Genomic DNA, 57,671 nt, shown 5'->3' with positions numbered 1-57,671 from the left:
AATACTCGACTGGCGCGGAGATGGCATTCAGTGGCAGTGGCGACGCGATGCTTGAACGGTTGAGCCACGCGTGGCGGGTCGCGGGAACAGGGCTGAGCTTCCTCGCGTTCGGCGTGGGTGGCCTGTTCCTGGGTGTCTGCATACTTCCGCCGCTGCTGTGGCTGGTGCGCGATCCCGACCGCCGGCGTCGCTGGTCACGCCGTCTCGTGCGGCGCAGCTTTGCCGCGCACGTGGAACTGATGCGCCGGCTGGGAGTGATGACCTACGAAGTCCGGGGTCGTGAGCGGCTGGCGCGTGACGGCCTGCTGGTGCTCGCCAACCACCCCACGTTGATCGACGTCGTCCTGCTGATCTCCCTGCTGCCCAATGCCGACTGCGTGGTGAAGTCGGCGGTCGCGCGCAATCCGTTCATGCGGGGACCGGTCAGGGCCGCGGGTTACGTTTCCAACGATGACGGTGCGGGCCTGGTGGAGGACTGCATCGCGGCGGTCAGGGCGGGCGGCACCCTGGTGATTTTCCCGGAGGGCACGCGGACCACGCCGGGACAGCCCCTGAAGCTCCAGCGCGGCGCGGCGAACATCGCCGTGCGGGGTGCGCTGGACATCACGCCGGTGCGGATCACGTGCACGCCGCTGACGCTTGGGAAAGGGGAGAAGTGGTATCGTGTGCCGCCGGTGCGATTCCATATGGTGATCGATGTTCAGGAAGACCTGCCGATCGCCCCATTCCTGAATGGAATGGAGGGGGCGGATCCATCGGCAGGGGGAGAAGCGCTGGCAGCCCGGCGACTCACGGAACATCTGGCCATTTACTTTGCGGGAGATCCATCGCGTGCAGGCACTTGAGCACGAGATCAAGGAATTGATCATTTCGTCGCTGTCGCTGGAAGACATCACGCCCGACGACATCGATACCAGCGCGCCGCTGTTCGTCGAAGGACTGGGGTTGGACTCGATCGACGCCCTCGAACTGGGACTGGCGCTGCAGAAGCGCTACGGCGTCGCACTCTCCGCAGACTCGCAGGAAACCCGCCGGCATTTCGCCAGCGTGCGTGCCCTGGCGGATTTTGTCGCCTCGCAGGGCAAGGCCTGAGCAGGGACGGGCAGGACTGGCAAGATGACCAAGAACGAACTTTTCGACCGGATCGTCACGATCCTGCATGACAGCTTCGAGATCGATCCTGCGAGGATCACGCCCGAGGCCAAGCTCTACGACGATCTCGACATCGACAGCATCGATGCAGTGGATCTGATCGTCCAACTCAAGCCGCTGCTGGGGCGGAGCCTCCAGCCGGACGCGTTCAAGTCGGTGCGCACGGTGCAGGACATCGTGGACGTGCTGTACGGACTGATCCGCGACGAAGCCGCCTGACGCAGGTCGCCCCGTGTCCCGGATAGGCGCGGCCATCTTCGTGGTGCTGTCGGTGGCATACCCGCTGGTGGTGTACTGGGCCATGGGCCGTTTCGAGCCCCGCTGGCTGGCGGTGCTCCTGCTCGTGCTCGCCTTGCTGCGTGCGGCCGCCACGCGACAGGCCGTCTGGCTGGCCGCAGCCGCCGGGGCCGCCCTGCTCGCCACGCTGGCGACGGTGTTCAACGAAGCCTTGCCGCTGAAGCTGTATCCCGCGTTGGTCAACGCGGTGCTGCTCGTCGTGTTCGCTACCAGCCTCGTCTTTCCGCCCTCGGCCGTGGAGCGCATCGCCCGGCTCACCGAGCCGGACCTGCCGCCGGAAGGCGTGGCCTACACGCGACGGGTGACCCAGGTGTGGTGCGTGTTCTTCGTCTTCAATGGCACGCTGGCGCTGGTCACGGCCTTGTGGATGTCCGACGGCGCATGGGCGCTGTACAACGGATTGATCGCCTACGTGTTGATCGGCGTGCTTTTCAGTATCGAGTGGCTGGTGCGGCGGCGCGTGCGCGCAAGGCATTCGCATGGCTGAGTGGCGTACGCTCTTCGACGTGGCCGTGCGACCAGTGCCGGGGCGCGTGTTTGCGCGCGTCGCAGGTGGCAGCATCGATCACGCCGCGTTCCAGCGCGACGCCCAGCGCTGGCATGCCGCGTTCGACGCGCTGCCGGGCACCACGTTCGCACTGCATTTCGACGACGCCACGCGTTTCGCGTCGGCGCTGTTCGGTGCTTGGCACGCAGGCAAGACCGTCGTGCTGCCGGGTGACGCATTGCCGGGAACGCTGGCGCGGCTGCAGTCGCGCGTGGACGGGTTCGCAGGCGATTGGCCTGGCGTGTCCGCTATCCGTGAAAGCGAGGTCGGCGATGCGCTGCTTACGCCCCTGGATCCGGAAGCGACGCGGCTGGTGGTGTTCACTTCGGGCAGCACGGGTGAGCCCGTAGCGATCGAAAAGCGCCTGCGCCAGCTTGATGCCGAAGCGCGCTCACTGGAGTCCGCCCTCGGTGCCGGGCTGGGCGATGTCGCGATCCATGGCACGGTGTCGCACCAGCACATCTACGGCCTGCTGTTCCGGGTGCTGTGGCCGTTGGCGGCGGGGCGGGCGATCGTGCCGCGGGCATTCTTCCCCGAAGATCTGCTGGCGGCGATGGAAGGACACGAGACGGTGCTGGTCGCGAGTCCCGCGCACCTGAAGCGCCTCCCGGCGCAGCTCGGTTGGCCCTCCGTGCACGGCCGCCTGCGGGCGGTCTTCTCGTCGGGCGGTGCGCTGCCCGCGGAAGCCGCGCACGACGTGGCGCGGCTGCTCGGTGTGCCGCCGGTCGAGATCCTGGGCAGCAGCGAGACCGGTGGCATCGCCTGGCGTCGCTGGGACGAAGAACAGCCTGCCTGGCGGCCGCTGCCGGGCGTCGAATGGCAACTGGCAGAAGGCGTGCTCGAAGTCCGTTCGCTGCATCTGGCCGAGCCGGCCTGGTGGCGCAGCCAGGATCGTGCGGAGGTTGACGGTACTGGCGGCTTCCGCCTGCTGGGGCGTGCCGATCGCATCGTGAAGGTGGAAGAGCGTCGCGTGTCGCTGGATGCGCTGGAACGTCAGATCCAGACCCATCCTTCGGTCCGTGAAGCGCGCGTGCTTCTGCTGGGCGGTCAGCGTGCCGTGCTGGTCGCCGTGGTGGTGTTGGATCCGGACGCTCGCGTTCCCGACGATGCGTCCGGTCGCCGGGCATTGGCAAACACGCTGACACGCCATCTCGCGGATACGCAGGATGCGGTCGCCCGGCCACGGCGCTGGCGGTTCGTGTCGGCACTGCCGACGAACGCCCAGGGCAAGGTGACCGAAGCCGCGCTGACAGCGCTGTTCCGTCCCGAGCGTCCGCCTGCCCACTGGACGCTGCGCGAACCCACGCATGCGCGGGTCGAGTTGCCGCTCGATGCATCGCTGGCCGTGTTCGAAGGCCACTTCACCCAGGCCGCCATCCTGCCCGGCGTCGCCCAGCTCGACTGGGCCGTGCAACTGGCGCGAGAGGTATTCCCGTTGCCGGCGACCTTCCTCCGCATGGAGGCGTTGAAGTTCCAGCGGGTCGCGCGGCCCGGCGACCGGATCCGATTGGACCTGGAATGGCTGGCCGATCGCAGCACGCTGGTGTTCCGCTACGAGTCGGAACATGGCCCGCATGCCAGTGGCCGTGTGGTGTTCGCCGATGGGGAATGACGCCATGGCCCCGGCGAACGATTTCCGTCCGCTCGTGGTGATCCCGGTCTTCGACCACGAGCACGCCATCGCGACCATGGTGGATGGCGTGCGTGCGTCGGGAGTGCCGTGCCTGCTGGTCGACGACGGTTCCGGTGAATCCTGTTCACGCGAGCTCGACCGTTTGGCGGCGCTGCATGCGTCCGGCGTGACGCTGCTGCGCCTGCCGGTGAACCAGGGCAAAGGTGGGGCGGTGCTGGCGGGATTCCGTGAGGCGGGCAGGGCGGGTTACACCCATGTGCTGCAGATCGATGCCGACGGCCAGCACGATGCCCGCGACATCCCCGGGTTCCTCGAAGAAGCGCGCGTGCACCCGGATGCCGTCATCTGTGGCGTGCCGCTGTACGACGCCAGCGTGCCGAAGGGCCGGCTCTACGGCCGCTACCTGACCCACGTCTGGGTCTGGATCAATACGTTGTCGTTCACGATCCGCGATTCCATGTGCGGCTTTCGCGTCTACCCGCTGCCGCCGGTGTTGCGCCTGATGGATGAAGAGACCATCGGTCGCCGGATGGATTTCGACGTCGAGGTGTTGGTGCGACTGTTCTGGCGGGGTATCACTGTGCGCAGCCGGCCGACGCGCGTGACGTATCCGCTGGACGGCGTCTCCCACTTCGACGTCTGGCGCGACAACGTGCGCATCAGCCGCATGCACACGCGCCTGTTCTTCGGCATGGTCCTGCGCCTGCCGCGCCTGCTGGCGCGCAAGTTCGAGGGCGGCCGCGCGTGAGCGATCGTTCGCACCACTGGGCCGATATCGGCGAATCCACGTCCGTGCGCGGCATCCTGCTGTTGTGCTTCGTGCATCGCTGGCTGGGCCGTTGGCCGTTCCGGGTCTGCGTGTATCCGGTGGTGTTCGTGCACTGGCTGCTCAACGGCACGGCGCGTCGTGCGTCGCGCCAGTACCTGGCGCGCGTGCATGCCCATCTCGGCGTGCCGGCGCGTCGGCCGGGCGCGCTGCAGAGCCTGTACCACTTCGCGGTGTTCGCCGAGACGTTGCTGGACAAGATCCTGGCGCTCGGGCAGCGCTATCCCGTGGACAAGGTCACCATGGAGCGCCAGGGCGTGCTAGCGCGCGTGAGGGCGGGCGAGGGCGGCTTGCTGATCACCGCGCACCTGGGCTGCCTGGAGCTGTGCCAGGTGATGGCCGACCAGGTACCGGGCTTCCGCCTGACCGCGCTCGTCCACACGGCGCATGCCGAACGCTTCAACCGGCTGATCCGGCGCCTGGATGCCGGCAGCCGCGTCGAGCTGCTGCAGGTCACCGACCTGGGTCCCGCCGACGCGGTGAAGCTGGCCGAACGCGTTGCGCGGGGCGAGTTCGTCGCCATCGCCGGCGACCGCGTGCCGGTGCGGGGAGGGCGGGCAGTGAAAGCCTCCTTCCTTGGTCATGACGCGCCATTTCCGATCGGCGCCTACGTGCTGGGCGCTGCGCTGCGCTGTCCGGTCTTCACGATGGCCTGTACCCACGTCGGAGACGGTTATCGCGTGCGCTTCGAGTCGTTCGCCGAACGGATCGAACTGCCGCGCGGATCGCGCGATGAGGCGCTGGCGCGCTACGCTGCGCAGTTCGCGGCATGGATGGAACGGCAGGTCCGCGAATCGCCGTACGACTGGTTCAATTTCTACCCCTTCTGGGATCAGGTAACGCATGACGCCCGCCATGAATGAAACCGCCACGCCCGTGTTTGGCGAGGCTCCGCTGCGCATCGAGGACGTGGTGGCGCTGTCGCACCGCCGTGTGTCCGCCGGGTTGTCGACCGCACCGGCCTTCCGCGCGCGCATCGCCAAGGGCGCCGATTTCCTGGATCGCCTGCTGCACGAGGAAGGCGTCATCTACGGCGTCACCACCGGATACGGCGATTCCTGCACGGTAAATATCCCGCCGGCGCTGGTCGCCGAGCTGCCGCACCATCTGTACACCTACCATGGGTGTGGACTGGGACGTTTCCTGGATGCGACCGAGACCCGTGCCGTCCTCGCCGCGCGGCTCGCTTCGCTGGTGCGCGGCATGTCCGGTGTCAGCCTGCCGTTGCTGGAAGGGCTGGAGGGTCTGCTGCGCCATGACGTTCTGCCGCTGATTCCGGCGGAAGGCTCGGTCGGTGCCAGTGGCGACCTGACGCCGCTGTCCTACGTTGCGGCCGTGCTGTGCGGCGAACGCGAGGTGCTGCATGACGGCCGCATCCGGCCCGCGGCGGAAGCGCTCGCCGAGATCGGCCAGGCGCCGCTGAAACTGCGCCCCAAGGAAGGTCTGGCGATCATGAACGGCACCGCGGTGATGACCGCGCTGGCCTGCCTGGCCTTCGACCGCGCCGAGTACGTCTCGCGTCTGGCCACCCGACTGACCGCGTTCAACGTGCTGGCCAGCAACGGCAACGCCCACCACTTCGATGCCGTGCTGTTCGCCGCGAAACCGCATCCGGGCCAGGCGCGCGTCGCGCAGCGCCTGCGCGAGGACCTGCACAGCGATCGTCCGCCGCGCAACGAACAGCGCCTGCAGGATCGCTACTCGCTGCGCTGCGCACCGCATGTCATCGGCGTGCTGGAAGATGCGCTGCCGTTCCTGCGCCAGCTGATCGAGACCGAACTCAACAGCGCCAACGACAACCCGCTGATCGATCCGGAACGCGAGCAGATCCTGCACGGCGGGCACTTCTACGGTGGCCACATCGCCTTTGCGATGGATGCGTTGAAGAACACGGTCGCCAATGTCGCCGACCTGCTGGACCGCCAGTTGGCCCTGATCGTCGATGCCCGTTACAACCATGGCTTGCCAGCCAACCTGTCCGGCGCTACCGGGCCGCGCGCGGCGATCAACCACGGTTTGAAGGCGTTGCAGATCAGTGTGTCGGCGTGGACCGCGGAAGCGCTGAAGCTGACCATGCCGGCATCGGTGTTCTCGCGCTCCACCGAATGCCACAACCAGGACAAGGTCAGCATGGGCACGATCGCCGCGCGCGATTGTCTGCGCGTGCTCGAGCTTACCGAACAGGTGGTCGCGGCCATGCTGATCGCTGCCCGCCAGGCCGTGGGCCTGCGCCAGCGCGTGGGACTGCAATCGACCCTGGGCGAAGGCCCGGCCGCGATGTACGAAGATCTGTGCGAACGGATCGCCCTGGTCGAGGAGGATCGCGCCCTGGATGGCGAACTCCGCCAACTGGTGACGGACATCCGCGACGCGCGTTGGAACGTCTATGCCGGCTGAGCTTCGCGATGACCTGTGCATCGAAGTGGCGCTGGCACCGGCGTTCCACGACTGCGACGCCATGCAGGTGGTCTGGCACGGGCACTACTTCAAGTATCTCGAAATCGCCCGCTGCGCGTTGCTGCAGCGCTTCGACTACGACTACCCGCAGATGCAGGCCTCGGGCTACATGTGGCCCATCGTCGATACACGGGTGAAATACATCCGGCCGTTGCGCTATGCGCAGCCGTTGCGCGTGTCGGCACGCATCACCGAATGGGAGAACCGGCTGAAGATGGAGTACGAGATCCGCGATGCCACCACCGGCGAGGTCCTGACGCGTGCGCATACGCTGCAGGTCGCGGTCGACGCGGCTTCAGGCGAGATGCTGTATCTGTGCCCGCCCGTCCTGTGGGAACGCCTGGGAGTCCCCGCGCCATGACGTTGCGCCGCATGCTGGTTCCCGTCCTGCTTGTTCTGGCACTGGCATCTGCACCGGTTGCCCGCCCTGCCTTCGCGGCCGACCCGCTGGCGCAGGTGGGCACGCAGGTCGCGCAGGTGCCGTTGCTGCGAGGCAACTTCTCCCAGGAGAAGCAGGTGGCGGGCTTCCGCAACCCGCTGCGTTCGAACGGCCGCTTCGTCCTGGCACGCGAGAAGGGCGTCATCTGGTCCACCGTCGCGCCGTTCCCGTCCGAGATCGTCATCACCCGCGACCGCATTGTCAGCCGGCAGCGCGACGGCACGGCACGCGTGGAAGTGGATGGGCGCCAACAGCCGGCACTGCGCACCGTGAACGCGATGATGTTCGCCCTGATGAGCGGCGACCTGAAGGCGTTGACAACGACCTTCGACGTGAAGGGCGAGCCCGCCGACGGGAAGGGCTGGCGGATGACGCTGTCGCCGCGCTCACGCCAGTTGGCGCAGGCGTTCACGTCGGTGCGCCTGGCAGGCGATCGCTACGTACGCGAGGTGGAACTGCGGGAAGCCAATGGCGATGTCACCCGGTTGCGTTTCGAGGGGATGAGCGAAACGCCCACGGCACTGACGCGCGACGAGGCGGCCCGGTTTGACTGAGTCGGCAACACCGGACGAACCGGAACGCAGGCTGCGCGGTTGGCGCTGGCTGGCGCTGGCGTGGTTGCTGGTGCTGGCGGGCGTGGCCTGGCATCAATGGGGCTTCTGGCAGTCGCCGCGCATCGACAGCGACATCCTCGCCCTGTTGCCGCAGGAAGCCGGCGATCCTGCCGTGGACGATGCGACGCGCCGCATCGCCGGCAACAGTTCGCGCGACGTCGTCGTGATGCTGGGCGCAGAGGACGCGGACGCGGTACTGCGTGCGCGTGATGCCTTCGAGGGCGCCATCCAGGCGTCGGCGCAGCAAGGCGTCGACCTGCTGGTGGCGGAGCGCTCACCGGAAGACTGGTTCTCCCAGGCGCGCGAGGTGCTTGCGCCGCATCGCGACCGCTTGCTGACGCCGGCGCAACGGCAGCACCTCGAACAGACCCCTGCGGATGCTCTTGCGGAATCGGCGCTGGCGGCACTGTACGGGCCGATGGGCGCGCCGCGCCTGACCGAATGGCGCAGCGATCCGCTCGGCCTGTGGCCGCAGTGGTGGCAGGCGCAGGCAACGGCATCCGGCATGGCGCTGGACGGCGACGGCCTGCTGCAGGCCGAAGACCGTCACTGGGCGGTGCTGCAGTTCACCCTGCGGGAATCCGCTTTCAAGCTGGATGGCGAACGCCGGCTGCAGGATCTGCTGGATGCGGCGTCTGCGGCAGCCAAGGCGGTGGCACCGGGCGTGCAGGTGTTGAAGGCGGGTGTGCCGTTGCATGCGGAATCCGCCGCGGTGCAGGCGAACCGCGAAGTCAACACCATCGGCTGGGGCTCGCTGGCGGCCGTGCTGCTGCTGGTATGGCTCGCGTTCCGCTCGTTGCGGCCGCTGCTGCTGGTTGCGCTGTCGTTGCTGGTCGGCTGCGCGGTCGCGCTGACGGTCACGGTGCTGGTGTTCGGCAAGGTCCATCTTCTGACGTTGATCTTCGGTGCGAGCCTGGTCGGCGTGGCGGAGGACTACGGCATCCACTGGTTCGCCTCGCGGCAGGGCGAACCGAAGGCGCGGCGCTGGTCGCTGCTGCGCCATCTGCTGCCCGGCCTGTGGCTGGCGCTGCTGACCAGCGCCATGGCGTATCTGGCGCTGGGGCTGGCGCCGTTTCCGGGACTGCGGCAGATGGCGCTGTTCTCGGTGGTGGGTTTGGCCGCCGCGTTCCTGACGGTGATCTTCGGTTTTCCTTGGCTCGATGGCGGCGAAGTCCGCACGACCGCGTTTTCGCGCTGGCTGGGCGGCACGCTGGCGAGTTGGCCGCGCCTGGCCAACCGTCGTGGCGGGCTGGTGCTCGCGGCCGTCGTACTGCTGGTCGCGGTGCCCGGTCTGATGCAGGTTCGCGGCAACGACGACCTGCGTAGCCTGCAATCCTCGCCGCCAGAACTGATCGCGCAGCAGCGCGACGTGGGACGCCTGCTGGGGATGCCGAGTCCCGCGCAGTTCTACCTGGTGCAGGGGCGCGATGCCGAAGAAGTGCTCCAGCGCGAAGAGCACCTGGTGGCACGCTTGCGCGACGTGGAGGCAAAGGGTCTGGTGGGCGGACATCGGGCGCTCAGCGACTGGCTGCCCTCGCAGCGCCAGCAGGAAAACGATGCGGCGCTGACTGCACGCGCAGAGCGCGAGGTGCTGGCGCGGCTGTCGGTCGCCACCGGCGAGACGCTGGCGCGGGGCGAGTTCGTTCCGCGCTCGCTGACGCTCGATACCTTCCTCGCTTCGCCCGCGGCCCTGCCGGTACGTCACCTCTGGCTGGGCGAGGTGGGGCAGGGGGTGGCCTCGGTGGTGATGGTCAACGACCTGCCCCGTCCGGATGCGCTCGCCACGTTCGCCGCGCAAGCGGACGGCATCGAAGGCGTGCGCTGGATCGACCGCACTGCCGATATTTCACGCCTGCTGCAGCACTACCGACGCATGATGACGGGCCTGCTGCTGGCAGGCGTGGTGGTCGTGTTTGGCGTGCTCGCCGTCCGCTATCGCGGGCAGGCCTGGCGCGTGATCACACCGACGCTGCTGGCCGGTGTGCTGACCGTGGCGCTGCTGGGCTGGCTGGGCCAGCCGCTGCAGTTGTTCAACGTGCTGGCGCTGATGCTGCTGCTGGGCATGGGCATCGACTACGGCATCTTCCTGGTCGAGCACCGGGGCGATGCCAGTGCATGGCTGGCGGTCTGCGTCGGTGCGGCCAGCACCTGGCTGTCGTTCGGCTTGCTGGGCCTGTCGGCGACGCCTGCGCTGCGTGCCTTCGGCCTGACCCTGTTGTTCGGCATCGGCCTGGTCTGGCTGCTGTCCCCCTTGTTCCGGCCTCCACCGGATCATTCCCCCACGAACGGAAACACCGTTGCATGAAGACGGAACGCACTGAAATCCTGATCATCGGCGCCGGCCCGGCCGGCTCCGTCGCCGCTGCGATGCTGCGCCAGCAGGGCCGCAAGGTCCTGATCGTCGAACGCGAGCAGTTCCCGCGTTTCTCCATCGGCGAGAGCCTGCTGCCGCAGAGCATGGAGTACATCCAGGCTGCAGGGTTGCTGCAGGATGTGGTTGAAGCGGGTTTCCAGTACAAGAACGGCGCCGCGTTCGTGCGTGGCGAGCGCACCACCGAGTTCGACTTCCGCGACAAGTTCTCGGAAGGCTGGGGCACCACGTACCAGGTCCAGCGCGCCGACTTCGACCACGTGCTGGCGAAGGGCGCCGAGCGCATGGGTGCCGAGGTGCGCTACCGGCATGAAGTGCTGTCCGCCGAACCCGGCGAGACGCCGCGCGTGACCGTGCGTTCGCCCGAGGGCGAGACGTATGCCATCGAAGCGGATTTCATGCTCGATGCGAGCGGCTTCGGACGCCTGCTGCCCCGCCTGCTGAAGCTGGAGTCGCCCTCCAACTTCCCGGTGCGCGGCGCCATCTTCACCCACGTGCGCGACCATATTCCGGTCGACGCCGGCTTCGACCGCAACAAGATCCTGATCACCACGCATCCGGAACATGTCGACGTCTGGTACTGGACGATCCCGTTCTCCAACGGCTGCTGTTCGCTGGGCGTCGTGGCGGAGCAGTCCTTCCTCGATCGCTACACCGGCACCGAGCTGGAGCGCCTGCAGGCCATCGTCGGCGAAGACCCGAACCTGACGCGATTGCTGAAGAACGCCGAGTGGGCGGTGCTGCCCGTGCGGCAGATCACCGGCTACTCCGCCAACGTGCGCTCGTTGTGGGGCCCGGGTTACGCACTGCTCGGCAATGCGGGCGAGTTCCTCGATCCGGTGTTTTCTTCAGGCGTCACCATCGCGTTCAAGTCGGCACAGCTGGCCAGCGAGTGCCTGCGGCGTCACTACGCCGGCGAGACGGTGGATTGGGAAGCCGACTTTGCCGAGCCGCTGCGCGGCGGCGTGCAGACGTTCCGCCGTTTCGTGGAGTCGTGGTACGCCGGCGGCTTCCAGAAGATCATCTTCCACCCCGATCCCCAGCCTGATATCCGTCGGATGATCTGCTCGATCCTCGCTGGCTACGCCTGGGACAAGAAGAATCCGTACGTTGCAGAAACGCAGCGCCGTCTGCAGGTGCTGGAGCAGCTGTGCAGCGGCTGATCGTCCTGCTGCTGGTTGTGCTGCTGACCGCCTGCGCGTCGACCGCCACGCGAACGCCCGGTATCGTGTTGCCGCCGTTGCGGCTGGCGCCCGCGGCGCTGGGACAGGACCTGGCCGTGCAGCAGCGCCTGGTGTTCCGTTTCGGATCGCACGTGCGCGAGCTGGATGCGTTGCTGGAAGTCGATGCGCAGGCGGTCCGGCTGGCGGTGCAGGCCATGGGTCGTACCGGCGTCACCCTGCAATGGGACGGCACGCAGCTGTCCGAGCAGCGTGCCGCCTGGCTGCCGGCGGCCGTGCGCAGCGAACGCGTGCTGGACGACGTGCAGTTCAGTCTGTGGCCGGCGGAAGCCGTGCGTGCCGCGCTGCCACCGGGCTGGACGCTCGCCGAGCGTGACCAGACGCGCGAACTCAGCCACGACGGCCGTGTCTGGCTGGTGCGCGAGCGCGTGAATGCGACCACGCTGCAGGTTCGCAACCTGGCCGATGGCTATGATCTGACGATCGAATCGGTGGCCGGCGGAGACGTGCTTCCTTGAACGGCGCCGCCATCTTCCTGAACGATCTGGGCATCGTGTGCGCGCTCGGCGCGGACAAGGTCGCCGTGCGCGACGCGCTGTTCCGTGATGACGCGCCCATCGGCGTGACGCCGGACGACGCGCTGATCGCTGGCCAGCGGCTGGCGTTGGGCAGGGTGGCAGCAGCGTTGCTCCCGCTCGACCATCATCCCGTGCAGCTGCGCGGTCGCAACAATGCATTGCTGCGCGCTGCCTATCTGCAGATCCATGATCGCGTGCAGCAGGCCATCGAGCGCTATGGGCCCACACGCGTGGCCGTGGTGGTGGGCACCAGTACGTCCGGCATCGGTGAGGCGGAGCAGGCGCTGGCGCACTTTCGCGCGCAAGGCGAGTGGCCGACCGGCTTCCATTACGTCCAGCAGGAGATCGGTGCGCCCTCGCGGTTCCTTGCCGCGGAAGCGGGTGTGCGTGGACCGGCGTGGACACTCTCCACCGCCTGTTCGTCCAGCGCGAAGGCGATGGCATCGGCCGCGCGCCTGTTGCGTGCGGGCATCGTGGACGCGGTGATCGCCGGCGGTGCGGACTCGCTGTGCGAATTCACCGTGCGTGGCTTCATGGCGCTGGAGTCGGTCTCGATCGAGCGCTGCAATCCGTTTTCGCAACATCGCCATGGCATCAACATCGGTGAAGGCGCGGCGCTGTTCCTAATGACGCGCGAACCGGGGCCGGTGCGCCTGGCGGGGTGGGGCGAAACCTCCGATGCCCACCACATCTCCGCCCCGGAGCCGACCGGGGCGGGCGCCATCGATGCGATCGACCAGGCGCTGGCAAGGGCGCAGCTGTCGCCGTCGCAGATCGACTACGTGAACCTGCACGGCACGGCCACACCGCAGAACGATGCCATGGAGAGCCGCGCGGTCGCGCAGGCGCTGGGCAATGACGTGCCGGTCAGTTCAACCAAGCCACTGACGGGCCACACGCTGGGCGCTGCAGGGGCGATCGAGGCCGGCCTGTGCTGGTTGACCATGGTGGACAATCCCGGCCATCGGCTGCCGCCGCACTGGTGGGATGGCGTGGCGGATGCATCGCTGCCACCGCTGGCGTTCGTCGCGCCGGGCGAGCGCGCATCGGGCCCGATGAAGCATGTGTTGAGCCAGTCGTTCGCGTTCGGTGGCAGCAACGCCGTGCTGGTGTTCGGAGGGGAATGATGCGCGAGCTTTACGACATCGAGCGCGTGGTTCCGCATCGGGGGACGATGCGGCTGGTCGACCGCCTGCTGGCCTGGGACGAGGACACCGTGACGGTCGAGCTGCGCGTGCCCGAAGAGGGCCCCTTCAGTCACGCCGAGGGCGTGCCCGCCTGGGTGGGCGTGGAGTACATGGCCCAGACCATCGCCGCCTGGGCCGGCTGCCACGCGCGCCGCGCAGGACGTGAGCCTTCGATCGGCTTCCTGCTGGGTACGCGCCGTTACGAGAGCCGGGTGTCGTGGTTCCCGGCCGGGACGCTGCTCCGGGTGGAGGCGCGGCGCGAGCTGCTGGGCGACAATGGGCTGGGAATGTTCGGCTGCCGGATCCTGGGGGACGGCGAAGAACTGGCAACCGCCAACGTCTCGGTGTTCGAACCACCGGATGCGATGGCCTATCTGGAGAGTGCGCAGTAATGAGGGGAGAGACAACAGTCCTGGTCACCGGGGGGAGCCGGGGCATCGGTCGCGCGATCGCGCTGCGGCTGGCGCAGGATGGATTCGACGTGGTCGTGCATTGCCGCAGCCGGGTGGAGGAAGCCGAGGCCGTCGCGGCGCAGGTCCGCGCGCTTGGGCGCGAGGCCCGCGTGCTGGCCTTCGATGTCGCCGATCGGGCGGCGGCGGCACAGGCGCTGGAGGCCGACATTGCCGAGCATGGCACCTATTACGGCGTGGTCTGCAACGCGGGCATCGCGCGCGACACCGCGTTTCCCGCGATGAGCGGCGAGGACTGGGATGCGGTGCTGGACACCAACCTCGACGGTTTCTACAACATCCTCAATCCGCTGGTGATGCCGCTGGTGCGCCGGCGCAAGCCCGGCCGCATCGTCACGCTGTCGTCAGTGTCCGGCCTGGTCGGCAATCGCGGGCAGGTCAACTACAGTGCGGCCAAGGCCGGCATCATCGGTGCGACCAAGGCGCTGGCACTGGAACTGGCGAGCCGCGAGATCACCGTGAATTGCGTGGCGCCGGGGCTGATCGATACCGAGATGGTCAGTGGCGAAGTGGTCGACGAGGCGCTCAAGATGATTCCCATGAAGCGCGTCGGCAAGCCCGATGAAGTGGCGGCCGTGGTGGCGTTCCTGATGTCGCCGCAAGCCTCGTATGTCACTCGCCAGGTGATTTCGGTGAACGGGGGGCTGGTCGGATGAGTCGCAGCGATCGACGCGTGGTGGTGACCGGTGCGGGTGCGATCAGCCCGTTGGGACACGACTGGAACAGCGTGCACCTGCGCCTGCGGGAGTGCCGCAATGCCGTGCGCCACATGGAGGAGTGGGACAAGTTCGAAGGACTGAACACGCGGCTGGCTGCGCCCGCCGAACCCTTCGAGCTGCCCGCGCATTACAACCGCAAGACCACGCGCAGCATGGGACGCGTGGCGGTGATGGCGGTACGCGCCACCGAACTGGCGCTGGAACAGGCGGGCCTGCTGGGGCACCCGGTGCTGAAGAGCGGCAAGGTCGGCGTGTCGTACGGCTCGTCGGCCGGCAGCCACGAGGCCATCGGCGACTTCGGTCGCATGCTCAACGCGCACACGACCGAAGGCATCAACGCCACCACCTATCTGAAAATGATGAGCCACACCGCGCCGGTGAACATCGGCGTGTTCTTCGGCCTGACCGGACGCGTCTACACGACGTCCAGCGCCTGCACGTCGGGCAGCCAGGGCGTCGGCTCGGCCTACGAGGCGATCCGCACAGGCAAGCAGCTGGCGATGCTCGCCGGCGGTGCCGAGCAGTTGGATGCGACGGCGGCGGCGGTGTTCGACACGCTGTTCGCCACCAGCGTGCGCAACCATGAGCCGGAAAGCACGCCGCGCCCGTTCGATGCGAACCGCGACGGGCTGGTGCTGGGCGAGGGCGCCTGCACGCTGGTGCTGGAGGAACTGGAGCATGCGCTGGCACGCGGCGCGACCATCCTCGGCGAGATCGTCGGCTACGGCACCAACAGCGATGGCCAGCACGTCACCCAGCCCAGCGCGGACACGATGGCGCAGGCGATGCGCCTGGCACTGGAGGATGCCGACCTGGCGCCCGAGGCGATCGGCTACGTCAATGCGCACGGCACGGCGACCGACCACGGCGACATCGCCGAGACGACCGCCACCGCGGCGGTATTCGGCAGCCGCATGCCGATCAGTTCGCTGAAGAGCTACGTGGGCCATACGCTGGGGGCGTGTGGGGCCTACGAGGCATGGATCACGCTGCAGATGATGCGCGAGGGCTGGTTCGCCCCGACGCTGAACCTGGAAACGCGCGATCCGCGCTGCGCCGACCTGGACTACATCACGGGAGAGGGCCGGGAACTTCAGACCGATTACGTGATGAACAACAACTTCGCTTTCGGCGGCATCAATACATCGATCATCTTCAAGCGCTGGTGAGCGGACGGGCAGGGGTGCCCGCGCCACCGGATTCCATGACGACAGGGGGAAACAATGAGCAAGCGTTCCGTTTCATTGCTGTTCGCGACCATGCTGGCGGTTGCCAGCGTGCCCGCCATCGCAGGCAAGCAGGATCCGATGGCGATTCCGGTCTACGAAAAGGTGGAGTCCACCAACGGCATTCCACCCACCGCCGCGCGCATCAAGGCCGCGATCATCCATGCGGGCAAGGCACGTGGCTGGACCGTCAGCGGCAGCGAGCCCGGCAGGGTGACGCTGCGCTATGCACCGCGCACGCACGAGGTGATCGTCGCGGTGCGCTACGACGCCAATGGCTACAAGATCGAGTATGTCTCCAGCAAGGAGATGAACTACGAGATCAAGCGCGGCAAGCCCGAGATCCATGGCAACTACAACCGCTGGATCCGCAACCTGGCCATCGATATCCAGAACTCGCCAGTATTCCATCAGGCAGATGCCGGTACTGACGCCGACGCCGAGTCGTCGGCGTCCTCGCCATGATCCGTTTGCTGAGGGCCGGATGGCTGACACTCTGCCTTGCGGCGACGGCAATGCCCGCGTTGGCTGACGACGTGATCCGCACCAGCTCGGTGATCGTGCTGCGCGACGGCTATGCAGGCTATCCGGAGTTCATGAAGGAGTGCGACTGGACAGCCGAACTGCCTGCGCACCTCGTCGAGTATTCGAAAGGTCTGGTAGCGCTTACCGATCAGGACCTCGACGCCGTGCCAGGACGCACGCTGCGCATCCGCATCATGCATATGCGGACTGCCGAAGGCGGAGGATTCTCGGGACCCAAGTGGGCGATGATCCGTGCCGAGCTTTTCGAGAACGGCAAGCTTATCGGCCAATTCCAGCCCTATCGAAGGACGATGACGCCGTTCCGTGGTGCGTGTTCATCGTTGAGCAAGATCAGCAACGCGCTCGCCGCCGATACGGCGGAATGGCTGCGTCGCGGTGATTTCAGGATCCAGTTCGCGGCCGAGCAGAACGAGATCGAGATCGGGCCCGAAGAGGACGTGCCGCCCATCCAGTGATGCCGCGCGCAGGCGTCGCGGAGAATCCGGCGTCCCTCCACATCACCCGAACATCGGGCTTGGCAAGCTGCACCATCCAGCGGCCCGGCCGCCCATCCCCCAGGAGCTAGACCTTGAAACGACTTCTGACCACCGGACTGACCTGCCTGATGCTGGCCGCCGTGCCTGCGTTCGCGGCCGATACCCGCCTTGAACTTCCGTTGCAGGAACTGCTGGATTCGCCGCAGGCGAAGGCGGCGGGCCTCGATGGCAGCGTGCGCTTCTACCTTGCCGGCCAGAAAACACCTGCCGTGGTGTCCCGCTTCGGCGAGGACGTCACCAACAAGAAGACCAACGGCGTGGGCAAGTCCGATGCGGAGTCGTGCCGCTGGGTGGCGCTGTCGGCATTGAAGGCCCTGCAAGAAGGCGCCAAGGACCGCGGTGCCAATGCGGTGATCAACATCACCAGCTACTTCAAGAAGAACGAGTTCAAGAGTCCCACCAACTACGAATGCCATGCGGGCGGCATCATGAGTGGGGTGGCGCTCAAGGGTACCTACGTCAAGATCAAGTAGGACGGGTAACCCGTTCGTTTCCCGTGCGGCCGCCCAAGGGCGGCCGCATGCGTTTCATCAGGGACGATGTTCCGCGTAGGGCGACGTGGCGCCATCGTGGCCAAGGGCGAGTACGGTGTAGGGCACGGCCGCGACACCTTCCACTTCCATGCCGGGAGAACCCATCGGCATGCCTGGCAGGACCAGGCCATGGAGGGCGGGCTTCTCGCGCAACAGACGGCGGATGTCGGACGCCGGCACGTGACCTTCCACGACGTAACCGCCCACTTCCGCGGTATGGCAGGACGCGTGATCAGGGCGGATGCCAAGTCGCTGTTTGACCGGGCTCATGTCGGGCTCGATCCGGTCGTCCACATCGAAGCCCTGTGCGCGCAGATGATCGATCCACAAGTGGCAGCACCCGCAGTGCGCATCCCGGTGGACGGTGATGCGCGGCATCGATGTATCGGCCGCCTTGCGTGTCGGCGCAGAGGCTGGAGACGCGGTCGAGGCGAGCGCGGTGTCCACCGGTACGGTGACCGCCTGCGTGCAGGCGGCTAGCAGGCTCACGAGCAGCAGTGCCGACGTGCGGTGGAGCAGGGCGACGCGATGGTCCATGCGGTTCTCCTGCATCAGAACCAGATCCTCACGCCTGCGACAACGCGCGTATCGCGCGCAGATTCGTCGGCCGCACGTCGCAGGTCGGCGGTATCGCCAACGGCGCGTTCGTGCACGACACCGACATACGGCGCGAAACGGCGCGTGACTTCATAGCGCAGGCGCAGGCCGGCCTCCACGCCGGACAGGCCGCTGGCGATGCCGTGCCCGGGATCGTCCTTGGCCGCCAGATCCACTTCGACCAGAGGCTGGAGGATCAGCCGGTTGGTGATGCGCAGTGTGTACTCGGCCTCGAAGTTCGCGGTGACCTGTCCACCTTCGCCCACGTACGCCGTGGCCGATACCTCGAACCGGTACGGCGCCATGCCCTGCACGCCGAATGCGGCCCAGCTTCGAGCATCGCCGGGCTTGAAGTCGTGCTTCACGCCGGCGACCACGTCCCACCACGGTGACACGCTGTGCCCATACAGCGCCTCCACGTCTGCACTCTCGGTGTGGCCGCCGATGCGCTCGCCCTCGCTGCGCAGCCACAGGCGATCGGTGTCGGTGCCGAACCACGCGATACCTTCCCAGGCCTGGCCGGTACCTTCATCGGCATCCCAGGCTTCCAGCCGGTTGAGCGTGACCTTGGTGTTGAACGCCGGTGCGTGCTGCATGGCGTGGTGGTCGATGGCGGGAAAGGCCGCCGCCAGATCCTCTGCGGTGACGGGCGGAATCGCTTCGCGTGGTGCGGGCGAGGAAGTGCCGTGATCCGCATGGCCCATCGCGGCGTGGTCGTGCTGTGCGTGCTCGTCCTGTTCCGGTACTGCAACAGGTTCGGGCGCAGTGTGTCCGGCGTGATCATGATGCTGCGCGAACGCCGGCGTGGCGATGGCGAGCGCCAATGCGGCCAAGACCGCGATCGACAGTGGGGCAGGGGAGAGGATCGTCTTCATGCCTCGATCCTCACTTCCCGCATCATCCCGGCTTCCATGTGGTAGAGCAGATGGCAGTGGAACGCCCAGCGTCCCAGCGCGTCGGCGCGCACGCGGTAGCTGCGCCGCGTGCCCGGCGGCATGTCGATGGTGTGCTTGCGCAGCTGGAACGCGCCGTCGGCGTTCTCAAGATCGCTCCACACGCCGTGCAGGTGGATCGGGTGCTGCATCATCGTGTCGTTGACCAGCACGATACGCATGCGCTCGCCGTACTTCAGCTTCAGCGGTTCTGCACTGGCGAACGGAATGCCGTCGAACGACCAGGCGAACTTCTCCATGTGGCCGGTCAAATGCAGTTCGACGGTGCGGCCGGGCTCGCGGCCGTCGGGATCGTCGAACAGGCTGCGCATCGCGCCGTACGTCAGTACGGTGCGTCCGTTGTCGCGTAGACCGATGCCGGGATCGTCGAGCTTGGGATCGCTGGCGGAGGACTGCATGTCCACCAGCGGATTGCCTGCTTCACTGGAAGGATGGTTCGGCGCCGTCGATGCCGACGCGTGCGCGCCGTGATCCATCGCGCCCATGTTCGCGCCGCAACCGCCTTCGCCCATCATGGCGCCGCAGCCGCCTTCCATGCCCTTGTGCCCGCCATGGCTTCCCATGTCATGGCCCATGTCCGCCATCGTCAGCAGCGGGCGCGGATCGCGCGCGGGGATCGGGGCTTCCAGCCCATCGCGCAAGGCCAGCGTGCCGCGTGCATGGCCGGTGCGGCCCATGTCCTGCGCGAAGATCGTGAAGGCATCCTGGCCCGTGGGTTCCACGATCACGTCGAACGTTTCGGCGACCGCGATGCGGAACTCGTCGACGCTGACCGGGTGGATGTACTGGCCGTCCGCTGCCACCACGGTCATCTTCAGGCCCGGGATGCGCACATCGAAGTAGGTCATCCCGCTGCCATTGATGAAGCGCAGCAGCACCTTCTCGCCGGGCTTGAACAGTCCGGTCCAGTTGCCGTTGGGCGCCGCACCGTTCATCAGGTAGGTGTAGGTGTGCGCGTTGATGTCGGAGATGTCGGTGGGCGTCATCCGCATGCGCCCCCACATGCCGCGGTCCTCGATCGTCTTCGCCAACCCATCGCGCCGCGCATCACGCACGAAGTCCACCAGCGTGCGCTGGTAGTAATTGTCGTGCTCCGGCATCTTCTTCATGCGCCGGTACAGCGCGGCGGGGTCCAGGTCGGTACAGTCCGACAGCAGCACGACGTGCTCGCGATCGTAGTGGTACGGTGCCGGTTCGCGTGGATCGATGATCAGCGCACCATACAGGCCGGCCTGTTCCTGGAACAGCGAGTGGCTGTGGTACCAGTAGGTCCCGGACTGCTTCAGCTGGAAGCGATACTGGAAGGTCTCGCCCGGCGCGATGCCGTTGAAGCTCAGTCCGGGCACGCCGTCCATGTTCGACGGCAGCAGGATGCCGTGCCAATGGATCGAGGTCATGTCCTTCAAACGGTTGCTGACACGGACGGTGACCGTGTCGCCTTCGCGCCAGCGCAGCGTCGGTGCCGGCAGGCTGTTGTTGACCGTGATCGCAGGCCGCAGGCGGCCGGTGATGTCGACCGGCATCGCGCCGATGTTCAGTGCGAACTCGGTGCCGGTGACCTGTGCGGCACCGCCGCGTCGTGCAGGCGTACCGGCAGAGGCGGGCGGGCGGGCCACGCCGAAGCCCAGCGCGACGCCGCCGGTGGCCAGCCCGGTGACGAATTGGCGGCGGGTGGGCCGGAACGCGCCCAGGCGTCCCGGTGTGGAGTCATCGTGTTTCATTCAGATCATCCTGTGCATCGTCGGCACGGCCATCCACTGTCGTGTTGGCGTCCGTCGTGATCGTGGATCCAGCGCGCCTTGCGCGCAGGACCGTGCGGAAAACCGCAGCGGTGCGGCCTCAGGCCGCCAGGATGGGAGGTCGGTGGCGGTGTGACAGGCGCACGGAGGGATGGGCGTCGTCGCGGTAGGCCGGTGTATCCGTCGCGGGATACGGCGGTGTCCCCAGCGTCGCCAGCCACGTCAGTGCAGGCGCGTGCTGGGCACAGAATCCGTCGCAACTGCCGGCCTTGCAGCAATCGGGCAGGCCGCTGTCGCCTTCGTGATGGGCCGATGGGGACGCGCCTTCATCACCCATGGGCATCGTCATGTCCATGCCTTCATGGCAGGGCGGTTCTTCATCGCTCGCCGCCTGTGCCGCCGCTGCCATGTCCCCGATCGCCATGCGCGTGGCGGCGTGTGCATAGGCCGTGCCGTTGAGCAGCAGCGCAAGGCAGAGCAGGGCGCGGAGCAGGGTGGTGAAGCGGGGCATGGGGCCATCATACGCCATGTGGGCTGACGTACCCTGGCGTAGGGACCTGAACTCGTCCGGGATCGGCCGGCACGATGCCAACGTACGGGGGACACGATATCCTTGGCGCGTTCTTGAAGACTCCGGACAACGTGGCAGGCGCATGGCGGGCACGGTAATGACGAGTAAGGTGCCGGCGGGCGTTCCCACCGATTCCTCCCAGCAGGGTTCGACGTCCAGCCGCATCATCGTGGCGGACGTGGGCGGTACGTACGCACGCCTAGGCTGGATAGACGCCAATGGCGACAACGAGATCCACGACTACCGTCGCTATGCATGCGCCGAGCATGCCGATCTTGCCTCCATCCTTCGCGACTACGGCACCGGCACGCCATGTCATGGCGCGGTCGTGGCGATCGCCGGCGTGCTGGAAGGCGACCGGCTGATCAACTCCAATCTGCCGTGGTCGGTGTCCGTCGAGCAGACCCGCGTGGGCGCCGGGTTGGCCTGGGTGCAGCTGATCAACGATTTCGAAGCCGTGGCCAATGCGGTTCCCACGTTGTCGCCTGACACTTTGTCATCGCTGACGCCGTCGACCATGGCAGCGACGACGTCGCCGGCGCTGGTGATCGGTCCCGGCACCGGACTTGGCGCCGCGGTCTGGATCGAAGGCCAGCCGCCGCGTGTGCTCCCGACGGAAGTCGGTCAGGCCTCGCTGGCGGCGGGCAATGCGCTGGAAATGGAGATCGTCCGTCGCCTGCTGAAGGACCGTCCGTACCTGCACAACGAGCATGTGCTGTCCGGACCGGGCTTGATGAATCTCTACCGGTGCCTGTGCGAACTTCGCGACACTGCACCGGTGCATGCGGATGCCGGCGCGCTGGTGGCCGCGGCAGCATCGGATCCGTTGGCACGGGAAACGCTGGAAACGTTCTGTGGCTGGCTGGGCAGTGTCGTCGGCGACCTGGCAATCATCTTCGGTGCGCGCGTCGTGTACCTGGCCGGCGGCGTGACCGCGCACATCCCGCAGTTCCTGCATGACGGCCGCTTCCTGCAGCGCTATCTCAACAAGGGCGTGATGACCGAACAGCTGGAACGGGTACCGGTGTGGCGGGTAGAGCACGGCCAACTCGGATTGGCCGGTGCGGTGGCGTGGTATCGACAGAACCGCAAGAGTCGGCCAGCCCGGTAACTGATTGCGGACCTTGGATGGGTGGCCGCTCGATCCGGCCGATCCATCGGTTGAAGACCATCAAACCCCGAGCTTAGACATCAAGTTCCGAGCCATCGGGATTGGCCTTGATGCGGTAGGCGCCGCTCTCACGGAAGCTCCGCACGGTGGCGAAGGTGTCTTCCATGAATTGCACGAAGTTGAGCTTGCCGTCCTTGGCACGCGCCAGGATTGACAGTGGCGAGGTCACCGTCTTTTCGAGCGTGGTGGAGCGATAGGTGAAGTAGCCAAAGATGGCAGCGCCATCAGGGTTCTCGAAGCTGTCCTGCAGCTCGAACGCGACCACCGACCAGAAGGTGAAAACATCCTTGAAGGTCTGGACCAGTCCCTCGGTGCCTGCGGTGGTGCCGGCCCAGGGCATGATCTGCTTCAGCTCAGGATTTTCGTAGTTGAGTGAGACGTACATGAAGTCGTCGGTCGTGTACTTCCGCACATGCTCAAGATCGGTCGGGTTCTCCAGGACGGTCCGCAGGAGCACGAGCGGACTGTGGGGGCCGGCCGGAGTGGCCACACTCGGAGCCGGCGCTTCGGAAATCTTCGCAGTGTGGGCATAGACATCGTGTTTCATTGCAATCGTCCTCTCATAGGTTTGTGTCATTGAGGTCAGTCTGGACGTTCTGCATTCGACGGCCTTGGACGGTCCTGCGAATCTGCATGAACCAGCTCCGTATGCACTTTTACATAATAGGCATTATGCGAAATTGCCTTGGTATCGCCGGGCACTGGCATGGATCATGCGTAACCCCTGTTCCACCGGTGATTGCCGCAGCGAATCTGCCCCCGCTACGCCCAGCAATCGCCTCAATTGGGTCCAACAATCGCCGCAGATTTGTTGAGGCTCCTACAAGTTGCCCCGTGATCTGAGAACCGCCAAACAAGTTGCCCCATGCTTGTTGCCGGTAGATCCACCGATGGTCGGTTCGGACCCCAAATACGTGCCGGCAACTTGCCTCCAATTGAGGCTGTTTCCCACAAGACGCCTCAGGCCCGAAAAAAGGCTCCCTAAAAACGCCACATTCTTGGTCGGCCGGGAGCCCCGCGCCACCACGCGGCAATTTGGCAACAAGCTGTTGCCCAACTGAGGCATCCGGCGCGTCCCTAGTTTCGACGCTCCTGAGACCATGGGTACGCTCAAGAGCGCTTTGACAGCCCTCTGACCCATCGCAGCACTTCCTCGTGCGGGATCGTCCGCCCAGCGTCGACGTCAGCCAAGGCTTCGCGGGTCCGGCGATCCTTCTCTTCCTCCGTTAGCTCCGGAGGTAGCGCTGGCAGCTCATCATCGGGTTGCATTTGGACTCAGGCGGACCTGGTTCTCGTGAATATGGGCAGGACCTGCGGATTATCCAAGGCCTCCGGCAAAGGCTGCGACGCGTCGTGGACCATCAGATCAATGACGACATCCACCTCTGAGCATAAGGGCTGGATGGCCGTGGTCACCAGGCGGGCTGACCTCTCGGCAAAGGCCATGTCAGCCACCAGCCAGATCAATAGCCCTGACGGCTGGTTGGCATTCGGGGCTGGACGGGTTTCAAGGAGGTAGGCCGCCGAGACAAAGCTGGCGTGCTCAAGGCTTTGGGCGATCGTTGGAGCCAGCCAGGCGGGTGCACGTTGCGCCGGTCTTACGTCGAATTCGAACGGCACCGGCTTCTCTACCCTCGCCAGGAAGCCCGTATCCAACCATGTCGCGATCTCTTCCGGATACAGGACAATGCCGCCGTCGTTGGGATTGAGCATCAACTTCGCGCCACGCGAACCCTCCAACAGGTCGCGCCCCGGTACCCCCAGGATTTTGACGGCCGCGGAGCTGGCCACCTCCGCCTTGCCCAGCGAGGTAAAGAATGGGATGGCGTCAAAGCCGTCCGGGTGCCGGAACTGGACCAGCCTCGGGGTTGGAGCATCGTCCGAGACAGGCGCATGCACGTAGACCATGGCATCCATCAGCTGTTTGAAGAACGCAAGCTCCTCATCTGAGTCGCCACGGGCTCGCTCGAGCGCAGCCTCCAGGTCTGCCTCCGCGGCAGACGGTCTTCTTCCCTGCGGCCTGGTTGCTCGCTTCATGATCAGATGCGATGCGGGCCAAGGGCAAAGCCGCGAAACCAGTCTGCCTCGAATTCACTCGTCAGATATGGGCGTACGAAGGCCGACTGGGTCAGCTCCCGCAGCCGCTCCTCATGCTGGGCAATGGCCTCGATGTCGCTGACCGTCGGATAGTGCCGAAGCAATCGGTACGCCTCTTCCCGCACCGATTTGGGCACGGCCTGGCTGGCGGCGAGTTCTCTCAGGAACGCGCCGGCCTGCAGCACGTTGCGGGTGCGTTCGGCGGGCAGGGTCATGCGGGGCCTGAGCGTACTAAGGAATACTTAGCTTACAGGCTTCCGCGGATGCTGTGGAGCAAGCGATCGGGCCAGTTGCTTTCGGTGAAAATATGTAATAGAATCAATTACATAGTTCGCATAACGTCGGTTATGTAATCTGCGGCACGGCTATGTGATGACGCATGCCGCTTCGAACGCCGACGCTCGCAGCCTGCCCAACACCCATGGCACGCGCGAGGCCAATTCGGGGGGCGTCACTCCACCCAACGCGTCTACGTAACGGGTCGGTGTCAACGCCAAGCGCATCAACCTTGGTTCCAGATGGCCCAGCAATGCCCGCAAGCGTTCGGCTTGGTCATCGGTTGTCTTGCCGGAGACAACGTACTCACGTTGGATCAGTTGCGCAGCAGCATGCACCTGCACCAGTGCATGATCACAAGCATCAATGATGCGTCCAGCAATTGGTCCTTGCATCGTCGAGAATCCGCGAGCAGCGTGCTCATTGATGAGCTTTTCGATAACTAGCTGAAGATCCTGCTCACAACGTGCAAGCTCCGAGTCCAATTGAGAAGCTACGATCTTGTCTAGCATTTCAGTATCCCTAGCACTCGACAGATCTTACAAAATCGCCGTCGCAGACGCTGAGATCTGCATGATCGATTGCTCCCTTCCATGGCATGGATCGTTTGCGATCGGGGCGAGTGGCCGCGCTGAAGGCCGCTGCCCCGCTCCCCTGCCCTCAGCGAAGGCCTGCCATCTCGCTGCTCTCTTGTGGGCGGAATTGATAGTCAGCTTTGCTCGGCCCGCCGCCCGCCTAGCCGGTCCATTCCGGCGCAGGAGCCCGTGTTGGTACGGACGCCCTCACCGTTGCGTGCGATTTATGCTCCCGACCGGAGGATCTCGCTAGCCGGATGGCTGCTATCGGCCAGAAGCAGACGTCCACCTCACGGCAGCAGCATTGACGAGGGGCTGGGTTGGGCTAGTACCGCTTGCCGAACGCGTCAGTGGATAGAGGACTAGCGGGTAGGCAGTACGGATATGCCCTCGTCGGTCTGGAGCACAGGCTTCATGCTTCCATCCTCGTCGTACTGCAGGTAGTGGACCGTGACCGCACGCCTGCCGATGGCACCGTGCTGGTCGCCGATGGCAAGGGCGGCGTTGTGCAGGAACAGGTAGTCCCTGCCCTTGAAACTGGCGATGCCGGGGTGGATGGTGAAGCTGTACTTGCCGGAGCCCGTGAGTTCGCCGCGATACATCCATGGCCCCTGGATCGAAGGGGCGGTGGCGTAGGACACTTTCTCGTCGCGGTGGCTGGCACGATCAAGCGACGCGTAGGTCAGGTAATAGAGATCGCCCCGCTTGTGCAGCCACGGGCCTTCCTCGAAGTGGGGCGGCGTGATCTCGGTGATCGGGCCGTCGATCTCGATCATGTTCGGCTTCAGGCGGGCGATGTAGCACTGCCGGTTGCCCCAGGCGATCCAGGTCGTGCCATCGTCGTCGGTGAACACCGTCGGATCGATGTCCTCCCAGCTGTGCGTGCCTTTGGGCGTCATCGCGTTGGTGACGAGTGCCGCGCCCTTCGCATCCACGAACGGGCCCGTCGGGCTGTCCGCCACAGCGACCGCGATGGCCTTGCCAGGCTGCGTGTCGTCGTGTTCGACCGCGGCGTAGAACCAGAACCGGCCGTCCTTCTCGATGGCCTGCGACGCCCAGGCATCGGCCTTGGCCCACGCGAAATCGGACACCTTCATGATCGGACCGTGGTCGACCCAGGTCGCCATGTCCGTCGTCGAATAGACCAGCCACTCGCGCATGTTGAACATCTCGTCGCGCTGCGCCTCGTCGTGGCCGACATACAGGTACAGACGATCCCCGACCACCAGTGGCGCCGGATCGGCGGTGAACTTGTCGCGGATCAGCGGGTTCGACCGTGGCGCAGGAGAAGCGGGCGCCTGCGCGGCAGCCTCATCCGCCCACGGAAGCATCAGTGATGCGACAAGGAACAAGGCGCCTGCGGTGCGATGCGGTGTCATGGTGTCTTCTCCTCCGTGTGGACCGCACTCCCCTGCCCTCCGGGTTCCAGCCACCCGTGCATCGCCATCCAGCGTGCGAAGGCGTCGAACCAGCCGGTGCTCGTCGTCGGCTTGCGGTACATGCCGAAACCATGCCCGCCCTGCTCATACAGATGGAATTCGACGGGCCGCCGTGCGGCGCGCCAGCGTTCGACCAGGCCGAACCCGCCACCGGCGAACAGCCCATCGTCGGCGGCAATGGCCACGAACAGCGGCGGCGCATCCGGCGGCACGTCCAGAGGCGCCAATGGACCATAAACGGTACCGATGAAGGCGGGTCTGGCGTCCTCGCCGGCCAGGGTCGTGGCCAGCGTCAACATGGCACCCGCCGAGAAGCCGACCATGCCGATGCGCTGTGGATCGACACCCCACTCTTCCGCACGGGCACGCACGCGTGCGAACGCGGCGCGTGCGTCGGCAATCTGCGGGCCGAGTCGGGAGATCGATGCGGCGGGATCGATCCGGTGCGCGGGTACCGGGCCGGACAGCATCTCGCGCATTGAGTGCGCGAAGCCGTCCAGGTCGACGGGTGTCTGTTCCAGCCGGTACTTCAGCACGAACGCAGCGACGCCGCGATCGGCCAAGGCTCGCGCCACGTCCCAGCCCTCGTTCTGCATGGACAGCGAGCGGAAGCCGCCGCCCGGCGCGACGATCACGGCCGTGCCGGTGGCCTTGGCGGGATCGGGCAGGAAAGGCGTGAGCGTGGCCACGGTGACATTGCGAGCGAACACGCTGCCGTACTGGCGATGCCACGCTTCGGCATGCCGCGCCCCCGGCAATGGCCCGGTGCCGAGCACGATCGCCGTGGGCTGGTCCGGTGCGGCGATGGCGACCATCGCATCCTCCTGCGCGCGGACCGGGCCCACACTCAGCCAGGCCATCGCCACGAGCGCGATACCGTGGAAAGCGGTCATGCAGGAGCGACTCGGGTGCATCGTCATTCTCCAGCGGCAACAACGAAGAGTGCGGTGTTCACCCGGCATCCACCCCGTCATTCGTCGCGTGCATGCCAGGCGAGTTCGAAGGAAAGCCAGTGCTGTTGCCCCGGCTGCAGTACGCGTGGCGCTAGCGAGAACGCGTCCGGCGGGCCGGTCTGCGGCTCGACGCAAGTCGCATGGGATGCGGCGTCGTACACGACCCAGTGATCGGTGTCGGCGCGCAGGTGGAGGCGCTGCCGGCCGCGCTCCAACGCGATCCCGTCATCCGCCACGAAGCAGTCGTCCCACGGACCGGGGATGGGCGCCACCCGCGGCAGCGTCGCGATGCCCTCGCCGTCACGCGGATACATCGCGGTGGGTGCGAATCTCAGGCGGTCGGGCTTGCGGAACCACGGATGCCAACCCAGCACCACCGGCATCGCCTGTTGACCCGCCTGCACGGCGAGTTCGAGATGCAGGCAGTCGCCCAGCACGCGCACCGATTGCGTCGCGGTGCCACCGAACGGCCAATAGGCATCGCGCGGAAGCGCCAGCGATAACGTGGCGCTGTCGGTCTCCCGCATGTCGATCCGCCAGGGCCGCGAGAAGCCGACGCCATGGATCGCGTGTCCACCGAAGTTCACCGGCAACGCATGGGCGCGATCGTCGAGATCGAAGCGTCCTGCACGCACGCGTCCGGCCCACGGCACCATTGGATAGCAACCCCACGCGATGGTTGCGGGCCAACCGTCGTCGGGTCCGATCAGCCAGTCCACGCCGTCGTAGCGGATCTGCGCGATACGACCGCCGGCTTCCGGCGCCAGCGCGACATCCAACCGCCCCGCGCGCAACCAGTGCAACGGGCCCGCCTGCATCGGTGCCAGCGCATCGTCCCAGGCAGCGTGACGCGGATCAGCCGCCATAGGGATCGATCGTGCGGATGCGGCCATCCGCCTCGTGGTGCAGCACGGTGCACTTCGCCGTGCGCAGGTGCGTCACGCCGCCGGAGTGCAACGCATCGTGATAGAAGAGATACCACTTCCCACCGAAGGCGCAGATGGAATGGTGCGTGGTCCAGCCGACAACCGGCGTCAGGATCACGCCGGCATAGGTGAACGGGCCGTACGGACTGTCGCCCACCGCGTAGCACAGCAGGTGGGTATTGCCGGTGGAATACGACAGGTAATAGCGACCCTCGTGCTTGTGCAGCCAAGGGCCTTCGAAGAAGCGACGGGCATGATCGTCGGCACGCAGCGGCACGCCCTGCTCGTCCACGATCACGATTTCCCGCGTGGGCTCCATCAGCGCCCTCATGCCGCCATCCAGTCGCCCCGCCCGCGGTCCGAGTGCTGGCGCGTCGCCAGTCGGCTCCTCATGCGCGGTGTCGTACGCGTTGTCGCGGTAGCGCTGCAACTGGCCACCCCAGATGCCGCCGAAGTACAGGTAGTGCGCGCCGTCGTCATCCTCGAACACCGCTGGATCGATCGAGTACGTGCCGTCGATCGGCGTCGGCTCAGCGACAAACGGGCCTTCCGGCCGGTCGGCGACCGCCACACCGATGCGGAACAGGCCACCGCCGTCCTTGGCGGGAAAGTAGAGGTAGTAGCGGCCATCGCGATGCGCGGCATCCGGTGCCCACATCTGCTTCTCGGCCCATGGCACGTCGCGCACATGCAGTGCGACGCCACAGTCGGTGACCGCGCCCTCCGGCGACTCCATACGCAGCACGTGGTAGTCCTCCATGCCGAAGTGCCCGCCTTCGTCATCGAAGGCGCCACCGCCGTCGATGTCGTGCGAGGGATAGATGTAGAGCCGCCCCTCGAACACATGCGCCGACGGATCGGCCGTGTAGATGTGGGTGACCAGCGGCCGGGAGATCGCATGCTCGGCGAGGCGCTCGAGTTCGACGGCGCACGACGTGGTGTCGTCGTGGGCGGGAGTGTCGTTCATGGGCAGGGACACGGCGTTCACGCGGCTACGCCTGCGGTGCGACGACGCTGGTCGAGCTCGTGTTCGATGCGCGCCTCCATCGGCTTGTCGATCCGATAGAGAAAGAGCAGCGCTACTGCGACCAAGAAGGGAATGGAGCAGTAGACGCTGACGGTCAGACGGATGCCGTCGACGACCGCAGCCGACTGTTCGTCGGCGCCCGCCTGGTAACCGTAGTGCGCCAGGATGCCGGCGACCAGCGCACCGCCGACACTGAGCCCGATCTTCAGGCCGCACAGCATGGCGGAGAAGATGATGGCGGTGGCGCGGCGGTGATTCCTCCATTCCGAGTAGTCGGCGACGTCGGCGATCATCGCCCACAGCAACGGAATGGTGATCCCGTAGCAGAAGCCATGCAGCATGAAGGCGCCGAATGCCAGCGCGACAGCAGTGGGCGGGAACACATAGAACGCGAGCAGGAACAGGGTCGATACGAACAGCGCGCCGCCGAACACGTCACGCTTGCCGAAGCGATCGGCCAGTCTCCGCGATACGCCGATACCCAGGATCATGCAGAGGATGCCGCTGCCGTTGAACAGGCTGAAGGTGGAGGTGGCGGGATCTTCCGGCCACGTGAAGCCGGATAGGCCTGCGCCGGCGAGCGCCGCGTTCAGGGCGGCGATGAACCCGTCGAACCCCGAGTCCGAGAGGAAGGCCGCCAGCGCCGCTTCGTCCATGTAGTACTGGAAGTAGTAGATGTAGGTGCCGCCCTTCAGTGCCAGGTTGACGAACACCAGTACCGTCAACGCCAGCATCACCTGCCAGGGCCGGTTGCGCGCGAGGTCCGCGAGGTCCTGCATGACCCCCGCGGACTGCGCCTTCGTCGGCACGATGCGTTCGCGCGTGGTGGCGAAGGTAATCAGGAAGAATGCCGTCCCTACCACGGCGAAAACGGTCATCACGCGTTCGAAGCCGACCACGCGGTCGCCGTCGCCAAGGATCAGCACCAGCGGCATCAGCAGGACCTGGATGATGAACTGCGCAATCATCACCGCGACGAACCGATAGGCCGACAGGCTGTTGCGTTGTGCCATGCTGCCGGTCAGTACGCCGCTGAGTGCGGAGTACGGCAGGTTGTTCGCCGCGTAGACCAGCACCAGCAGACTGTAGGTCATCAACGCATAAGCGACTTTCCCGCGTTCGCTGAAGTCCGGCGTACTGAAGGCCAGCAACGACAGCACGCCGAACGGCACCGCCGTCCACAGGATCCACGGCCGGAACCTGCCCCAGCGTGTCGACGTGCGGTCCGCGGCAATGCCGATCAACGGCGTGAATACGAAGGCACCCAACAGGCCGACCACGAAGATGATCGTCGCCGCCGTCGCCGCCGGCAGGAGGTAGACATCGGTGTAGAAGAACGCAAGATAGGTGATCAGCGTCTGGAAGATCAGGTTCGCCGCCAGGTCACCCAGGCTGTAGCCCAGCTTTTCCCGGATCGATAGCGTGTGGTCAGTGCTGGCCATGCGTCGGCTGTCCTGGACGTCGTGGAAAGAAAGAATGGGGGATGACGCGGTACGTTTCGCTCATTTCGCGGTGACCTCGAAAGGTGCATGCGCGCGGATATCGGCACTGGATCCGCCCACGCGCACCTCGTAGGGACCGAGCGGCACCGTGTAGGCGCCGCGCGCCTCGTCGTAGCGGCGTAGGGACTGCTGCGGCTCCAGTTCGAACACGACCGTGCGCCGCTCGCCGGCCGCCAGGTGGATGCGCTGGAAGCCGCGCAGTTCCTGCTGCGGATCGCCGGGGCCAACCGTCAGCGGACGGACGTACAGCTGCACCACCTCATCGCCCGCCCGCTTGCCCGTGTTCGCCACGTCCACCTGCACGCGCAGGCGACCGTCCGCGGTGACCTTGCGTGCGTCGGTGCGCAGGTTGCGGTAGTCGAAGCGGGTGTAGGACAGGCCGTGTCCAAACGCATACAGCGGCGTGCCGCGGAAGTAGCGGTAGGTGCGGCCTTCCATCGTGTAGTCGTCGAACGCCGGCATCGGCTGGTCCGCCGTGTAGAACGTCACCGGCAGGCGGCCGGCGGGATTCGCGTCGCCGAACAGCGTCTCGCCCACCGCCGTGCCGCCCCGCTGCCCCGGATACCAGGCCATCAGGATGGCCGGCAGGTTCGCCTGCGCCCAGTCCACCGCCAGCGCGGAACCGCCGGTCAGCACCAGCACTACCGGCTTGCCGGTGGCATGCAACGCTTCCAGCAGGGCACGCTGTGTTGCGGGCAGGCGCAGGTCGGTCCGGTCGCCACCGGCGAAGCCCGGATAGTTGACCGTCATTTCCTCGCCTTCGACATCGCCGGTTAGCCCCCCCACGAATACCACCACGTCGGCGTTGCGCGCGATGTCGAGGGCCTCCTCGAACGGCGGTTTGGCGCCCGGCATGCGCCAGGCCAGGCGCACGCCGGCATCGCGTTCGGCGTCGTAGTACTCCAGTCGCAGGTCGTAGGCGCGTCCGGCGTCCAGGTCCAGGTCCACGCCGTCGCTGCGCAGGCGGTCGCTGTTGGTCCAGTGGTCGAGCACGCGCGTGCCGTCCACGTACAGGCGGAAGCCGTCGTCCGCGGCTGCCTCGATCCGGTAGTGGCCCGACACGGGTGGCAGCAGCTGCCCGCTCCAGCGGATGCTGAAGCGATCGTTCGGCACGCCCTGCCCGGGTCCAGCCTCGCCACGCGCCTGCAGGTTGTCGGTCGGCGAACCGCGATCCCAGCGGAAGCCGATCTGCGCATCGGTGCGCACCAGGGCGGGCGGCCCGGACAGATCCTGCGTGCGGAAGTATTCGCCGCGCAGACCGCGCTCGGGAGAATCGGGCGACGGTCGCAGGTAGGCGGCCTCGATGAGGGGGGTGGCCGCTGGATCGTCACGCCCTTCCACCAGGTCCACGCCGCGGGCGTAGCTCACCTCGACGCCCTTCGCGGCATCACGGATGCCCTGCAGGATCGTCACCGGTGCGGCCGGCGTACCGAAGTAGTTGCCGAGCAGCGCCATCGTGTCGTCGGCGGTCGGGCCGACCACGGCGATCCGCTTCAGGTCGCGCGATAGCGGCAACAGGCCGTCGTTCTTCAGCAGTACCAGCGATTCGCGCGCCGCCTTCGCCGCCAGTGCGTCGTGCGCCGGCGCCTGGTTGACCGCGTACGGAATGCGCGCCCAGCGCACGCGCTCGGGCGGATCGAACATGCCCAGCCGCATGCGCGCGGCGAACAGCCGGGTGACTGCATCGTCGATCTTGGCCTCGCTGATCAGGCCCTGCCGCACCGCCGCGGGCAGCGTGGAATATTCCTCCCCGCATTCCAGTTCGGTGCCGTTCTTCACCGCCAGCGCGGCGGCCTCCTCGCGCGTGGCGACGATCTTGTGGTGCTTCCAGATGTCGACGATGGCCCAGCAATCGGAGACCACGTAGCCCTTGAAGCCCCAGTCGCGGCGCAGCACGTCGCGCAGCAGGAACCTGCTCGCGCTGGCGGATTCGCCATAGACGCGGTTGTAGGCGCCCATCACCGCGTCCACGTCGCCCACCTTCACCAGCGCTTCGAACGCAGGCAGGTAGGTGTCGTACAGGTCGCGCTTGCTCGGCCGCGCGTCGAAGTGATGGCGGTCCGCCTCCGGACCGCTGTGGACAGCGAGGTGCTTCGCGGTCGCGTCCAGCTTGCGGTACACCGGGTCGTCGCCCTGCAGGCCGCGCACGAACGCGACGCCCATGCGCGCGGTGAGGTACGGATCCTCGCCGTAGGTCTCCTGCCCCCTGCCCCAGCGCGGATCGCGGAAGATGTTGATGTTCGGCGACCAGAACGTCAGGCCCTGGTAGCGGCCGTGCTGCCCGTCGCGGACGAACTGATGGTGCTTGGCGCGCGCTTCGTCGCTGATGGTGGTGGCCACCTCGCCCATCAGCGGCACGTCGAAGGTGGCCGCCAGGCCGATGGCCTGCGGAAACACCGTCGCCTGTCCGGCGCGTGCCACGCCATGAAGCGCCTCGTTCCACCAATCGTAGGCCGGCACGCCCAGTCGGTCGATGGCCGGCGCCGCGTTCTGCATCTGCGCGGCCTTCTCCTCCAGGGTCATTTCCGCGACCAGTGCCGCAGCACGCGCTTCGAAACTGCGGGAGACGTCGAGCCACGGCTTCGCGTCGGCCGCCTGCGCCGAAGGCGATGTCCACGCAGCTGCGCACAGCGCCAGCGCGCACAGCCCGGGCGCGACGCGCCGGGCGAGGGAAACGGACACCATCGTCATCATCATTCGCTCCTCTGAGCGCGCTCGTCGCGCGCGTACGGTCCCAGCAGTGCACCGACAAAACCGCCGGCACGATCGGTACTCAGCACGGTGCCGTCGACCTTGCTGGCCAGCATCCGCCATCCACGGCCATCGCCGGCGTCGAAGGCGAAGCCGTAGTCACCCTCGTCGCCCTCGATCTTCAGCCGGAGCGCGTCGGTCGCCTCGATCTCGTGCGTCGCCAGCGTGCGCGTGGCGCCGCTGCCGTCGCGCGCTTCCAGGAACACCGCCATGCGATTCCCCGTCGTGCGACGTATGCCGAGGAAGTACCAGTACGCCTCGCTCTGGAACGCCGCCAGTCCGGCGGCCACGCCCTCCCCGGGCGCGGTCATCTCGGTGCTGGCCTCGAAGCGCAGGTGCTGTTGTCGGCGACCCAGGAAGGCCGGGTTGCGAAGCGTCTCCAGGCCTTCCGTCAGCGGCGTCAGCGCCAGCGAGCCGGGACGTGCGGCCAGGTTCGCCCAGGCGGTCTTCGGCACGCGCACGCGCAGCCAGTCCGAGGCGAGCGCCGGGCCCTCGAATTCGTCGCGATGCACGAAGTTGCCGGTGGACGGCGCCTGCGTGGCGTCGCCGCGCATCCACGAAGGCGCCTTCACGACGTAGGGGATGGTCTGGTCGGCGGGCAGGATCTCCGGCCATCCATCGCGCCACTGCACCGGCAACAGGTAGGTCTCGCGCCCGGTGTTGTAGTGGCGCTGCTGGTAGTTGCGGCTGGCGAGGAAAACCGCCCACCACGATCCATCCGGCCCTTCCACCAGGTCGGCGTGGCCCGCATTGGTGATCGGCAGCGACCGGTCCGCAGACAGGTCGCGCTGGGTCAGGATGGGATTGCCTGCGTACGGCACGTAGGGCCCCCATACGTCGCGGCTGCGCAGGACCACCTGCGAATGCTGCGGCCCGGTGCCGCCCTCCGCATCGGACAGGTAGTACCAGCCGTCGCGCTTGTAGATGTGCGGCCCCTCGATCCAGATCGGATTCTTCTCCGGCTCCACGCCGCCGTCGATGAGCACCTTGCGCGGACCGATCGGCTGGAAGCGCGCCAGGTCGATCTGCTGCATCCAGATGGCGCGATGGCCGTCGTAGCGCGCCGGTCCCGGCGGTTCGTCGTTGTTGAGCAGATAGACCTTGCCGTCGCTGTCGAAGAACAGCGACGGATCGATGCCGCCGATGCTCGGCAGCCAGTGCGGATCCGACCACGGTCCCGCCGGGTCGCGCGCGGTGGCGATGAAGTTGCCGCCGCTGTCGGTGGCCGTGGTCACCACGTAGAACATGCCCTCGTGGAACTCGATGGTCGGCGCAAAAATGCCGCGCGAGACGCTCAACCCGTCGAAATCCAGCTGCGTGGGACGGTCGATGACGTTGCCGATCTGCTTCCAGTGCACCAGGTCCGCGCTCTCGAACACCGGAATGCCGGGGAAGTAGGTGAAGCTGGAGTTGACCAGGTAGAACTTGCCGTTGGCGGCGACGATGCTGGGATCGGCGTGGAAACCCGCCAGCACCGGATTGCGGTAATAACCTGCCGGCAGGGGCGTCTCGAAGGCGGTGTCGCGACCGGTGTATTCGAACCAGTCGAAGTACACCGGAGGCGCGGCGGGCGGCTGCGCATGCACGTGCGTGGCCAGCACCAGCAGTGCGGCGATCAGCACGCCACGCGCGCCGCGACGGCGCCCGCGGCATGCGCCTGCCTCGCCTCGATCGTCCTCTGGGATGCGCAGGGAGAACAGCTTCATCGGGGCACCTCGGTCGTCGTGAGGAAAAGTTCGAAAGGACCGGCCGGCAGGCCGGCGGTATCGCGCAGCGTGCAGACCGGGCCGTCCGCCCAGCAGTAGCGCACCCGCGTCGCATCGATCACGTGTTCGCCGCGCAGGACGACGGCGTTCCCGTCGAGCGTGGCGTCCGCGTACGCGCAACGCGTTTGCCGGTCGCAGAGTTCGAAGCCGATGGGACCGTTCGAGCCCGTCGTCGTCAGCGCGCCGGTGACGCCGTCGAACACGATCCGCACGCCCTCGGCGGCATGCGTCGCGTTGTGCGCGGACGGTCCGGACGGCGCAAGCCCGCGCTCGCCGTAGACGATGTGGCGCGCCACACGCGCCAGGCGTCGGCCCAGTTCCTGTTTGTTCGGCGGATGGATGTCGTAGGCATCGCCGATGTCGATGGCGATCGCCAGTCCGGCATCCGGATCGTCCGCGACCACCCGCCGTTGCGCCTCCCGCAGCCCGGCCCAGCCGCTCTCTCCCGGCGTGGACGGCGGCATGCCATAGCCCGCCAGCTGCACGACCAGCAGCGGCATGCGACGGCCGAACTGCCGCCGCCAATCGTCGCGCAATATGCGCAACCGCGCGGCATAGGCGGCGCCCTCGCCGGTGTTGGACTCGCCCTGGTACCACAGCATGCCGCGCAGGCCGTAGTCGCCCAGCGGCGCGATCATGCCGTTGTACAGCGTCGACAGGCCGTTCGCCGTCTGCCACGGCGCGCCGGGCGGCGTGTCGTCGCCGGGCGCGGGCCGGTAGCGCCACGATGGGTCGAGGACCACGCGCGTACCGTCGTCGAAACGCACCGCATGCGCGCTCGCCGGACCCGCGAGCCCGCCATCGCGATAGGTGTCCAGCACGTTAACCACCACCCTGTTGGCACCCGCTTTCAGCAAACCCGGCGGCAACCGGTAGTGGCGTGGCTCGCCCGCGCCGCTCCCACTGCCGACCGGCACGCCGTTCACCCAGGTCATGTCGGTTTCGTCGGCCGGCGCCAGTTCCAGCGTGGCGGGCATCGCGGCCTGAGCCGCCGTCAGCGTCACCTGCGTGCGGTACCAGACCATGCCGTTGTAATCCGCCAGCGCAGGTATGCCCCAGCGTTCCCACGCACCGAGCGACGCAGGCGCGGCACGCCAGCCGGTATCGGAGGCATCGGACCGCCACGGCATGTCGCCGGGCACGGCGCCGGCACGCGCGGTCCACCAGCGCTCCCAATGCCGCCCCCACTGCGCCAGCGCCGCCGCGGGATCGTGTGCGTAGCGCGCAAGGACATCCAGCGCCTCATCCATGCCGCCACCGGCACGCAAGGCATCGGCACCGGTCCAGGCTTCGATGCGCGACCCACCCCAGGCGGCCTGGATGAGCCCCATCGGAACATCGACGGTCTTCTGCAGTTCGCGCGCGAAGTAGAAGCAGGCGGCGGAAAAATCGCGCGCCGTCTCCGGCGAAGCGACCTTCCACGCGGTAGTACTCTGGAACGCAGCCTGCGGCGCCACCGCCGCCGCCTGCGGCACGGTGAACAACCGGATGCGGGGATGCGCGGCCGAGGCGATCTCGCTGCTGGCGTCGAGCGCACGCCAGACCGGGAGTTCCATGTTCGACTGACCTGAGCACAGCCACACATCGCCGATCATCACGTCGCGCACGACCTGCGTCGCCTGCCCAGCCCTGGCCACGAGGTCGTACGGTCCACCGGTCGCCAGCGGCCGCAGCGTCGTCCGCCAGCGCCCGTCGTTCTCCGCACGCGTCGTGACCGTCTCGCGCGCGAAGGTGACGGTAACCGTTGCGCCCGCGCCGGCGTTGCCCCATACCGGGATCGGCCTGTCCCGCTGCAGCACCGCATGGTCCTGGAACAGCACGTGCAGCAGCGGTGCCTCCTGTGCGTACGCGCCGCCGGCGAGGAACAGCAAAACGAGCGCCATGGCCTTGCCTGACAGCCGGGTCGCGCGGCTCATCGTCCATCCCCCGGCGCGAACGGGAACTGCAGGGACACGTAGTACGCCAGCGGATGCGCGGGCGGCGTTTCCCCGGCCGGCATTGCGCGTCCGTTGAGCGACTGGAAATACGCGACGCTGGCGTCGCGCCACCACTGCGCCTCGTGGCGCTGGATGCGCAGGAAGGCGGCCACGTGCCGGTGGCGCTCGGCATCCACCCTCCCCTGCAGCCGGTCCCATGTCGCCTGCATCGCTTCGACGCTTCGCACGCCTCGCGTGTAGCGATGGACCAGTTCGTCCCACAGCGGACGGCCGGACGCCATGCGGTGCTCCCACGGCAGGTGGTGGAACCACAGCAACAGCGATTCCGGCACGCGTTCCACGTCGGCGAACCCTTCTGCGACGTCGGGCGCGTACTGCGACACGGCATCGCTGCCGCGCGACGTGCGGTCGAAGCCGATGCCGTCGCGGTCGGCGCGGTGGTAGTACACCGAGGTCCAGTCCGCACGCGGTCCGCCATCGACCCACGGCCCCGGCCCATAGTGGTGACCGCGCGCCATCACGTGGTGCAGGCCCAGCGGCGTCATGTAGTCCACGGCCGCCTCGCGCGAAGCCATCATCATGTCGACGACCGGCGTCACCACGCCGGGATCGCGCGAGAACGTCATTGCCACCCAGTCGGCCGCGATGTCGCGCGCCGACTGCCGCGGATTCCAGGCCAGCCGGCCGAACGCGTACCAGTTCGCCTGGTCGAAGTGCGATCCGTTCCATGTGCGGTCGTCGCCGATGTTGGCTACGCCCGCGATGCCGGACAGCGCGTGGCCGTCCAGCGATCCGTCGATCACCCGGGCGACGGTCGAACCGGAGCCACGCGCGTGGGTGTCGGCGCTCAGGACTTCTTCGTACAGCGGCCCCAGATAGACCAGGTGCGTTGCGAAGCCGAGGTATTCCTTGGTGATCTGGAATTCCATCGTCAGCGGGGTGCGCGGCATCGCACCGAACAGAGGATGGAACGGCTCGCGCGGCTGGAAATCGATCGGACCGTTCTTCACCTGCAGTAGCACGTTGCCGCGGAATGCGCCGTCCAGGCCGACGAACTCGCTGTACGCCTGCTTCGCGCGATCCTCCGGCACGTCGTGGGCGTAGACGAAGGCGCGCCACATCACCACGCCGCCATGCGGCGCCAATGCGTCGGCCAGCAGGTTGGCACCCTCGGCGTGCGAACGTCCGTAGTCCTGCGGACCGGGCTGGCCTTCCGAGTTGGCCTTGACCAGGAAACCACCGAAATCCGGGATGAGCGCGTAGATCTCGTCCGCCTTGTCGCGCCACCAGCGTTGCACATCCGGATCCAGTGGGTCGGCGGTCCGCAACCCGCCGATCTCGAGGGGCGCGCTGAAGCGCGCACTCAGGTACACGCGGACGCCATAAGGGCGGAACACGTCCGCCAGCGCTTCCGCCTTGCGCAGGTAATCAGTCGACAGGCTCAGCGCGTTCGCGTTGACGTTGTTGAGGACGCTGCCATTGATGCCGAGAGAAGCGTTCGCCCGGGCGTAGTCGATGTAGCGCGGGTCCTGCCAGTCCGGCAGCGTATGCCAGTCCCACAGCGACCCGCCGGCATAGCCACGCTCGACGTAGCCGTCGAGGTTGTCCCAATGATTGAGGACACGCCGCGCGATCGCCGGCGACTCGCGGACCTCCAGCCGGTCCAGCCCTGCGCCCGTCTGCATCAGGCGCAGCAGGTGGAAGACGCCGTACAGCACACCGATGTCTTCGCGCGCGGCCACCACGACCACCTCGTGTCCTCCGATCCGCGTGGAGCGGAGCAGATAGCCCTCGTCGCCCAGGGCATCCAGGTCACGACTGAACGGCGCGACCCAGGGTGATGACTGCGGCGTGCCCAGGACGAACGCACGACCGCCGGGAGCGGAGCGCTGGCGAGGCGTAATGCCCAGCAGGCCGGACAGTCCGCGCTGCAGTTCCTCTCGCGCGACGCGCTGGGTGGCAGTCCGCTCGGGCGCAACGATGTCTCCTGCAGGGGCGCGATACCCGCCCGACGACGTGGCGTCGGCCGGCACGTAGCGCATCCACAACGCATAGCCATCTTCCGCCCGTGCCGCGCCCGCGCATGCCAGCAAGGCCAACGCCACGGCCAGCAACCAGCGCCGCCGGTCGCCCGACGGGAAGGTTAGCGGTAACATTAGGATGTCCAGAGGACAGGCGGGCGCGAACTGTTCCATCATCCCGCCGAGTGCCCCTGCCGGGCCGGCCGGTCGCCGCCTGGCGGCGCCACAGCAGAAGAAGGGATCGCGTATTGGACAAGCCGAAGAAGTCGATCCGCCGCAAAAGCAGCGGCGTGACGATCGACGAGGTGGCCGCCCGGGCCGGCGTGTCGCCCATGACGGTGTCGCGGGTGATCAACAACCAGGGCAAGGTCCGCGATGCCACCCGCGAGCGCGTCATGCGCGCCGTGCGCGAACTGGACTACACGCCCAACCTGGCCGCCAGTTCGCTGGCGGCCGCGCAGCACACGCGCATCGCGCTGATCTACACCAATCCCAGTGGCGCCTACCTGCGCGAGCTGCTGGTCGGCCTGCTGCGGGTCGCGTCCCGCACCGCGATCCAGCTGGTCGTCGATTACTGGGACGATCTGGATACCGAATCCGAGCGCAAGGCCGCACGCGCACTGGGCGCGCGCGTCGATGGCGTGATCCTGCCGCCGCCGCTGTGCGAATCGCGCGCGGCGGTGACGGAACTGGTGAAGGCGGGCATTCCCGTGGTCGCCATCGCGTCCGGCCGCTTCAGCGACGAGATCTCCTGCGTACGGATCGACGACTTTCGCGCCGGCGAGGAGATGGCCGAGCACCTTATCAAGCAGGGCCACAACCGCATCGGCTTCATCCGCGGCCGCAGCGACCTGAGCGCCAGCTCGCGTCGCTACGACGGCTTCGTCACCGCACTGCACGAGGCCGGGCTGGAGGTCGAGCCAGATCTCGTCCAGCAGGGCGACTACACCTACCGTTCCGGCCTCAATGCCGCCGAGAAGCTGCTGGCGCATCGCAAGCCGCCTACCGCGATCTTCGCAAGCAACGACGACATGGGCGCGGCCGCGATCTCGGTGGCACACCGTCGTGGTCTGGATGTACCGCGCGACCTGTCCGTTGTTGGCTTCGACGATACCTCGGCCGCCACAACCGTCTGGCCGGAACTCACTACCATCCACCAGCCGATCGCGTCCATGGCCGACGCCGCCATCGACATCCTGCTGCGCAGCATCCGACGCAAGACCGACAGCACGCGTGTGCTGATGGATCATGTGGTCCCTCACCGGCTGGTCGCCCGTGATTCGGTGGCCACCCCGCCCAAGCGGCGTTAGCGGGATACGCGGCGTCACGACCTCTTCGCCCTCGCTCGCCGAGTGACGGTCCGCTCGACGCACAATGCCACCGTCAAGCAGGCAGGAAAGAGACCGGTCATCGCTCACCCTTCCATCTGCTCCAGTTCCTTGCCCCGCGTTTCATGGACGAACCTGAGCACGAAGAAGACCGAGACGATTGCGGCCAATGTGTAGATGCCATAGGCACCGGCCAGGCCAATGCTGCCCAGCAGGATCGGGAAGGTCACCGTGATGGCGAAGTTCGAGGTCCACTGGGCCGCACCGGCCACCGCGAGGGCCGAGCCGCGGATCTGGTTGGGGAACATCTCGCCCAGCATCACCCACATCACCGGGCCCCACGACATGTTGAAGAAGATGACGTAGACATTGGCGGCCACCAGCGCCAGCGTGCCCATGCCCTCCGGCAGCTGCAGGTGTCCGTCGACCAGCGACCCGCTGGCGAACGCCACCACCACCAGCGCCAGCGACACCGCCATGCCGGCCGAGCCGATCCACAGCAGCGGCTTGCGGCCGATGCGGTCGATCAGCAGCACGGTGACGATGCAGGCGCCGATGCTGAGCGCACCGGACAGCACGTTGATCAGCAGCGCGTCGTTCTCCGAAAAGCCGACCGCCTGCCACAGCACCGCGCCGTAGTAGAACACCACGTTGATGCCGACCAGTTGCTGGAACGTCGCCAGTCCGATGCCCACCCAGACGATGGGACGAATCCTGCCGGTCGCCTTGTTCTTCAGGTCGGACAGCTGCGGGCGATGGTGGTCCTGCGACAACGACGCATCGATCTCCGCGAGCTTGGCCTGTGCTTCGGCGCCACCGAACAGCCGCGTCAGCACGCGCAGCGCTTCATCCTTGCGGCGCTTCACTACCAGATAGCGTGGGCTTTCGGGAATGACCAGCAGCAGTGCGAGGAAGACCAGCGACGGCACCGCCTGCATCCAGAACATCCAGCGCCACGCGGGGTAACCGCCCCACAGCGCCTCGGTGGACGCACCGGCCGACTTGGCTAACAGATAGTTGCTGAGGAACGCAGCGAACAATCCGCTGATGATCGCGATCTGTTGCACCGTCGCCAGCCGGCCGCGGTAGCGCGCAGGCGCCACCTCGGCGATGTAGGCCGGTGAGATCACGCTGGCCGCGCCCACGGCGAAACCTCCCAGCACACGAGCGACAATGAACACCACCGATGAGGTCGCCGCGCCGGCGCCGATCGCCGACAACAGGAACAACACCGCTGAAATGATCAGCACGCTGCGACGCCCCCACTGGTCAGCCAGGCGTCCAGCCACAAAAGCGCCCAGCGCGCAGCCCAGCAGCATGGATGCGACCTCGAAGCCGACGCCTACGGAGCTGGACTGGAAGGTCTGCTTCAGGCCATCGATTGTTCCATTGATCACCCCACTATCGAAGCCGAACAGGAATCCGCCGATCGTCGCGACGCAGCTGATCAGAATGATGAAACGGGTGTTCTCGCCGTCGGCGATATGGCCCCGATCGAACGCGGTAGTACCCATTCGCTTCGCCCCTCCAGGCTTGTCGACTTGTCGTCAGCCCCTGCGTTCCACCGCAGGGACTTCGTCATTGCTGGCTCAGCGCAGCAGGTACTGGTTGAGCAGGTTCTCGTAGCGCTCCTGCTTGCCGCTGGTCTGCTTCGGTTCGCCGAGCTGCGTCGCGAGCGACGCCAGGCCGGCGAGATCCAGCGCGCCGCTCTCGAAGTCCTTGCCCTGGCCGCTGTCGAAGCTGGCATAGCGCTCGCGGCGCCACTGTTCCCACGGCGAGTCGGTCAGCAGCGCGTGCGCGACTTCCAGCCCGCGTGCGAACGCGTCCATGCCGCCGATGTGGGCGATGAACAGGTCTTCCAGATCGGTGGATTCGCGGCGTACCTTGGCGTCGAAGTTCAGGCCGCCTTCCAGCCCGCCCTGGCGCAGCACCACCAGCATGGCGCCGACGGTGTCGTAGAGATCGGTCGGGAACTGGTCGGTATCCCAGCCGTTCTGCGCGTTACCGCGGTTGGCGTCGATGCTGCCGAGCAGGCCGTGGTCGGACGCGACCTGCAGGTCGTGCTCGAAGGTGTGGCCGGACAGCGTGGCGTGGTTGGCTTCGATGTTGAGCTTGAAGTCCTTCTCCAGCCCGTGCTCCTTCAGGAAGCCGGCAACCGTCGCGCTGTCGAAGTCGTACTGGTGCTTCATCGGCTCCATCGGCTTGGGCTCGATCAGGAAGTTGCCCTTCAGCCCGATGCTGCGACCGTAGTCGCGCGCCATCGTCAGGAAGCGCGCGAAATGCGCGACCTCGCGCTTCATGTCGGTGTTGACCAGCGAGGCGTAGCCTTCGCGGCCACCCCAGAACACATAGTGCTCGCCGCCGAGTTCGACGGTGGCGTCCAGCGCGGCCTTCACCTGCACCGCCGCGCGGGCGACGACGGCGAAGTCGGGATTGGTCGATGCACCGTTCATGTAGCGCGGATGCGAGAACAGGTTGGCCGTGCCCCACAGCAGCTTCATGCCGGTGGCGTCCTGGCGCGCCTTGGCCAGGCCGACCATGTGCGTGAGGTTCTTCTGGTACTGGCCGATGTCGTCGGCGTCCGGCGCCAGGTCGATATCGTGGAAGCACCAGTACGGCACGCCGAGCTTGGTGAAGAACTCGAACGCCGCATCGACTTTCGCTTCCGCCGTCGCCATCGGCGAACCGGCCTCCCACGGGAAGTGGCGCGTGCCCGGGCCAAACGGGTCATGGCCAGCATTGCAGAAGGTGTGCCAGTAGCAGACGGCGTAGCGTAGGTGCTCCTGCATGGTCTTGCCGCCGATCGTCTTCTGCGCGTCGTAGACCTTGAACGCCAGCGGATTGTCCGAGCCGCGGCCCTCGAACGGGATGCGGCCGATGCCGGGGAAGTATTCCTTGGCGCCGATGAAGGGCTGCGTGCTCATGGTGCGGTGATCCTGTGGTTGTGCGAGGTGTTGCGGGGGAACGTCAGCCGCGCTGCAGCGGGGTGACGGCATCGAGGTACTGGAGGAAGCGGCGGTAAGCCGTCGCATAGGCGTGCGCGCGGACGGGGTCCGGCGTGGCAGAGAGCGCGGGATCGACGGCGACATGCGTGCGCGCGACCTCGGCGATGGAGGCGTCGTCTCCGCGTGAGCGGTTCCATGCCCACAGCGCCTGCAGTGCGGCACCGAAGGCGGCGCCTTCGGCCTGCACGGGTACATCGACCGGAAGATCGAACACGTCAGCCACGAGCTGCCGCCACGCGGCGCTATTGCTGCCGCCGCCGGTCAGCACGATGCGCTCGAAACGCATGCCGGCGCGGACGAAGGCGTCGAAGCCGTACTTCAGGCTGTAGGTCGCGCCTTCCATCGCGGCGCGGTAGAGATACGCCGGCGAGAAGTTCGCCGCGTTCAGCCCGGCCAGCACGCCCTTGCCCAGTGGCAGGTCGGGCGTGCGCTCGCCGTTGAGGAAGGGCAGCATCACCAGGCCATCCGCACCGGGCGGCGTGGCGTGCAGGTGGGCATCGCCATCGCGCGTGCTGAAGCCGAACGCCTTTGCCACCTGTTCGGTCGCCACCGTGCAGTTCATCGTGCAGATCAGCGGCAGCCAGCCGCCGGTCGACGAACAGAACGCCGCCCACGCGCCGGCCGGATCGACCACCGGCGTATCCGAGTAGGCAAACAGCGTGCCCGAGGTACCCAGGCTCATCGCCAGACGGCCCTCTTCCACGCAGCCGGTGCCGATGGCCGCCATCATGTTGTCGCCGCCGCCGACGGCGACCTTCGCCGTGGCAGGCAGGCCGAGGCGCGCGGCTGCGGCCGGATCGATGTCGAACAGCACATCGGGCGCCGCGATCGGCGGCAGGCACTCGGCCAGGTCGCGCTCCGCATCTGTCGCACGCAGCAGGTCGGCCGACCAGGTACGCGTGCGGACGTCGAGCCAGCCGGTCCCGGACGCATCGCCGTATTCGCAGAAGCGCTGCCCGGTCAACACGAAGTTGAGATAGTCGTGCGGCAGCAGGATGGTCGCGAGCTTCGCGTAGGCGTCAGGGCGATGCGTCTTCGTCCACGGCAGCTTCGACGCGGTGTAACCGGCGAGGATGGGATTGCCGGCAAGCGCGATGGTGCGCGACGCTCCACCCACCGCATCCATGATCCGAGCGCACTCGGCGGTCGTGCTGGTGTCGCACCAGAGCTTGGCCGGCGCCAGCACGTCGCCGTCGGCATCCACCGGTACGAATCCGTGCTGCTGACCAGACACCGCTAGCGCCACGATGCGCGCGCGCACGGCGGGCTCGATGCGGTCGAAGCAGCCCTGCATCGCCGCCACCCAGTCGGCGGGATGCTGCTCACGGCTGCCGTCCTCGTGACTGATCAGATCCAGCGCTGCACATGCCGTGGCCACGAGGGCGCGCTTGGCGGGGTCGTAGACCACCACCTTCAGGCTCTGCGTGCCTGCGTCGATCCCGGCGACAAACCCCATCGAACTGCCTCCGACCCAGAGAAAGTTAGCGCTACCATTCTGCCTTGTTAAAAAAGGGAGCCGGCGCTTCGCTCCCTGTTTCCCGCGGTTTTCCGTCAGCCGTGACCGCGATGCCGCACTGTAACCACCCTCGGCCGAAAAAGCGTGCTGCGCCGCAAAAATCCCGTCCGGGCCACCGCCAAGCGCTTCATACGGCCGCATCGACGCATGCGACCCGCCTCACGGCACGACATCGATGAAACTGTTGATCGACAGCCGTCCCAGTAGCGGATCCCTGGGCAGCGGCCTGTCATTTCCCACATTTCCCGAATGCAGCGAGTTGCGCCGGTAGACGATCAGCCGGTTGAACACGCCCTCAACCCGGGCTATCCGCTCGAACAGCGGCGTATCCCCCCCGATGTACCCGCTGCCGACGTTCGCCTCATCACGGCTCTCCTGCGCCAGGCGATCGAAGTACGTCGCGTGCCTGCCTTCGTCCACGTATTCGAAGCCGCTGTGCCGGTGCCGATAGAAATCGGTCCCGCCCCAATCGTCGTGGAACAGATAGTGCACGGTAGCCAATCCATTCCTGCTGACCGAATCGATATGCGGCAGCCGCTGCAGGACATGCAGGCCTTCCACCGCCTGCGTCACCAGCGAGAAATGGCACACCGGATACCTGAAATGTCCCGGCGCCAAACCGAAAGTGTCGCGTAGCAGAGGGATCAGGATCGCCTCGAGGAAGCTCTGATACGAAGGCGGCGCGGGCGCGCGGATACCCGGGAACATCGTGGGCAACTTTTCGAATGATCGGCTCGCCGCCTTGCGCACCATGCGGTCCGGATCTGCCAGCACGTTGTCGATGACCAGCAATGGCGCATGCTCACGCCCGATCACGTGCTGATGGATCCGGATGTCCGGGTGCGGCGTGATCAGCATGCGCGCGACCCGACGCTAGACCGCTACCGGGCGCGATGGCCAGACATCCGGCGAGGCTCGGCAGTAGCGTTCTAGGAACGCCTGCTGAGAAGGCATCTGTGCGACGGCCCGTTCGATCGGCTGCCGGATCGAACCCAACAAGGTGCGCAGGTCTTCATCCGCCAGCGCACGTGCGAGCGGATGCGGCGGTCCGGGCTGAATGCCCTGACCCAGCAACACATGCGTCCAGGAGTCCACGCGGAAGAGCTCGTCCGGATCCTGCCACGCATGCGCACGCTCGCGCCACGCGCGCAGCCGTATCTGCAGCGATTCCGGAAGCGTCATCTCGCGGCACCCCTTCCACATCGGCTCGTCCCGCTGTGTCGCGTGGTAATGCAGAATGATGAAATCGCGCACATGCTCCATTTCCGCACGGCTGACGTCGTTGTACAGTTCGACCAACGACGCAGAGATGCCGTCGAACGGGAACAGCTGCACGAGGCGCACCACGGCGCTGATGGCCAGATGGATGCTGGTGGATTCCAGGGGCTCGATGAAGCCGCTGGCCAGTCCCAGCGATACCACGTTCCTGTTCCACGCCTTCAGTCGACGCCCGGTGCGGAATGGCACCAGCCAGGGATCGCGCAGTGCCGGCGCACCTACGTCGCGCAGCAGCTTCGCGCGCGCCTCATCGTCGGACATATGGCGGCTGGAGAACACCAGTCCGCAGCCCACGCGGTGTTGCAACGGGATATGCCAGCGCCAGCCCGCCTCGTGCGCGATCGCCCGGGTGTACGGCACGGGCGGACCTACCGACTCGGTCTGCACGGCGACCGCACGGTCGCTGGGCAGCCATTCGTTCCAGTCTTCATAGCCGGTATGAAGGGTCTGTTCGATCAACAGGCCGCGGAACCCGGTGCAGTCGATGAAAAGATCGCCTTCGATGACCTGGCCATCTTCCAGAACCAGCGACTGCACGGCGCCGTCGTCCGCCCGCTGAATCACCTCGCGTATCTTGCCCTCCACGCGCCTAAGCCCGTGGCGTTCGGCGATGCGGCGCAGGAATTTCGCGTACAACCCCGCATCGAAGTGATACGCGTAGTTGACTTGGGGTTGGGTCTGCAACGAGAACCGGTCGACGCGCGAAGCGACCGTTTCAAGGCAGAAGTCGCCGAGCTCGGATGGCATGCCGCGCCGCAGGCTGTCCAGCCAGAAATGATGGAATGCCGCCGCCCAGGTGCCTTGCCCGGTGATGCCGAACGGATGGATGTAGCGATCGCCGGGACGGCGCCAATTCTCGAACGAGATCGACAGCTTGAAGGTACCGGCGACAGTGCGCAGGAACTCCTGTTCGTCGATCTGCAGGAAGCGGTGGAACGTGCGGATCGGTGGCACCGTGGATTCGCCCACCCCGACGGTGCCGATCTGCTCCGACTCCACCAGGGTGATCTCGAGGCGGTCACGGAACTGGTGCGCCAGCGCACAGCCGGCCAGCCACCCCGCCGTGCCGCCGCCCGCGATCACCACTTTGCGGATACGTCCTTCCGGTGTCGTTGGAGAGTCCAATGCCGTCGCTTCCTTCAGCGGTTGAGTCGCGCCAGCAGCATGGCGCGTATGCGACGCGCCTGCTTTTCATCGATCGGCGCAAGCAGGTCGCGGGCCGCGTCCGGCAAGTGCTCCCCTGCCCGCTCGCCGGGGCCGAACACGTAGTAATCGAAGATCTTCGCCCATGCCTGCTTCTCGCGTAACGGCAGGTCACGCATCGTCCACAGCGCGTGGTGCAATGCAGGCAGCGGCGAAGACAGGAAAGCAGGTGAAGACCGCCACCAGTAATTGACCAATACGTTGAACGGCTCAAGGCTCCGCACGTGATGCCACCACATGCTGGGAATGAAGAGCGCATCGCCGGGCTCAAGCAACGCGGTCCGCGCCGTGGACAGCGCGTCGGAGAATCGGGGATAGCGCACGAAATCGGGATTGTCGAAATCGACCACGCTGACGACCTGCCCGCCCGGGGTGGGATCGAACGGCCCCGGGTAAAGATTCTCGACTTGCTCGGGCGGAAACAACGTGAATTGCCGCCGTCCCACCAGGCAGCACGCCAGGTTGTCGGGTGCATCGAAATGGCATGACGCCACCACGCGGTTGCCGATCCAGATGCTGGCGGGCGCTTCGATTCCGCGTGCGGAAAGGCCGAGATCATGGGATTGCGAGAAGCCGGGGAGCGCCTTGTCGACCAGCAGTGAGGCCACGTAATAGGTGGGCGGTCGCGGATCGTCGAGGTGACTCTCGATTCCGTCCAGCACCTCCGACAGCACGCCCCGTCTGACCTCGAAGTTCAACCGCGTAAAGTCTTCGTTGTAGAACGGGCGCCCGTTGATCTCCGGACCGCCTAACGAATACTGGATCGGCACGCCGGCAACGAGATCGCGCAGGTACGCTATCGCCTGCTGCGGCGAGTCCAATCCGGCCTGCACAAGACCCCAGTCGCGCGCAATGCCCTTCAGCACTACCGGTTCGCCTTCGGCCAGCAACGCGTCCAGCGGGAGCGCGTCGCTCCGGGCGCGCTCGAAGACGCGGATTGAGGCGGCGCCGGTCACGGGTCAGCTTTTGCCTTTGAAGGCCGCCGCGTCCTGCATACGCAGGCGACGCTGCTTTTCTGCTATCAGCCGGCGCATGTTGTGCAGGGACGCCAGCATCAGATACGCACCCTCCAGATAGCCGCCTCGATTGAGTTCCAGCAGGGCAGGACCATCCAGCATTGCCAATCGTTCCCGATCGATGCCGTGCAAGCCGTTGACGCCGACCCTGTTCCGTTCGTCGACCTGGACGTCCAGTGTGACGGGCTGTATCAGGCCGTTCGCGTCCAGCGCCTGGAACATCTCCCCACCATAGGTGCTGCCATCGTGGATGCCGCGCAGGACACCCGCGATGTGGTTGAGATAAGCACTGTTGCCGCCTTGCGGCAGGAATACCGGCTCTCCCGTCGCCGCTTTCACTCTAGGGTGATCCACATCGACGTGCATCACCGGCTCGAGCGTCAGCTCGCCGTCGACACGCTGTTCCTGGAACCCGATGAGGAAAGGCCCCTTCGCCACGGCACCGGGCAGATAGGCGGCATTCCAGCGCCCCTCCTGCAGGAAGAGGTTCTCGTGCTGCTCGAAACCCAGCAACACGACTGACTGCCATGCATCGCCGGCCACGTCCTTCCGGAGGAAGATCGGATATTCCCGCTGCAACTCGGCGAACTCGCTCGGGAATGCCGGCACCATCCCCACCTCGTCACCGAACTCGACGCCGAAACCCGTTGCCACGTGCAGATCACGGTGGGCGATGTTGTTAAGCAACTCGTAGCGGGCCATCGTCTCGTCCAGTCAGAATCGGGAAGACATGCGCCTCCATGGTACCGCCTACGCAGCCTGTCAGTGCGGTGGACATCGCCAGCCACCGTGGGAAAAGGGACTGCTGCTCGCGCAGCAGTCCCCATTGGCGACATCGGGAGAGGTCCTCCGCCGCCAAACTCAGAACTTGTAGCGAACGCCGACCATGTAACGCGGACTCTGATCGGCCAGCTTGACGATCTGCTGGTCTGTCCGCGCATGCCAGCGGACGTCTTCGCCGGTCAGATTGATCGCCTCCAAGCCGAACGACCAGTGGTCGTTGAGTGTGTAGTTCACGCTCAAGTCCCACTGCTCGTACTCTTCGACGTAGTAAGGATTGCGGCTGGCTCCCTGATTGGCGAGGATGAGGTACTCGTCACGCCAGTTCCATGCCAGCCGGACCGACCAGCCGTACTTTTCGTACATGAGCATGGCGTTGGCCGTATCGCTCAGGCCGGTCAGCGCGAACTGGTCGATGCCCGGGTCGCCACCGTTGTTGTAGCCGACATCGCCACGGACGACGGTGTAGTTGGCCAGGACGCCGAAGCCGCTGTCGCCGAAGAAGTACTGTCCGCCCAGTTCCCAGCCGTGCAGCTTTGACTGGTTCTGGTTGATCGGACGATTGACATTGAACAGATACAGCGGGTCGTCGGCTTCGCCGTAAAGGTCGTACGCCGCTTCCGTCGCCAGCACCTGCGCGTCGGTACCGTTGTATGCCGCCAGACCCGCGGGGTTGTTGCGCAGCAAAGCCAAGGCGGTGAACAGCGATGTGTCGTTCGCCGAGCAGGCAGCTGCATTGGCCGCGCCGACCTGGGTGACGCAAGCTGCACTGGTGAGGAAGGCCAGCGCCGTCTGTGCGTCCGGACCGGACGTGGGATCCCTGAGGCCATACAGGCTCTCCTGGCCCACCGTGTTGCCGATGAAGTTGTCGACCGACTTGTTCCAGTAGGTCAGCGACAGATAGCTCGCGTCGGCGAAGTACCACTCCAGGGCCAAGTCGAGATTGTCGGACTCGAGTGGCTTCAGACTGGGATTCTGCGCGTTGCCGCTCGCCCGCACAGAGGGATCGATCAGCACCGAGCCGAACGGCTGTTGTGCGCCAGGGCCGGCATACAGATTGCCGTAAGGCGCCCGCGCGATGCTCTTGCCGAACGAGGCACGGCCCTTCAGTTCATCGGTGATGTCGATGCTGAAGTCGAGGTTGGGCAAGATGTAGCTGTAACTGGCCCGTTCGCTGAAGGGCTGCTGCTCGTCGGACAGCACGACCCGGAAGTCGTTGTTGGCCTGCCATTCGATCGCCTCGGGAATCGCGATCACCGAGGTGGATACGACATCCGTCGTCTCATAGCGAACACCAAGACGGGTATTGGTGCGCATGCCGCCCAGTTCGCCATCCAGCTCGACCTGGAAGTACGCCGAATGTGTCTTCTCTTCCACCCGGTTGTCTGCGGCCCGCTGCGGACTGACGCCCAGCCCGACGCCGTACTGTCCGGCAGCCCACTGCGCGAGCTCGGCCGCGTTGCCGCGCCATGCAGGCCAGCTCGTCGCGTTGTAGTCGTCGAACAGACCCACCAGGTTCACCGGCCGCAACAGGTCCACCAAGCCGGCGGCCGTGTCCGAGTCGACGTTGGCCACGCCCCAGTCGCCCAGCGTCGAGTAGGCCTCGGCCGCCTGGATGCGATGGGTGGTGGACTTGTTGGTATCCACACCGAACTGGAAGCGGCCCTGATCGAAGGTCCACTCTCCGTCGATGCGCGCCTGCTTGATCTCGCTGACCTGCGTCTGCGCGTTGATGCGCAGCACCTGCGAGCCGATCTCGCCCTCCACGAAGCCCGGGTTGACTACACCGTTGGTGCCCGCGATCGCGTCCGCAGTAGTCGGATACCACGTCTGCGTACCGATCGGCAGCCCGTTGTTGAAACGCAGTTCCTGCACCCAGGAGCCGCCGCAATGCGGCCCCGCCGTACAGTTGTTGGTGCCCGCGATGCTCATGAAGATCGATCCGCCACCGGTCAGCGGATCGTTCGGCCGGCTCTCGTTCTTCGAATTGTGGGCATCGAAGCTTAGGCGGAACCGGTCGTTGACGTCCCATACCGCGTTGAAGCCGAGCGAACCCAGCTTGTACTCCTGCATGCTGCGCTGCTGCTCCAGGCCGAAATCCTTGGTGCCTGCGATCTCGCGGATGTAGATAGGCGTGGCAACCGCGCCGCTGGTATCGAACTCGATGTTGGTGTAGTTGCTGTTCTGCAACCACATCGCCTGCTCGCCACGATTCTCCGTGATCTCGTTGGTCGAGTAAGTGTAGTCCAGTGTCAGGGTCACGCTGTCGGTCGGTGCGAACTGCACGACAGCCTGCCCGTTGACGCGTTCGCGCTCGAACTCCGAGAACGCATAGCGGAGATCGTTCGGGCGCGCGTACAGGTCGCCCACGGCGGGCGCATTGACCACGCTGGGGTTGCCCGGCAACGTGCCGGTCCAGGGTTGGACATTCCAGTAGTTCTCGGTCGCCTGCACCGAGCCGCCCTTGCGCTTCTGCTGGCTCGCGCTGAGACTGACGCCGAAGGTTTTATCCGGGTTGGTAAAGCTGAAGATGCCCGAAAGCTCCGGCGTGATGTCGTTCTCGAACGGTTGGCTCCGATCGGATACCCCCTTTACGCCGGCGTTGGCAACGAAGCCGTCGTAGTTGAACGGACGCGCGGTCAGGATGTTGATGGTGGCGCCGATGCCGCCGCTAGGCACCTGAGCTTGGCTGGTCTTGTAGACCTCGATGCCGTTGATGGCCTCGGCAGCGAGCTGTGCGAAGTTGAACGCGCGCGTGCCGCCGTCCACGCCACCGATGGCGACCTGTCCGGACGCGCCGAACGCATCGGCGCCGGGCATCTGGCGGCCATTGAGGGTCACCATGTTGAACTGAGGCCCGAAGCCGCGCGCCGTGACCTGCGCACCTTCGCCATCGCGGCGCTCGATCGAGATACCGGTAATGCGCTGCAGAGATTCGGCGAGGTTGGTATCCGGGAACTTGCCGATATCCTCAGCGCTGATTGCATCGACGACGCCCGCAGAATCGCGCTTGATGTCCATCGCCTGACTGAGGCTGCCGCGGATGCCAGTGACTACCACTGTATCCAGTTCGGTCGCCTCGGACTGCGCCTGTGACTGCTGCGCCGTGGGCGCGGGCGTTGAGGCGTCCTGTCCGAATGCAGGGTTGATGACGAGCACGCCCCCGACGAACGTGAACATGGCCCTCGATCTGAATTTCGTCAACTTCCGGCTCATTGACGTGCCCTCGGGTCTGGAGTGGTACGGAAACTGCACACGGTCATGGATTTCCCCTTCGCTGCATTCGTAAGTGAAGTACCGCCCCTCCCGGGGGCGCCCACGGGCAGTGCCCGTCTTCCAGCCGGATGAAGTAATTCGCCCCCGAAGGCTCTCGTTACCCAATCCGGATTCAAGCGTGGCAAGACGACAATCGCGCGATGGGAAAACAGCCTGTCGACTCTTACTGGCCGAGATCGAGTGGTAGCGCTACCATTGCGTTGGAGCGCAGACTAATCATGCGTGTTCGCGCTTGTCACCGTGCAGTGCAGCAAAGCACGTACGAACCGCCAGCACGGCACGGGAAGCAGGGGTAGGCAGGCCCCCCCCCCCTCGATTCCACGCTCCCTCAATGCGCAAGTAATTGCGATTTCACGGGCTCATTCGGAAGCATCAGCGTGAATAAGAAGATCAACAAAGCGGTACGCAGGAAGGGCGGTGCTGTCACAATCGACGAGGTAGCGAACCACGCGGGCGTCTCTCCAATGACCGTGTCCCGCGTCGTCAACGGCCATGCCGGGGTGCGCGACACCAACCGCCATCGGGTCATGCGCAGCGTGCGCGAACTCGGCTACCGTCCCAACATCGCCGCCAGTTCGCTGGCGACGGCGCAACACACCTGTATCGCGCTGATCTACACCAACCCCAGCTCGAGCTACCTGCGCGAGTTGCTCGTCGGCGCACTGCGTGGATCCGCACGCGCGGCGGCGCAGCTGGTGATCGCCACTTGGGACGGCCTGAACGCCGCAGCATGCCTGGCGGCGGCCCAGCGACTTTCGAGCAGCGTGGCGGGCGTCATCCTCCCTCCCCCGCTTTGTGAGTCGAAGGCCATCGTCTCCGCGTTTTCCCAGGCTGGCGTACCTGTCGTGTCGATCGCCTCAGGTCACTTCAGCGACACTATCTCCTGCGTGCGTATCGACGACTACTACGCCAGCAGGGATGTGGTCTCGCACCTCATCGAACACGGCCATACGCGGATCGGCTACATCAAGGGCGACCACAACCAGACGGCGAGCGCGCACCGCTGGCAGGGCTATCGGGATGCACTGACCGATGCCGGCATCGCGTACGACGAAAAGCTGGTCCAGCCCGGACACTTCACCTACCGTTCCGGCCTGGATGCGGCGGAACGTCTTCTGGCGTTGCGTCGTCCTCCCAGCGCCATCTTCGCCAGCAACGATGACATGGCCTCTGCCGTGGTATCGGTGGCCCATCGTCGAGGCTTGGACGTCCCCCGCGACCTCTCCGTCATCGGCTTTGACGATACCTCCGCGGCGACGATGGTGTGGCCGGAGCTGACTACGATCCATCAGCCGGTCGCGCTCATGGCGGACACAGCCATCGATATCCTTCTGCGCGAGATCAGGCGCGACTCATCCACTCGCGCGATCGTCAATCATGTATTGCCCCACCAACTGGTGCGACGCTCATCTGTGGCAAGTGGTCCGGGCTTCGATGCAAAGGTGAAGAAAGGCAGTTCGCTATGACCGATCCGAACCCTGAGATTTCAGGCCAAAGTCTGGAGCAGCCATTTCCTTACATGCGCGCTCGTCTTTTGCTTACCTCATGTCCGCTTTCGGCCAGAAGCGGACATCGAGTTGGGCCGCCGAAGTGGCCCAACTCGCTAGCCAGGTTCAACTATCGAGACTCAGATACTCACGTATGGCATCCGGCATGTGCTTGGTCGCCTGCCGCGGAGGATCATCTGCGCGGAGATCTAGGTACGTGTCTACGGCCACGAGATATGCGTCGCGCACCGAATGCCGATCAAAGTCAGGAACTGTCCCTGCTAGCCGACCGGCAGAGGCTTCGTCCAGTGCTTCGATCCTGCGAACACCGCGCTGTGGCCGTCCGGATCTACGATGCAGCATCGGCCCCAGAACCTGCTCCCTGAAGAAGCCAAGCATGCCCATCGCCTCGAACAGCTCGCCCCTCGCGAGTTTAGTTGCCCCATAGTGCAACCAGATCCAAGCTCGTTGCTCAAACCAATCAGGAGGCGCATTCGGCCATTCGATAGCGGCCTCATCCAGAAGTGATTCGATCACTCCTAGATTGCGAGCGAAGAGCACAGCAGGCCTCTCCACCAGTCGATCAAGACTTGACTGCAGTACGAACTTAAGATCGACGTGTAGTAGAGGTGGCCCATGCAGACAGATAAGTAGCCTAGGTTCGCCTACATGCTCACCGGTGAACGCGGCTAGCAGGTCGCCAAGGCCTTCTGCGAACTCATGCCGAGAGGCCATGACCTCTTCGTAGTTCTCGTCTTTGACGACAATGACGAAATCAAGGTCTGAGTGCTGGTCAAACCCGCCGTGAATATACGAGCCGCCGGCAAGCAGGGCAGTGAGCCGTCGGTCGTTTTCTACGCTACTGCGAACTCGTTCTACGAACTCTTGGTGCAACAAAGGAAGTGTGCTGGACATAATCAGTTCTCCAAGCCAGCAGCTCAGATCACCCAAGTTTTCGGCACCCGCACAAGCACCTCCATCGGGGGGTGAAAGTCAGCCTCATCGGGCAGAGCCAAACGACACCCGGTCTTGGCAATACGGTGCGCCCTCGGCGGGCATGCCGCTAGTGGATGTATCGGGCCGTCGCCAGCGTTCGACCTGAGCGGCAGCGCTCGCATGCCCACAAGGTCACGAGCAATGCCATGGCTCCACCCAGGACCATCATGGCGCCCTTGAATGCATCGGCCAGCAGCACCTCTCCGATACCAAACATCACACCAAGTACGCCTGCATTCCCACACGTCCACGCCAAGATCAGCCAGCCGATCGTTCTGGGAGGTGCGGCGCCGGGAAGTCCGGGCCAATACCCTACCGGGCGCACCTTCTCCACGAATGCCGTTAGCTGCTGCTGCGGCACGGGGGGCGTAAGCCACGTGGCTGCAACGGCTGAGATCGTGGACACAGCAACAATGCCAACCAACAGATACTCATCGCGTGCTTGAGGGTAGCGCCAATAAAGGAAGACTGCGGCAATCAAAGCCGACACGAGTCCAACGATCTCTGTCCAAGCATTCGCACGCCACCATACCCATCTCAGCATGGACGGCAGACCGAGCCCCGCGCCCAGCGCGACAAAGAAGCGCCACGCCTGCTCGATGCTGTTGATCTGGGAAGCTACCAATATGCCCATCGTCGCCAGCGAGAGAACCGCAAAGCGACTCACCAAGACCAATTTGCGTTGGCTCGCGCGTGGATTAACGAATCGGCGATACAGATCGTTCGTAAGGTAGCTCGATCCCCAATTCAGATGGGTGTCTACCGTGCTCATGAATGCCGCGAGCAAGGAGACGAAGAGCAGACCGAGCACGCCCGCCGGAAGCAGCTCTGACATCAGCACGGGATAGGCCATCTCCCGGTCGGCTAGGACTGCCTCGCTCGATCCAGTCGCTTCCATTCCCAGCGGGTAGACCACAAGCGCGACCAGCGCCACAAGAATCCAAGGCCAGCTCCGCACGGCGTAGTTCAGTACCGCGAACCAGAGAGTACCAGCTGTCGCGTGACGTTCGTCGCGAGCGGTGAACATCCTCTGCGCCAGGTAGCCGCTGCCATCACTGTAGTACTGCGCCCACCACTGAACGGCAATGTAGACAAGAAACACTTGGACTGGGAGCCATGCTGCGTCGGTTGCCGGAAAGAAGGCGAGCAACCTATCCGCTTCATAGTGGCGCTCGAGACCTACGCGCAGACCGCTCAGGCCACCCACATGATCGATGGCATACCAAGCAAAGACAATGCCGCCGAGTAGGCCGAGCGCAAACTGGAACAAGTCGGTGAGTATGACGCCGCGAATGCCGCCCATGCTCGAGTACAAGCCAACGAGCCCGAAGAGGGCAAGCACCGTGAGAGTGTCGCCTCCGCTATTGCCAATCAGTAAGGCCGAAGGCCAGGCATGCTCGAATGTGGCGACCGCGTCGACGCCAAGCCAGTGTTCCCAGTGAACGAATGGCGCCGCGATCTTGACCATGGCGCGAACGACCCAGCCCAGAATGATCGCGTTGAGCAGAATGGCGAAAAAGCTGGCCTTGAGCCCTCGAAGGAAGGCGGCGCTGCGCCCAAAGTATCGGAGCTCGATGAACTCAGCGTCTGTGAGCACTTCAGCGCGGCGCCACAGTGCGGCAAAGAGTACTGCCACCGTAACGTGAGAGATTGCCCACGACCACCAGAACCAATTGCCAGCGACACCATGCTCCGCCACCAGTCCTGCAACGACCAAAGGCGTGTCCGCAGCGAAGGTAGTCGCCGCCATGGATGTGCCAAGCCACCACCAAGGCAGAGAACGGTCAGCAACAAAATACGACTCAAGGGACCTTCCCGCCGAACGGGATGCCCAAATACCTACCGCCAGCGTCAAGAGCAGATAGCCCACGACGATGACCCAGTCGATGTTGGCCAACTTCCCCATCAGGGGCGCTTGGCCTGCTCGGAGATGTGCATCGCGATCTCAGGGTACCACTTGGGACCTCTTGGCCCAACCCGCGAATGGACCGCGCGCGATTTGGAAGGCGACGCGTGATTCCATCGCGCCCTATGTCCGCTTTGGGTCGCGGATTCATATGATCGACGCAACACACGGATAGCTGCGTAGGCAGCAGGAGTGTTGCGGATGAAGCGCAGGAAAAGGATCTACTACACCGACACCCAGAAGGCACTGATGTGGGATCGCTGGCAG

At 65.9% G+C, this 57,671-nt stretch carries 51 protein-coding genes (1 of these 51 running past the window's edge); 24 read left to right on the top strand and 27 right to left on the bottom strand.

Annotated elements, in window-relative coordinates:
* The 21 genes from IB225_RS19735 to IB225_RS19635 all read left to right on the top strand — a co-directional run.
* A protein-coding gene (locus IB225_RS19735; RefSeq protein ID WP_192314546.1) for a beta-ketoacyl synthase chain length factor crosses the window boundary here: on the top strand, window positions 1–55 show its 3' end. It extends 677 nt beyond the left edge of the window; 55 of the gene's 732 nt are visible here — the last part of the coding sequence; its start codon lies off the left edge, out of view; it ends in the stop codon at window positions 53–55.
* The gene (locus IB225_RS19730) at window positions 21–845 is read left to right on the top strand and encodes a lysophospholipid acyltransferase family protein (protein ID WP_225584146.1); all 825 of its coding nucleotides are present in this window, start codon (window positions 21–23) and stop codon (window positions 843–845) included. Before IB225_RS19735 ends, IB225_RS19730 begins: the two co-directional genes overlap by 35 nt.
* Complete coding sequence (locus IB225_RS19725; RefSeq protein WP_192314543.1) at window positions 832–1,092, top strand: phosphopantetheine-binding protein; 261 nt, start codon at window positions 832–834, stop codon at window positions 1,090–1,092. Before IB225_RS19730 ends, IB225_RS19725 begins: the two co-directional genes overlap by 14 nt.
* Window positions 1,093–1,116: 24 nt before the next feature.
* Window positions 1,117–1,371 carry an acyl carrier protein gene (locus IB225_RS19720; protein WP_192314540.1) on the top strand — a complete coding sequence of 85 codons (255 nt, stop codon included), beginning with the start codon at window positions 1,117–1,119 and terminating at the stop codon, window positions 1,369–1,371.
* Window positions 1,372–1,384: 13 nt separating this feature from the next.
* Window positions 1,385–1,936, top strand: a complete 552-nt coding sequence (locus IB225_RS19715; RefSeq protein ID WP_192314537.1) for a hypothetical protein — start codon at window positions 1,385–1,387, stop codon at window positions 1,934–1,936.
* A complete protein-coding gene (locus IB225_RS19710) occupies window positions 1,929–3,608 on the top strand; it encodes an AMP-binding protein (RefSeq protein WP_192314534.1) in 1,680 nt (559 codons plus the stop codon). The genes IB225_RS19715 and IB225_RS19710 overlap by 8 nt, the downstream gene beginning before the upstream one ends.
* Window positions 3,598–4,377: a glycosyltransferase family 2 protein gene (locus tag IB225_RS19705; protein WP_225584155.1), complete on the top strand. Its 780-nt coding sequence runs from the start codon at window positions 3,598–3,600 to the stop codon at window positions 4,375–4,377. Before IB225_RS19710 ends, IB225_RS19705 begins: the two co-directional genes overlap by 11 nt.
* On the top strand, window positions 4,374–5,318 hold the full coding sequence (locus IB225_RS19700; protein WP_192314528.1) for an acyltransferase: 945 nt from the start codon (window positions 4,374–4,376) through the stop codon (window positions 5,316–5,318). Before IB225_RS19705 ends, IB225_RS19700 begins: the two co-directional genes overlap by 4 nt.
* Window positions 5,311–6,852, top strand: a complete 1,542-nt coding sequence (locus IB225_RS19695) for an aromatic amino acid ammonia-lyase (RefSeq protein ID WP_192314525.1) — start codon at window positions 5,311–5,313, stop codon at window positions 6,850–6,852. The genes IB225_RS19700 and IB225_RS19695 overlap by 8 nt, the downstream gene beginning before the upstream one ends.
* The gene (locus tag IB225_RS19690; RefSeq protein ID WP_192314523.1) at window positions 6,842–7,273 is read left to right on the top strand and encodes an acyl-CoA thioesterase; all 432 of its coding nucleotides are present in this window, start codon (window positions 6,842–6,844) and stop codon (window positions 7,271–7,273) included. Before IB225_RS19695 ends, IB225_RS19690 begins: the two co-directional genes overlap by 11 nt.
* Window positions 7,270–7,905, top strand: a complete 636-nt coding sequence (locus tag IB225_RS19685; RefSeq protein ID WP_192314521.1) for an outer membrane lipoprotein carrier protein LolA — start codon at window positions 7,270–7,272, stop codon at window positions 7,903–7,905. Before IB225_RS19690 ends, IB225_RS19685 begins: the two co-directional genes overlap by 4 nt.
* On the top strand, window positions 7,898–10,270 hold the full coding sequence (locus IB225_RS19680; protein ID WP_192314517.1) for an MMPL family transporter: 2,373 nt from the start codon (window positions 7,898–7,900) through the stop codon (window positions 10,268–10,270). The genes IB225_RS19685 and IB225_RS19680 overlap by 8 nt, the downstream gene beginning before the upstream one ends.
* Complete coding sequence (locus IB225_RS19675) at window positions 10,267–11,499, top strand: NAD(P)/FAD-dependent oxidoreductase (RefSeq protein WP_192314514.1); 1,233 nt, start codon at window positions 10,267–10,269, stop codon at window positions 11,497–11,499. The genes IB225_RS19680 and IB225_RS19675 overlap by 4 nt, the downstream gene beginning before the upstream one ends.
* Window positions 11,487–12,035: a DUF3261 domain-containing protein gene (locus tag IB225_RS19670; RefSeq protein ID WP_192314511.1), complete on the top strand. Its 549-nt coding sequence runs from the start codon at window positions 11,487–11,489 to the stop codon at window positions 12,033–12,035. The genes IB225_RS19675 and IB225_RS19670 overlap by 13 nt, the downstream gene beginning before the upstream one ends.
* A complete protein-coding gene (locus IB225_RS19665) occupies window positions 12,032–13,222 on the top strand; it encodes a beta-ketoacyl-ACP synthase (RefSeq protein ID WP_192314508.1) in 1,191 nt (396 codons plus the stop codon). The genes IB225_RS19670 and IB225_RS19665 overlap by 4 nt, the downstream gene beginning before the upstream one ends.
* Complete coding sequence (locus tag IB225_RS19660) at window positions 13,222–13,674, top strand: hotdog family protein (protein ID WP_192314505.1); 453 nt, start codon at window positions 13,222–13,224, stop codon at window positions 13,672–13,674. The genes IB225_RS19665 and IB225_RS19660 overlap by 1 nt, the downstream gene beginning before the upstream one ends.
* Window positions 13,674–14,408, top strand: a complete 735-nt coding sequence (fabG, locus tag IB225_RS19655) for a 3-oxoacyl-ACP reductase FabG (protein ID WP_192314502.1) — start codon at window positions 13,674–13,676, stop codon at window positions 14,406–14,408. The genes IB225_RS19660 and fabG overlap by 1 nt, the downstream gene beginning before the upstream one ends.
* Window positions 14,405–15,640: a beta-ketoacyl-ACP synthase gene (locus tag IB225_RS19650; protein ID WP_192314499.1), complete on the top strand. Its 1,236-nt coding sequence runs from the start codon at window positions 14,405–14,407 to the stop codon at window positions 15,638–15,640. The genes fabG and IB225_RS19650 overlap by 4 nt, the downstream gene beginning before the upstream one ends.
* A gap of 54 nt (window positions 15,641–15,694) precedes the next feature.
* The gene (locus tag IB225_RS19645) at window positions 15,695–16,162 is read left to right on the top strand and encodes a hypothetical protein (RefSeq protein ID WP_192314496.1); all 468 of its coding nucleotides are present in this window, start codon (window positions 15,695–15,697) and stop codon (window positions 16,160–16,162) included.
* A 50-nt stretch (window positions 16,163–16,212) separates the two neighbouring features.
* Window positions 16,213–16,698, top strand: coding sequence for a hypothetical protein (locus tag IB225_RS19640; RefSeq protein WP_192314493.1), 486 nt, complete (start codon window positions 16,213–16,215; stop codon window positions 16,696–16,698).
* Between the two features lie 149 nt (window positions 16,699–16,847).
* The gene (locus tag IB225_RS19635) at window positions 16,848–17,252 is read left to right on the top strand and encodes an excinuclease ATPase subunit (RefSeq protein ID WP_192314727.1); all 405 of its coding nucleotides are present in this window, start codon (window positions 16,848–16,850) and stop codon (window positions 17,250–17,252) included.
* 57 nt (window positions 17,253–17,309) lie between these two features.
* Here the strand turns inward: IB225_RS19635 and IB225_RS19630 are convergent, their stop codons facing one another.
* From IB225_RS19630 to IB225_RS19615, 4 genes are all read right to left on the bottom strand, one after another.
* Complete coding sequence (locus tag IB225_RS19630) at window positions 17,310–17,849, bottom strand: DUF411 domain-containing protein (RefSeq protein WP_225584143.1); 540 nt, start codon at window positions 17,847–17,849, stop codon at window positions 17,310–17,312.
* A gap of 14 nt (window positions 17,850–17,863) precedes the next feature.
* The gene (locus tag IB225_RS19625) at window positions 17,864–18,784 is read right to left on the bottom strand and encodes a copper resistance protein B (RefSeq protein WP_192314491.1); all 921 of its coding nucleotides are present in this window, start codon (window positions 18,782–18,784) and stop codon (window positions 17,864–17,866) included.
* A complete protein-coding gene (locus tag IB225_RS19620; RefSeq protein WP_192314488.1) occupies window positions 18,781–20,583 on the bottom strand; it encodes a copper resistance system multicopper oxidase in 1,803 nt (600 codons plus the stop codon). The genes IB225_RS19625 and IB225_RS19620 overlap by 4 nt, the downstream gene beginning before the upstream one ends.
* 118 nt (window positions 20,584–20,701) lie before the next feature.
* Complete coding sequence (locus IB225_RS19615) at window positions 20,702–21,112, bottom strand: CopL family metal-binding regulatory protein (RefSeq protein ID WP_192314485.1); 411 nt, start codon at window positions 21,110–21,112, stop codon at window positions 20,702–20,704.
* A 157-nt stretch (window positions 21,113–21,269) separates the two neighbouring features.
* Here IB225_RS19615 and IB225_RS19610 point away from each other — a divergent pair, with 157 nt between their 5' ends.
* Window positions 21,270–22,283, top strand: coding sequence for a glucokinase (locus IB225_RS19610; protein WP_192314482.1), 1,014 nt, complete (start codon window positions 21,270–21,272; stop codon window positions 22,281–22,283).
* A gap of 73 nt (window positions 22,284–22,356) precedes the next feature.
* Here the strand turns inward: IB225_RS19610 and IB225_RS19605 are convergent, their stop codons facing one another.
* The 13 genes from IB225_RS19605 to IB225_RS19545 form a co-directional block, all read right to left on the bottom strand.
* Window positions 22,357–22,890 (bottom strand): hypothetical protein, encoded by a 534-nt coding sequence (locus IB225_RS19605; RefSeq protein WP_225584141.1) that lies wholly within the window; start codon window positions 22,888–22,890, stop codon window positions 22,357–22,359.
* A gap of 728 nt (window positions 22,891–23,618) precedes the next feature.
* Window positions 23,619–24,380, bottom strand: coding sequence for an SseB family protein (locus IB225_RS19600; RefSeq protein ID WP_192314479.1), 762 nt, complete (start codon window positions 24,378–24,380; stop codon window positions 23,619–23,621).
* Between the two features lie 2 nt (window positions 24,381–24,382).
* Window positions 24,383–24,655: a BPSL0761 family protein gene (locus IB225_RS19595; RefSeq protein WP_192314476.1), complete on the bottom strand. Its 273-nt coding sequence runs from the start codon at window positions 24,653–24,655 to the stop codon at window positions 24,383–24,385.
* Window positions 24,656–24,805: 150 nt separating this feature from the next.
* Entirely contained in the window at window positions 24,806–25,228 is a 423-nt protein-coding gene (locus tag IB225_RS19590; RefSeq protein ID WP_192314473.1) for a hypothetical protein, read from the bottom strand.
* 425 nt (window positions 25,229–25,653) lie between these two features.
* On the bottom strand, window positions 25,654–26,670 hold the full coding sequence (locus tag IB225_RS19585; protein WP_225584140.1) for a glycoside hydrolase family 43 protein: 1,017 nt from the start codon (window positions 26,668–26,670) through the stop codon (window positions 25,654–25,656).
* Window positions 26,667–27,623: an alpha/beta hydrolase gene (locus IB225_RS19580; protein WP_225584138.1), complete on the bottom strand. Its 957-nt coding sequence runs from the start codon at window positions 27,621–27,623 to the stop codon at window positions 26,667–26,669. The genes IB225_RS19585 and IB225_RS19580 overlap by 4 nt, the downstream gene beginning before the upstream one ends.
* Window positions 27,624–27,700: 77 nt before the next feature.
* Window positions 27,701–28,549 (bottom strand): aldose epimerase, encoded by an 849-nt coding sequence (locus IB225_RS19575; RefSeq protein WP_192314468.1) that lies wholly within the window; start codon window positions 28,547–28,549, stop codon window positions 27,701–27,703.
* Window positions 28,539–29,576 carry a glycoside hydrolase family 43 protein gene (locus IB225_RS19570; protein WP_192314466.1) on the bottom strand — a complete coding sequence of 346 codons (1,038 nt, stop codon included), beginning with the start codon at window positions 29,574–29,576 and terminating at the stop codon, window positions 28,539–28,541. The genes IB225_RS19575 and IB225_RS19570 overlap by 11 nt, the downstream gene beginning before the upstream one ends.
* A gap of 17 nt (window positions 29,577–29,593) precedes the next feature.
* Complete coding sequence (locus IB225_RS19565) at window positions 29,594–31,078, bottom strand: MFS transporter (RefSeq protein WP_192314464.1); 1,485 nt, start codon at window positions 31,076–31,078, stop codon at window positions 29,594–29,596.
* Window positions 31,079–31,138: 60 nt separating this feature from the next.
* A complete protein-coding gene (locus IB225_RS19560; RefSeq protein ID WP_192314716.1) occupies window positions 31,139–33,823 on the bottom strand; it encodes a glycoside hydrolase family 3 protein in 2,685 nt (894 codons plus the stop codon).
* An 8-nt stretch (window positions 33,824–33,831) separates the two neighbouring features.
* Complete coding sequence (locus IB225_RS19555; RefSeq protein WP_192314462.1) at window positions 33,832–35,595, bottom strand: glycoside hydrolase family 43 protein; 1,764 nt, start codon at window positions 35,593–35,595, stop codon at window positions 33,832–33,834.
* The gene (locus IB225_RS19550; RefSeq protein ID WP_225584150.1) at window positions 35,592–37,538 is read right to left on the bottom strand and encodes a sialate O-acetylesterase; all 1,947 of its coding nucleotides are present in this window, start codon (window positions 37,536–37,538) and stop codon (window positions 35,592–35,594) included. Before IB225_RS19550 ends, IB225_RS19555 begins: the two co-directional genes overlap by 4 nt.
* Before the next feature lie 29 nt (window positions 37,539–37,567).
* Window positions 37,568–39,748, bottom strand: a complete 2,181-nt coding sequence (locus IB225_RS19545; protein WP_192314458.1) for an alpha-glucuronidase family glycosyl hydrolase — start codon at window positions 39,746–39,748, stop codon at window positions 37,568–37,570.
* 113 nt (window positions 39,749–39,861) lie between these two features.
* Between IB225_RS19545 and IB225_RS19540 the strand changes: the two genes are divergently transcribed.
* On the top strand, window positions 39,862–40,923 hold the full coding sequence (locus tag IB225_RS19540) for a LacI family DNA-binding transcriptional regulator (protein ID WP_192314455.1): 1,062 nt from the start codon (window positions 39,862–39,864) through the stop codon (window positions 40,921–40,923).
* Between the two features lie 104 nt (window positions 40,924–41,027).
* Here the strand turns inward: IB225_RS19540 and IB225_RS19535 are convergent, their stop codons facing one another.
* From IB225_RS19535 to IB225_RS19500, 8 genes are all read right to left on the bottom strand, one after another.
* On the bottom strand, window positions 41,028–42,455 hold the full coding sequence (locus IB225_RS19535) for a sugar porter family MFS transporter (protein WP_192314452.1): 1,428 nt from the start codon (window positions 42,453–42,455) through the stop codon (window positions 41,028–41,030).
* Window positions 42,456–42,530: 75 nt separating this feature from the next.
* Window positions 42,531–43,865 carry a xylose isomerase gene (xylA, locus tag IB225_RS19530; RefSeq protein WP_192314449.1) on the bottom strand — a complete coding sequence of 445 codons (1,335 nt, stop codon included), beginning with the start codon at window positions 43,863–43,865 and terminating at the stop codon, window positions 42,531–42,533.
* A 43-nt stretch (window positions 43,866–43,908) separates the two neighbouring features.
* A complete protein-coding gene (gene xylB, locus IB225_RS19525; protein WP_192314446.1) occupies window positions 43,909–45,402 on the bottom strand; it encodes a xylulokinase in 1,494 nt (497 codons plus the stop codon).
* A gap of 219 nt (window positions 45,403–45,621) precedes the next feature.
* On the bottom strand, window positions 45,622–46,320 hold the full coding sequence (locus IB225_RS19520; RefSeq protein WP_192314443.1) for a DUF6445 family protein: 699 nt from the start codon (window positions 46,318–46,320) through the stop codon (window positions 45,622–45,624).
* Between the two features lie 15 nt (window positions 46,321–46,335).
* The gene (locus IB225_RS19515; RefSeq protein WP_225584131.1) at window positions 46,336–47,865 is read right to left on the bottom strand and encodes a tryptophan halogenase family protein; all 1,530 of its coding nucleotides are present in this window, start codon (window positions 47,863–47,865) and stop codon (window positions 46,336–46,338) included.
* Between the two features lie 14 nt (window positions 47,866–47,879).
* Window positions 47,880–48,899 (bottom strand): cupin-like domain-containing protein, encoded by a 1,020-nt coding sequence (locus tag IB225_RS19510; RefSeq protein ID WP_192314440.1) that lies wholly within the window; start codon window positions 48,897–48,899, stop codon window positions 47,880–47,882.
* 3 nt (window positions 48,900–48,902) lie between these two features.
* Window positions 48,903–49,661 carry a SapC family protein gene (locus IB225_RS19505; protein WP_192314437.1) on the bottom strand — a complete coding sequence of 253 codons (759 nt, stop codon included), beginning with the start codon at window positions 49,659–49,661 and terminating at the stop codon, window positions 48,903–48,905.
* A gap of 159 nt (window positions 49,662–49,820) precedes the next feature.
* Window positions 49,821–52,955, bottom strand: a complete 3,135-nt coding sequence (locus tag IB225_RS19500; RefSeq protein WP_192314434.1) for a TonB-dependent receptor — start codon at window positions 52,953–52,955, stop codon at window positions 49,821–49,823.
* Window positions 52,956–53,392: 437 nt separating this feature from the next.
* Here IB225_RS19500 and IB225_RS19495 point away from each other — a divergent pair, with 437 nt between their 5' ends.
* Complete coding sequence (locus tag IB225_RS19495) at window positions 53,393–54,481, top strand: LacI family DNA-binding transcriptional regulator (protein WP_345776652.1); 1,089 nt, start codon at window positions 53,393–53,395, stop codon at window positions 54,479–54,481.
* Window positions 54,482–54,628: 147 nt separating this feature from the next.
* Here IB225_RS19495 and IB225_RS19490 read toward each other — a convergent pair whose 3' ends face one another.
* Entirely contained in the window at window positions 54,629–55,417 is a 789-nt protein-coding gene (locus IB225_RS19490) for a nucleotidyltransferase domain-containing protein (RefSeq protein WP_192314432.1), read from the bottom strand.
* A 148-nt stretch (window positions 55,418–55,565) separates the two neighbouring features.
* A complete protein-coding gene (locus tag IB225_RS19485) occupies window positions 55,566–57,395 on the bottom strand; it encodes a sodium:solute symporter family protein (protein ID WP_192314430.1) in 1,830 nt (609 codons plus the stop codon).
* Window positions 57,396–57,671: the final 276 nt, after the last annotated feature.

The sequence above is a fragment of the Pseudoxanthomonas sp. PXM02 genome, assembly GCF_014851805.1.
Taxonomy (GTDB): Bacteria; Pseudomonadota; Gammaproteobacteria; order Xanthomonadales; family Xanthomonadaceae; genus Pseudoxanthomonas_A.
This window is presented reverse-complemented; position numbering and strand designations above follow the sequence as displayed.

Excerpts from the sequence above, each read along its gene's own strand:
- IB225_RS19685 (WP_192314521.1), top strand. The coding sequence starts at position 7,270 with ATGACGTTGCGCCGCATGCTGGTTCCCGTCCTGCTTGTTCTGGCACTG.
- IB225_RS19605 (WP_225584141.1), bottom strand. The coding sequence starts at position 22,890 with ATGAAACACGATGTCTATGCCCACACTGCGAAGATTTCCGAAGCGCCG.
- IB225_RS19675 (WP_192314514.1), top strand. The coding sequence starts at position 10,267 with ATGAAGACGGAACGCACTGAAATCCTGATCATCGGCGCCGGCCCGGCC.
- IB225_RS19560 (WP_192314716.1), bottom strand. The coding sequence starts at position 33,823 with ATGGTGTCCGTTTCCCTCGCCCGGCGCGTCGCGCCCGGGCTGTGCGCG.
- xylA (WP_192314449.1), bottom strand. The coding sequence starts at position 43,865 with ATGAGCACGCAGCCCTTCATCGGCGCCAAGGAATACTTCCCCGGCATC.
- IB225_RS19575 (WP_192314468.1), bottom strand. The coding sequence starts at position 28,549 with ATGGCGGCTGATCCGCGTCACGCTGCCTGGGACGATGCGCTGGCACCG.
- IB225_RS19720 (WP_192314540.1), top strand. The coding sequence starts at position 1,117 with ATGACCAAGAACGAACTTTTCGACCGGATCGTCACGATCCTGCATGAC.
- IB225_RS19630 (WP_225584143.1), bottom strand. The coding sequence starts at position 17,849 with ATGGACCATCGCGTCGCCCTGCTCCACCGCACGTCGGCACTGCTGCTC.
- IB225_RS19690 (WP_192314523.1), top strand. The coding sequence starts at position 6,842 with ATGCCGGCTGAGCTTCGCGATGACCTGTGCATCGAAGTGGCGCTGGCA.
- IB225_RS19660 (WP_192314505.1), top strand. The coding sequence starts at position 13,222 with ATGCGCGAGCTTTACGACATCGAGCGCGTGGTTCCGCATCGGGGGACG.
- IB225_RS19615 (WP_192314485.1), bottom strand. The coding sequence starts at position 21,112 with ATGCCCCGCTTCACCACCCTGCTCCGCGCCCTGCTCTGCCTTGCGCTG.
- IB225_RS19640 (WP_192314493.1), top strand. The coding sequence starts at position 16,213 with ATGCCCGCGTTGGCTGACGACGTGATCCGCACCAGCTCGGTGATCGTG.
- IB225_RS19580 (WP_225584138.1), bottom strand. The coding sequence starts at position 27,623 with ATGACCGCTTTCCACGGTATCGCGCTCGTGGCGATGGCCTGGCTGAGT.
- IB225_RS19570 (WP_192314466.1), bottom strand. The coding sequence starts at position 29,576 with ATGAACGACACTCCCGCCCACGACGACACCACGTCGTGCGCCGTCGAA.
- IB225_RS19695 (WP_192314525.1), top strand. The coding sequence starts at position 5,311 with ATGAATGAAACCGCCACGCCCGTGTTTGGCGAGGCTCCGCTGCGCATC.
- IB225_RS19590 (WP_192314473.1), bottom strand. The coding sequence starts at position 25,228 with ATGCTAGACAAGATCGTAGCTTCTCAATTGGACTCGGAGCTTGCACGT.
- IB225_RS19535 (WP_192314452.1), bottom strand. The coding sequence starts at position 42,455 with ATGGGTACTACCGCGTTCGATCGGGGCCATATCGCCGACGGCGAGAAC.
- IB225_RS19710 (WP_192314534.1), top strand. The coding sequence starts at position 1,929 with ATGGCTGAGTGGCGTACGCTCTTCGACGTGGCCGTGCGACCAGTGCCG.
- IB225_RS19520 (WP_192314443.1), bottom strand. The coding sequence starts at position 46,320 with ATGCTGATCACGCCGCACCCGGACATCCGGATCCATCAGCACGTGATC.
- IB225_RS19555 (WP_192314462.1), bottom strand. The coding sequence starts at position 35,595 with ATGAAGCTGTTCTCCCTGCGCATCCCAGAGGACGATCGAGGCGAGGCA.
- IB225_RS19505 (WP_192314437.1), bottom strand. The coding sequence starts at position 49,661 with ATGGCCCGCTACGAGTTGCTTAACAACATCGCCCACCGTGATCTGCAC.
- IB225_RS19595 (WP_192314476.1), bottom strand. The coding sequence starts at position 24,655 with ATGACCCTGCCCGCCGAACGCACCCGCAACGTGCTGCAGGCCGGCGCG.
- IB225_RS19550 (WP_225584150.1), bottom strand. The coding sequence starts at position 37,538 with ATGGCGCTCGTTTTGCTGTTCCTCGCCGGCGGCGCGTACGCACAGGAG.
- IB225_RS19635 (WP_192314727.1), top strand. The coding sequence starts at position 16,848 with ATGCTGGCCGCCGTGCCTGCGTTCGCGGCCGATACCCGCCTTGAACTT.
- IB225_RS19730 (WP_225584146.1), top strand. The coding sequence starts at position 21 with ATGGCATTCAGTGGCAGTGGCGACGCGATGCTTGAACGGTTGAGCCAC.
- IB225_RS19705 (WP_225584155.1), top strand. The coding sequence starts at position 3,598 with ATGGGGAATGACGCCATGGCCCCGGCGAACGATTTCCGTCCGCTCGTG.
- IB225_RS19645 (WP_192314496.1), top strand. The coding sequence starts at position 15,695 with ATGAGCAAGCGTTCCGTTTCATTGCTGTTCGCGACCATGCTGGCGGTT.
- IB225_RS19625 (WP_192314491.1), bottom strand. The coding sequence starts at position 18,784 with ATGAAGACGATCCTCTCCCCTGCCCCACTGTCGATCGCGGTCTTGGCC.
- IB225_RS19610 (WP_192314482.1), top strand. The coding sequence starts at position 21,270 with ATGACGAGTAAGGTGCCGGCGGGCGTTCCCACCGATTCCTCCCAGCAG.
- IB225_RS19565 (WP_192314464.1), bottom strand. The coding sequence starts at position 31,078 with ATGGCCAGCACTGACCACACGCTATCGATCCGGGAAAAGCTGGGCTAC.
- IB225_RS19490 (WP_192314432.1), bottom strand. The coding sequence starts at position 55,417 with ATGTCCAGCACACTTCCTTTGTTGCACCAAGAGTTCGTAGAACGAGTT.
- IB225_RS19650 (WP_192314499.1), top strand. The coding sequence starts at position 14,405 with ATGAGTCGCAGCGATCGACGCGTGGTGGTGACCGGTGCGGGTGCGATC.
- fabG (WP_192314502.1), top strand. The coding sequence starts at position 13,674 with ATGAGGGGAGAGACAACAGTCCTGGTCACCGGGGGGAGCCGGGGCATC.
- IB225_RS19600 (WP_192314479.1), bottom strand. The coding sequence starts at position 24,380 with ATGAAGCGAGCAACCAGGCCGCAGGGAAGAAGACCGTCTGCCGCGGAG.
- IB225_RS19545 (WP_192314458.1), bottom strand. The coding sequence starts at position 39,748 with ATGTTACCGCTAACCTTCCCGTCGGGCGACCGGCGGCGCTGGTTGCTG.
- IB225_RS19500 (WP_192314434.1), bottom strand. The coding sequence starts at position 52,955 with ATGAGCCGGAAGTTGACGAAATTCAGATCGAGGGCCATGTTCACGTTC.
- IB225_RS19585 (WP_225584140.1), bottom strand. The coding sequence starts at position 26,670 with ATGACACCGCATCGCACCGCAGGCGCCTTGTTCCTTGTCGCATCACTG.
- xylB (WP_192314446.1), bottom strand. The coding sequence starts at position 45,402 with ATGGGGTTTGTCGCCGGGATCGACGCAGGCACGCAGAGCCTGAAGGTG.
- IB225_RS19620 (WP_192314488.1), bottom strand. The coding sequence starts at position 20,583 with ATGAAACACGATGACTCCACACCGGGACGCCTGGGCGCGTTCCGGCCC.